We start from the raw sequence: 47,858 nt of genomic DNA on the forward strand, positions 1-47,858 counted from the left end.
TTTTTGTCGTTTTTTATAATATTTATCTATATAGTTCAATTACTTTTTTATTATAAAATTCCAAGATAACGGTTACAAAATGTATACGGTTACGCTATAATAGAAAAGTATACAGTTATAATCTTGGAAGGAGGAAGCATGATGGTTGGAATAGTTCTAGCTAGTCATGGCGCCTTTGCTGAGGGAATTTCTCAATCTGCTGAAATGATTTTTGGTAAGCAAGAGAATTTTGGCTCAGCAATTTTAAAACCAGACGAAGGACCAGATGATGTTCGAAAGAAAATGGAAAATGTAATTAATTCTTTCGATAATCAAGATGAGGTGCTATTTTTAATTGATTTGTGGGGTGGTACCCCCTTTAACCAGGCAAACAAATTGCTTGAAGAACACGGTGGAAATTGGGCAATTGTTACAGGTCTTAATTTACCAATGGTTATTGAGGCTCTTAGTCAACGGTTTAGCTTAGATTCAGCTAAAGAAATTGCAACAGCAATTGTTGAACCTGCCAAAGATGGAATTAAGACAAAACCAGAATCTCTTGCACCTAAAGAATCTCAAAAAGTTGAAGTTAAGAATCAAGAACCTCAAGGAGATATCCCAGAAGGTACTGTTTTAGGTGATGGACATATTAAATATGTTTTAGCACGAATTGATTCACGGTTATTGCACGGCCAAGTTGCAACTGGATGGTCAAAAGCAATGAATCCAGATAGAATTATTGTTGTTAGTGATAATGTTGCTAAAGATGATTTGCGAAAAAACATGATTCGTGAAGCTGCTCCTGCTGGTATTAAAGCACATATTGTGCCAATTAAGAAAATGGTAGAAGTAGATAAAGATCCTAGATTCGGAGCAACAAAAGCTTTGCTTTTGTTTGAAAATCCTGAAGATGCACTTGAAGCCATTAAAGATGGAGTTCAAATCGATACTTTAAATGTGGGCTCAATGTCATATGCTGTTGGTAAAGTAAATTCTAATAGTGTGCTTTCTATGGATCAAAAAGATGTAGACACTTTTGAGGAACTAAAAAAAATGGGCATTAAATTCGATGTTCGAAAAGTTCCGAGTGATAGTCCTGAAAATATGGATTCTATTCTTAAGAAGGCTCAAAGCCTCCTTAATGAACAAAAATAGTAGGAGGATTTAGTTTCATGAATGCGATTCAAATGGTTTTAGTTGTATTCATTGCTTTCTTAGCAGGTATGGAAGGTATTTTGGATCAATGGCAATTCCATCAACCAATTATTTCATGTACATTAATTGGTTTAGTTACAGGTAATCTTACAACTGGTGTTATGCTTGGTGGTGCATTACAATTTATTGCTATGGGTTGGGCTAATATTGGTGCTGCAGTTGCACCTGATGCTGCTCTTGCTGGTGTTGCTTCTGCAATCATCATGGTTCAAGGACACCTTTCAACTGATAAAATTGGTACGGCTATTGGTATTGCTGTACCTTTGGCAGTTGCCGGCTTAGGATTAACAATGATTGTTCGTACACTTGCAGTTGCGATTTCTCATATCATGGATAAAGAGGCTGAAAAAGCAAATTATCAAGGAATCGAATTTTGGCAATTGGTTGCAACAGGGTTACAAGGCTTGAGAATAGCCATTCCAGCTGCTCTTTTGTTAGCAATTCCTTCTGAACTTGTTAAGTCTTGGCTTTCCGCAATGCCAGTATGGCTTTCCGCTGGTATGACCATTGGTGGTGGTATGGTTGTTGCTGTTGGTTATGCAATGGTTATTAATATGATGGCAAGCAAAGAGGTTGGGCCATTTTTCGCTATTGGATTTGCGTTAGCCGCAATTCAAGACTTAACTTTGATTGCATTAGGTGCAATTGGTGCTGCATTAGCTCTTATGTATCTAGCTCTTGAAGGTAAAGGTTCTAACAATTCAGGCTCAAAAGGTACTGGTGACCCTTTGGGTGATATTTTGGATAATTACTAAAAAGATCTAGGGAGGAAATTAAAATGGCAGAAAATCAAATCCATTTAACTAAAAGAGATCGCTTAAAAGTTATGTGGCGTTCTATGTTGCTTCAAGGATCTTGGAACTATGAAAGAATGCAAAATGGTGGCTGGGCTTATTCATTAATTCCAGCTTTACGTAAGTTATATCCTGAAAAAAAGGATTTAAAAGATGCACTTGAAAGACACTTGGTATTCTTCAATACTCACCCATATTTAGCTTCACCAATTTTAGGGGTAACTTTAGCATTAGAAGAAGAAAAGGCTAATGGGAAAGAAGTTGAAGATCAAGCTATTCAAGGTGTTAAAGTTGGTATGATGGGACCTTTAGCTGGTGTTGGTGACCCAGTATTTTGGTATACGGTACGGCCAATTGTAGGTTCATTAGGTGCTAGTTTAGCAGCTCAAGGAAATATTTTAGGTCCAATTTTGTTCTTTATTGTTTGGAACTTAATTAGAATTGCTTTCTTATGGTATTCTCAAGAATTTGGCTATCGCGTAGGTTCTGAAATTACTAAAGACTTATCAGGTGGATTGATGAGTAAAGTTACCCGTGGTGCTTCAATGATGGGTATGTTTGTATTAGGTGCTTTAATTGAACGGTGGGTATCAATTAAATTCTTACCTGTTGTTTCTAAGTCTCCACTTCAAAAAGGTGCATATATTGATTGGAGTTCATTACCTAAGGGTGCTAAAGGTATTCAACAAGCCTTAATTCAATGGCACGACCAAGGGCTATCTTTAACAAGCACAAAAGTCACTACTTTGCAAAATAACTTGGATAGCTTAATTCCTGGTCTTGCTGCATTATGCTTAACATTCTTGTGTATGTGGTTGTTAAAGAAGAAAGTATCACCTATTATCATTATTATCGGAATCTTTATTGTCGGGATTGCCGGACATGTTGTAGGTTTATTATAAAAATGGTTCAATCACTTAATACAACATCTGATTACGTAACGAAGGCAACTTGGCAACGAGGTATACCTTGTTATGGTCAAATTATGATTGGTGATAAAGGTTTTGAATTTTATAATGATAAAAATGTATTAGATTATATTCAAATTCCTTGGAATGAGATTACATATGTTGTAGCAGATGTCCATTTTAAAGGAAAATATATACCGCGATTTGAATTGAGAACACGGAATAATGGGAATTTTATTTTTTCAGCAAAACAACCAATATTTGTTTTAAAGGCAATAAGAAAATATATCCCAGCTGATCATATGAGACAGGCTTTGTCTTTGTGGCAAAAAATTAAGTTGAGATTTAAATAGCGCATAAAAAATGTCCAACTGTTAATTCAGTTGGACATTTTTTATGCTTTAATTAGATTCTTTTTCTCTGAAAAATTTGGTAATTGAGTAAAGAACTACAAATGCTATTAAAGCTGCAATCATTGGAATTCTAAATTTTTCTAAGTAAAGTAATAAACCAATCATTGCAATAAAGAAAGCTAAAACCAAGTAATCTAAGTATGGGAACAATGGCATTTGGAATGACTTTAAGTCTTTTCTAGGAGTTTCTTTTCTGTAACGTATATGAGTCAAAATCATTATTGCCCAAATAATTAGAAACATACTTGTTGAAGTAGCAGAAATAAAAGTAAACGCTGAATCACCAATAATTAAGGTAATTAAAGGTGCGCAGGCAATAATTAAAGATGAAAAGATTAAAGCATTACGTGGCACTTGAGTTTTGGATAACTTGCCAAAAGTTTTTGACCACTTAGATTTGCCATCAAAGTTTACTGAAAATAATAACCGACCTGCACTATATAAAAAACTATTGGTAGAAGAAATTGCAGCACTGATAACCACAAAATTAATTATAGAGCCAGCATCCTTAATTCCTGTAGCACTTAAAGCTTGGACAAATGGACTACTTGTAGTAGAAATCTTAGGCCACGGAATAGCAACTAAAATTGCTATAATCGCCATAACATAGAATAAAATTATTCTAATTGGTAATTGATCAATTGCTCGGGAAATTGTATTTTCTGGATCTTGTGCTTCTGCAGCAGTTAGCCCAATTAATTCAACTCCGATAAAACTGAAAATTACCATTTGGAAGCCTAGTAAGAATCCATGACTCCCTTTAGCAAAAAATCCGCCTCCCGCATTTAGATTAGCTAATGAAATATCGCCATATTTGGTTGATTCACCAATTATTAAAAAGTAGCCAATCATAACAACAAAAGCTAATATGGTTAGAATTTTTATAATTGCAAAACTAAACTCTAAATTTCCAAAAACTTTAGCAGAGATTAGATTTATTATTAGTAAAACAACCATTGTTATAAGTCCTGGAAGCCAAGTTGGTAAGTGTGGGAACCAATATTCAAAATAGATTCCTAATGCAGTTAATTCAGCCATGGCTAGAGTTAGCCAACTAATCCAATACAGATAGCCACTGATAAATCCAATATTTTTACCAAGATATTTTTCAATAAATTCAATATATGTATGCTTTTTTAAATCAGATAAGATCAATTCTCCGAGCGCACGCATAAGTAGGAAAAGAAAAAATCCTACTATAATAAAGATTAAAATTACGGAAGGGCCCGCTCGGTGAATGCTATCTCCAACACCCAAGAAAAGTCCAGTACCAATTGTTCCTCCCAGAGCAATTAGTTGTATATGTGAATTACTGAGCGTTCGACGATAACCAGTTTGTGACGCATTCGTCTCTTTTTCTTTTTTCATCAAGTCTCCCTTTCTGATATAGTAGTGTGGTTTACACTAAACCATGTAATATTATACCTAAAAGTAAGGAAAGATTTCATCTAAAAAGCAACAAAAAAACCTAGGATTAACCTAGGTTTGTATTATGCACCCTGTAGGACTCGAACCTACAACCTTCTGATTCGTAGTCAGACACTCTATCCAGTTGCGCTAAGGGTGCAATATCATATACATTAATATTATAATTCGAAATTATTATTTTTTCAACGACTTAATGCTGATTGCCAGAATCGAACTGGCGACCTTCTCTTTACGAGGGAGATGCTCTACCGACTGAGCTAAATCAGCTTAACAAAAAAATTATAGCAAAAAACAAACTAGGGTGCAATCTAGGCTTTTAATACATATTCTGGCATAATTACTAGCTGGTGATAGTATGAAGGAATATGTTTATTTGTTGATAGCGATTATTGGTGAATTAATAGGTACTACATTGTTGAAAGCATCTGATGGCTTTTCAAAATTGTTTTTGGGGTTGCTGGCATTATTTTCTTATGCCTCATGTTATTTCTTCTTTTCTAAGTGTTTAAGAACAATTAGTTTAGGAGTCGCATACGCTATTTGGTCAGGAGTAGGAATAGTTATTACTACAGTAATTGGGATAATATTATGGAAAGAAAAAACTAATCTGATTACAGTACTGGCTATAATTATGATTATCATTGGCATCATTTTACTGAATTTAACGACTACTAATAAATAATTGTGTAATAAATAGTTAGGTTTTGTAATTTTTGTAATTCTAATCTCGCAAAAAGATGAATAAAGCCATATTTAATATTACAAATATTTCAAATTGTAACATTAGACATAATATTTTTAATAATCTATCTATAGCTGTGTAACTTTTCTGAAATATTCGCCTGCTAGTATATATCATGTCAATTGAATGACAGACGAAATTTTGACAGACGAGAAAAGTTATTATTAAGGAGAGATTATTCTTGAAAAACGCAAAGTCTATCAGATTAAATTCATTATTTACGAAATTTATGGCAGTTGCAGCAGTTACTTTAACTGGTGTAATGGCAACTAACTTGAAATCAAATACTGCACACGCTGCAACTATTGTTAACAATGATACTGATGTTGTAACTATTAACTATGTTCCAGGATATGGTATTGCAATTTGGGACAATCCAGATAATCCACAATTGAAGAACAATAACAAGCTTCAACATGCAACTAGTTGGAAAGTCTTTGAAACTGCATATGATAGTCAAGGCAACAAATGGTATGATTTAGGTGGTGGACAATGGATTGAAGCCAAATGGACTAAAGCTGGTCTTAATAGTGTCAACCCATATGTAGCTTTTAATCAAGTGGCTTCACAAAGCAGTAGCTACTCTTCATCTACTCAAGCATCAAATCAAGTTGCTAATACAGCTAGTTATGCAAATGCTGCTTCTTCAAATAACTACAGTTCAGCCTCAACAACTAGTTCAACTTCAACTACAACAAGCACAACTAGTTCATACACTTCAACTGCAACTGGTTCTGAAGCAGATGCTAAAGCTTGGATTGCAAATAAAGAATCTGGTGGTTCTTACACTGCACAAAACGGTCAATACTATGGTAAATACCAACTTTCAATCAGTTACTTGAATGGTGACTTATCAGCTACTAACCAAGAAAAGGTTGCTGATAACTACGTATACAGCCGTTATGGTTCATGGACTGCTGCTAAGGCCTTCTGGTTAGCTAATGGTTGGTACTAATATTTTTGAATTTATTCTGAACAAATATAAATAAAAGGACTCCTTGAGGAGTCCTTTTTCTTTTTGGGATAAAATTATGGTACTATTTATGTTTGTAATATACTTAATAGGAGAGAAGTATATTACAAACAATTTACTTAGTTCGTCATGGACAGACTGTTTTTAATTATTATCACAAAGTTCAAGGAAGGGTAGATTCACCTCTAACAGTCTTAGGACAAATGCAAGCAAAAGTTACAGGTGATTTTTTTAGAAAAAATGGGATAAAATTTGATAAAGCCTTTTGCTCAACTCAAGAAAGAGCATCTGATACGTTAGAATTTATTACTGAAAGAAAAATGTCATATGAAAGACTGAAAGATATGCGTGAGAAGTGGTATGGAATTTATGAGGGGCAAGATGAAGTCACTTTACCATGGAATCATGGAAGTGTGGCAGATCCTACTATGGAAGCAGACTTTTTGGCCGTAGATAGAATGAAAAGAGCTATTGAATATATTAAAAAACAGCTTGCAGATGGAGAAACCGCAATTGCAGTTGGTCACGGAGCAATTTTAGGAATGTATGTAAGAAATATTTTCCCTGAAACTAACTTTCATTTTGAAAATTGTAGTGTAGTTAAATTAATTTTTGATGGTGATAAAGTAGAATTTGCTGGTAGCTATTGTCCAGCTAAAGGAATGAAATAGCAGAATATTTCAAGTTTTTTAATTTTTTTGTTGACGAGAATAAAATTATTGGGTATTATATTATTTGTTGAGCAACAAGTAAAAGCTCACAAACGATTGGGTTATAGCCAAGTGGTAAGGCAACGGTTTTTGGTACCGTCATGCACTGGTTCGAATCCAGTTAACCCAATAGAGGTAGCTCTGAATCGTAAGATTCAGAGCTTTTTTTTCGAAAAAACTAGTAATGAGAGTATAATAAGCTATTATTTGTAAAGGAGAATGGTTATGAGAAGAGTAGGGATTATTGGTCTAGGAAATGTTGGTGCAACTGCAGCGTTTAACCTTTTTACTCATGGCTACTGTGATGAAATTGTTTTGCTAGATGTTAATGAAGCCAAAATGCAGGCTGAAGCTATTGACTTGTTAGATACGTTGCCAGTCAATGACCATGAAGTTAAAGTTTATTATGGTGACTGGGATAAATTAAGGGATGCTGATTTAATTATTGCAGGCTTTGGTGTGAAGGTAACTAGTAGTAGTGAAGAATTAGCAATTAATAGTCGCAATGCACAAAGTGTTGGTCCAAAAATTAAAGCCAGTGGTTTTAATGGAATAATCATTAATATTGCAAATCCTTGTGATGTCATTACGACTGTTTTACAAAAGACTACGGATTTACCCAAGCAAAAGGTATTTGGAATTGGAACGATGCTAGATAGCGTGCGCTTGCGTCGAGTAATTAGCGAAAAGTTGGAATTAAACAGTAAGCAAATTGGTGGCTTTGTACTTGGTGAACATGGACTTTGTGATTTTATTGCGTGGTCAACTGTTAATCACGAATTTTCTGATGCTGAAAAAGCTGAAATTGCAAATGAAGCCAAAAGCAATGCCGAGAAATTAATTGCAGGTAAAGGTTTTACTAATTGGGCAGTTACAAGTGCTGCGATGGAATTAGTGCGTGCAGTTTTAACTGATGAATATTTTTATACAGTTTGTTCCGTTTATGTTGAAGAATATGGTATTTATTTAGGCTATCCTGCAGTAATAGGAAAAAATGGTGTTGAAAAAATTGCTCAATTATCATTACCTAGCGATGAAGAGTATCATTTGCAGGAAGCTATAGCTTTAATCAAAGAGCATTTAGCTGAAATTGATTAATTTAAAGAATGTTACTCAAAAAGTTTAATTTATCTCTTGCATTTTTTTGATAAATTAGATATCATAGTTAAGTAACGTTTCGGAGGAGTAGCGAAGTGGCTAAACGCGGCGGTCTGTAAAACCGCTCTCCCTGAGTTCGGTGGTTCGAATCCACTCTCCTCCACTTGATTTGGTTATAGCCAAGTGGTAAGGCAACGGTTTTTGGTACCGTCATGCACTGGTTCGAATCCAGTTAACCCAATAGTGTTTTTAGAACACCCAACCCGAAAAAAATAGCTCGCCAATTGGTGAGCGTTTTTTTTTACTAAAAAAAACCTTTTTGTTAAAGTATGTAAGATTATTGTTTATACTCAGAGGTGATAACGTGCCAAGAATTGTTAAAGTAGGCGCTGGTGGCGATGAAATCGATTGGAAAGAAGCTCTAAAAAATCTCAGGGCGGATGATATGTTACTCTTAAAGCCTGGTTTTTATGAATTAGAACAGGGCATTTCAGCTTGTGATGTTACTATCAAGGGGACTGGAGCAAGTCCAGAAGATACTGTAATCGATGGGTATATTTCTGTATCACCTGATAGCAGATATGTAACGCTAGAGAACTTGACTATTAATACTATTGGGGAAAGAAATGCGCTTTTTATTCCTTATAATGCAGATACTTATTTAACACTGAGAAACTGTGTTATAAAGACAGAGATTAATGAAAATGCAGCAATAGCGTTAAATGGAAAATGTACAGTTGAGTTATATTCATGTCGTGTAATAAATGGTAGTGTATCGTTCTTTTCTGGATCAGATTTTAGGCTTGAAATGAATGATTCTCAAATAGATTATCCCGTTACCGATTATTGTGGATTAGCATTAGAGGGAATTGGAACTGCAATAATAAATAATTCAACTGTAAATTCAAGTATCAATACTTTTTCTGATACTAATATTGAATTAGTTATAAATAATTCTAGATTACGTGATGTTCATTTAGCAGGGCAAACTTGGTTGAATATGCTTAATTGTCAAATATATTCTAAAGAAGACAATGCTTTTACTAGTGACGATGAATGTTGGTTAAATATTGCAAATTCTGTATTTAGTGGAGGCATGTATTTAGATGGTTCAACAACTATGCTACTTCAAAATAGTAAGTGTGATCGTTTAATGGCTATTGCAGGCACTAAAACAACAATGACTAATTCTCTTTGTAAGTCACATGCTGACTTTCAACAAAATGCGAGTTGTGATGCTACCCGATCTACTTTTAATGGTAGTGAAGAATTTGAATTCTTCTTAGCTGTAAATGGAGAAGCTGAGTTTAAGGGACATGATATTATTTTGAACCCTAATGGTGCCACATTAGCAGTTCAAGATGACGCTATTTTTAGAACTAACGTTTTATCTAGTGATCAAAAGGCACTAAGCGTAGAATATACTAATTTGCCGAATGTAAATATTTTGGGATTAAAGTGGGAAAAAAGAAAATAATTCATTATTTTTCAGAATGATGAAATCTAGACCAATTTGCTCTACAATATGTTTATACAACTTGATGACCTAATTCTGGGAGGCGATAAGAATGCAGGAACCAATTTACATAAAAATTCATAATCAAATTAAGCAAGATATCGAAAACCGCGTATATAAAGTTGGAGAAAGAATTCCTGCGGAAAGGCAGTTAGCACAGGAATTTGGGGTTTCAAGAATGACATTGAGACAAGCTATAAAAACGCTTGAAGATGAAGGAATCCTGGAAAGACGACTAGGGAGTGGTACATATGTATCAAGTCAAAAAGTTCAGGAAAAAATGTCAGGTGTTATGAGCTTTACGCAAATTACAAGGGCCAATGGCCAAGTACCATCTTCGAAACTACTTTCTTATCGAATTACTAAACCGTTTTTGTCTGAAAAAGAAAGATTGAAAATTAACGAGAACGACAATGTTCTCAGAATGGAGAGAATTCGGTATGCGGATGATATTCCTATTTGTTTTGAAGTAGTAACTATTCCTCAAAAATTAATAAAAAATTTTTCAAAACATGATATTTCGACTAGTTTATATAAGACTTTAGAAGAAAAAGGTGGATATAAGATTGGAAGTGTAGTTGAAAATATTGGGGCAAGTATTGCTAATGAAAATGATGCAAGGTACTTAAAAATTCATAGAGGAGATGCCTTGGTTACTCGGCGACAAGTAACTACTTTAACTGATGGGCAGCCATTTGAATATACGCGTGCGGAGTATGTAGCTGAAAGATTCGAATTTACATTTTCACGATAAAAGGAGATGCATAGCGCATCTCCTTTTATTTTAAATCTTCCTTTATTTTGGTAGTTGATATTCCAGGAGTTCTTGGAAGATAGACCACATCACAATATGGCTTTAAGAAGTCAAATTTTCCTTTCCAATCGTCTCCCATTACAAAAGTATTGATATCATATTTTTGTACATCTTTTATTTTTTGATCCCAGTCTTCTTCTGGAATAACTTCATCGACGTATTTAATAGCTTCAAGGATATATTTTCTCTCAGCATATGAATTGTAAGCCTCTTTATGTTTCTTGAATTCATTAAATTCATCGGTTGAAAGACCTACGATTAAATAATCGCCCAATTCTTTAGCTCGTTTTAATAAGCGGACATGTCCATAGTGTAACAAATCAAATGTTCCATAAGTAATTACTTTTTTCATAGCATAAGCTCCTTTATTACTTGATTAATAGTATCATACTTTAAGAAAAGACAAAACTTTGATAAAGCTTTCATGTAGGGGTCCTTTTTTGCTAAAATTTGATAGTAAGAATAGGGAGGATATTCATGAAAAGCGTTTTATTCGGCTTGTATATTAGATTTTTAAAATTATGTGCATTTTTTGTCCCAATTAGATCAAATTCTTTTGTAATTTTAAATGGCGCAGGACGTTCGGGATCAAATGGATATTTATTTTATAAATATCTTAGAAAAGAACATCCAGAGTTAAATGTAACTTTGGTAGAGCCGTGGCCATCATCTCATTTGAAGTGGAGTGTATGGAAGAAAATAGGAGGAGCACAATATATATTCACTACCCATCAACCATTTAAAATAAAAAGAAAGCAAATTAGTTTTTCTTTATGGCATGGAATTCCTTTAAAAAGAATGGGCTTTATGGCATACAATACAAAATACCATACAAATAAGCATAATATGAATATTTGGCAGCATCAGGCTGATTATATAGCTTCTTCTTCGGATATCTATGAAACTTTGATGGCAAGTTGCGTAGGTATAGACACAAATAAATTTATAAGAACTGGATTTCCTAGACTGGATTTCTTGAATAAACCAATTTCAAAGAGGATAATTTTAAAAGATCTATTTGATAGTGATAATGAAAAAGCAAAAATTGGAATTTATATGCCTACATTTCGATATGAACTTGAAGATAGAACTATAATGAATCAAATTGAATCAGGTAATTTTTTTGCTTTTGATGATTTTAATATTGTAGCTTTAAATTCCACTTTAGTAGAAAATAATCAATATCTAATTGTAAAACTGCATCCTTACGAAATGAAATTAGTTAGTGCTGAAATGAAACAAGCTTCTAACATAGCTTTTTTGAATAATAATTATCTTAATGAAAATGATATAGACCTATATGAGCTCTTAGGAATAACAGATTTCTTGATGACTGACTTTTCTTCTATTTTCTTTGACTATTTACTTTTAAATCGGCCTATCATTTTTGTAAGTAATTTCTTAAAGCAATATTCAAAAGCTAGAGGGTTACTAATGTCACCATATGAAAAGATTGTTCCAGGACAGCAAGTATTGAATCAAAAAGAATTACAAATAATCTTAAAAAATATAGATAAAGATCCATATAAAGAAAGAAGAAACAAGCTGTGTACTATTTTTTTTGAAAAAGATAAGAATTGTTGTCAATCTATTTATGAGTTAACCAAAAGGGTGAACTAGTTTGAAAAAAACTTTATTAAATATTTTTTATAATGCTATCTATCAAATCTTTTTAGTTTTAGTGCCATTAATTACAGTGCCATATTTATCTAGAGTGTTGGGACCTAATACGTATGGCATTTATAGTAGTGTAAATAATACGTTTCAATTTTTAATGGTTTTTTGTACTCTTTCGGTATCTTATATTGGAATGAGAACAATTTCGAGAATTAGAGCAGAAAATCCAAAAAAAGATTTAACTGAAGCTTTCTGGGGATTATGGTATTTTCAAGGAATTGCAGGATTAGTTACTATTGCCCTGACTGTATTAGTATCAATTGTTTTTAAGGTGAAATATTGGAACTATATTTTGCTAATGGTGCCATTTTTGATTTCAGCTCAATTGGATATAGCTTGGTTCTTTCAAGGCTTAGCTGATTTTGGGAGAGTAGTACTTAGAAATACAATTGTTAAGCTTATCAGTGTATTGCTAATTTTAGTGTTAGTTAAAGAGCCTAGTGATTTATATAAATATATGCTAATCATGTCGGTTTCTACAATGTTAGGCTCTTTTGTTTTTTGGTTTAATATTAGAAGTTATGTTGGAAAGCCAACTAAATATTTTTACAAGTTAAGGATCACTAGCAAAGCTATTATTACTTTATTAATTCCGCAAATTGCTACTCAAATTTATACTTCATTAGATAAACCAATCTTAAATTTCTTTCAGAATACTACACAAGTTTCTTATTATGATAATTCGCAAAGGATTGCTAATATGATTTTGGGGGTTATTACAAGTATCACTTTAGTTATGATGCCTAAAATGGCTAGTGAAGGAAAAGAAGCTCAGAAAAAGATTTTACGAAAATCATTGGAAGCAACGGTTATGTTAGGGACGTTATTTTCTGTAATCGTGATGGTTAATACTAAAGAGTTTGTACCTTTTTTCTTCGGAGAGAAGTATATTCCAATGACGCCATTAATGTTTTTCTTCACATTAACTATAATTTTTATTCCAATGGGTGGGGTATTTGCTAATCAATTTGCACTGGCAAACAAAAGAGATAAAGACTATGCAATTCCAGTATGTATAGGAGCTGTGTTAGAGGTTCTTTTGAGTATTATATTAGATCGGCAATTTGGTGCTACAGGTGCTTTAATAAGTATATTAACGACAGAAGTTATTGTGCTAATTTTAAGAATCTGGATTGTGCGAGATGGCTACGAATTTAAATATGTGTTTAAAGATATCCCCAAATACTTTATTATTGGAATAGTAAGTTTAAGTATCGGAATGTTAATCCCTCAAATTTTAGCTAGTGCCTTTTTCAATATGGCTTTAAAATCAATAATAGTTATGCTTATTTATTTAGGATTAATGTTTATGATGAAACTAGATTTTAATCAAGATATTCTAAATGTGACAAATAAATTTCTTAGAAGGAATAGATAATATGCCGGAAAAAGTAGATATTTTAGGTGTTAAGTTCAACAATTATAGTTTAAAAGGATATCAAAATGAAATTATTAGAAGATTAGATGATAAATTATCCACTTTTATTGTTACAGCTAATCCTGAAATTGTGATGGCTGCAAATGAAAACCCAGTCTTTATGAAGTTAATAAATCAAGATGCAGATTTTGTAACAGCAGATGGAATAGGAATTATAAAAGCAGCCAATATCTTAAATAAACCAATTTCGGAACGAGTTACAGGATATGATCTTTTTACGTGGCTGCTTGATATAGCGAACCAAAGAAAAAATAAGGTTTATTTCATCGGTGCTAAAGAAGAAGTGATTGATGATTTAGGAAAAAGAATTCAAAAAGAATATCCTAATATCGAAATTGTGGGTTTAAAAAATGGATATTTTAAAGATAAGTTAGACATTATTGCTCGTGATATTTCTAAGACAAAGCCTGATATGGTTTTTGCTGCATTAGGGTATCCAAAACAAGAACAACTATTAGATATTTTGAGAAAACAAGAATTACCTGCAATTATGATGGGTGTAGGTGGTAGCTTTGATGTCTTTTCAGGTCATGCTAAACGAGCACCAAAAGTTTGGCAAGACTTGCATATTGAATGGGTATATCGCTTTTTAAAAGAACCTAGTCGTTTTAGAAGGTTTTTGGCATTACCTAGATTTATTGAAGAAGTTTATCGGAGTAAGAGAGGAAGAAGATAATGAAGGTTCTGCATGTTAATGCTGGACTTGAAAAAGGTGGTGGCCTTTTTCATATTATTAATTTATTGACTGAAGCTAAAAAAGAGGGACAAGACTTTGAACTCCTTACTTTAGCAGAAGGACCAGTTAGTCAAAAAGCAATTTCCAAAGGGATAAAAACGCATGTACTGAAAACTAAAAGTCGATATGATTTAACTAGTTTAAAAAGATTATCCCAATTTATTAATGAAAATAATTTTGACTATGTACATACTCATGGGGCAAGAGCTAATTTATACCTTTCTTTGATAAAAAAGCGAATAAATGCTAAGTGGGTAATTACAGTTCATTCTAATCCATTATTAGATTTTGAGGGGCGTGGATTTATGGGCTGGATTTTTACCAAGTTAAATATAAAAGCTTTAAAAAAAGCAGATGGCATTTTAGCTATTACTCAAAATTTTGCTAATTTGTTAACTGAAAAAATAGGAATAAATAAGAAAAAGGTCCATATTATTTATAATGGAATCTTTTTTCATGAGAGTTCTGATTTACCTGCTAAGTATGACCATCCTTATTTTAATTTAGTTAATGTAGCACGTTGTGAAAAAGTAAAAGGACAGGAACTGCTTTTGAAGGCCCTTAAAGATTTGCATGATCCACATATTCGATTACATATCGCTGGAGATGGTAGTGAACTTGAAAATTTGAAAAATTTAGCTCAAGAATTAAATATTTCAAATCAAGTTACTTTTCATGGTTTTATGAGTCATGACGATCTTTCTCATTTATATGAGAGATGTGATTTAGCGGTGCTTACATCATATTCTGAAAGTTTTCCACTTGTGTTATTGGAAGCAGCTGATAATATGGTTCCTCTTTTATCAACTGATGTTGGTGATATTAAAAAGATGATTCCAAGTGCAGATTATGGTTTTGTTAGTCCAATTGGAGATTTGGATATGATTAAAGAGCAAATTCTTAAAGCAAGCTTGATGCCAAGTATTGAATTGAGGGAAATGGCTAAACGAGAGAAAGAATATTTAATGAATAATTTTAGTTTAGCTAATCAGTTAGAAATGATATTACAAGCTTATACAAAGATAAAAAATGAGGCATAAAATGATACCAAAAATTATTCACTATGTATGGGTTGGTGGTAATCCCAAGCCTGAGAAAATTCAAACCTGTATGAAAACATGGAAGAAACATTTAGGTGATTATAAAATTATTGAATGGAATGAATCTAACTTTGATATTCATGAAAATAAATATGTAGAGCAAGCATATAAACAGAAAAAATGGGCCTTTGTTTCCGATTATATTCGTGCTAAGGCAGTTTATGAATATGGTGGAATTTATCTTGATACAGATGTTTTAGTTCTAGATGATTTAAAGGATTTGTTAGATAATAAATGTTTTGTTGGTTTTGAAAATAAAGATAATCCCTTTACAGCAGTTTTTGGAGCTGAAAAGGGCCATCCATTGATTAAAGATATGTTGGACTATTATAATGACCGCGATTTTGAATTTGATAGCAGTGACCAAATGGCGGGAGTTAATACAGTTTCAGTATCGGATATTTTGAAAGATAAATATGGAGCAGTACCTAATAATCAAGAACAAGTTTTAAAAGATGATATCCATGTATATCCTGATGGCATCTTGTGTAATCCATCTAAAAATTCTAAGACAATTCACGTATTTACTGGAACTTGGATGGAGGGAAGTAAGCCATTTAAGCGTAAATTAGTAACGTTCTTAAAGCTTAGAATAAAGACTAAATGGCAAGCTGGATTATATTCAAAACTTTTTTAAAAATCAAAAATATCTTAATTTATAAGTCTGTGCGCAAGTGCAGGCTTTTTTGTTAAAATAAAAAGGTATTAATTTATTATTGCAATAGGAGAAAAGAATGTTTTATAAGCAAATCGATGAAGATGATTCATTAATATTGCATACTGATTTATATGAAATCAATATGATGTATACCTACTTTAAAGAGGGAATTAGTGAAAAAAAGGCGGTTTTTGAAGTCTTTTATCGTAAAGAACCTTTTGGTAATGGCTTTGCTGTTTTTGCTGGGTTGGAACATATTGTCCAATACCTTAATGACTTGCATTTTAGCGAAAGTGATTTGGCCTTTCTTAAAGAAACACAAGATTATGATGACGATTTTATAGAATATTTGAGAAACCTGGAACTAAACTTGACTGTTCGTTCAATGGAAGAAGGTCAATTAGTCTTTGCAAATGAACCAATTGTGCAAATTGAGGGGCCTCTTTCACAATGTCAGTTAGTTGAAACTACAATTTTAAATATTGTTAATTTCCAAACCTTGCTTGCTACTAAAGCTGCTCGAATTAAATTAGCTGTAGGATCAGATGCATTAATGGAATTTGGTACACGACGCGCCCAAGAAACTGATGCTGCATTATGGGGAACTCGTGCCGCATATATTGGTGGGTTTGATGCGACAAGTAATGTCCGTGCTGCTAAACTATTTGGAATTCCTGCAAGTGGTACTCATGCTCATGCATTAGTTCAAGCATTTGGCAATGAATATGCTGCTTTTAAAGCATATGCACAAACACATAAAGATTGTGTATTCTTAGTTGATACTTATGATACTGTTCGCTCAGGTGTTCCTACTGCTATAAAGGTAGCAAAAGAAATGGGCGATAAGATTAATTTCTTAGGTGTAAGAATTGATTCGGGAGATATGGCTTATATTTCCAAGCAGGTTCGTAAACAGTTAGATGATGCCGGCTTCAAAAATGCTAAAATTTTTGCTTCAAACGATTTAGATGAAAAGACAATCACTAATTTAAAGATGCAGGGAGCTAAGATTGATGTTTGGGGAATTGGAACCAAATTTATAACTGCATTTGATCAACCTGCTTTAGGAGCAGTATATAAATTAGTAGCGATAGAAGATGAAAATGGCAATTGGAAAGATAGTTTGAAAATTTCTTCTAATGCAATTAAAATTTCAACTCCTGGCAAAAAACAAGTTTGGAGAATTTGCGCTAATAGTGATCGAAAAAACGAAGGAGATTGGGTGGCAAGAGTAGGAGAAGATCCTAGAAACTTTAATGCCCTATTTATGTTCCATCAACAATATACATATATAAATAAAGTCGTAACAAATTTCACAGCCAAACCTCTATTAAAAGATATCTTTATCGAAGGAAAATATGTTGATCACCCACGTTCACTTGCTGAAATTAAAGCTTTTTGTCAAGCAAACTTAGAAAACTTGTGGGATGAATATAAGAGAAGTCTTAATCCACAAGAATATCCTGTAGATTTGTCACAAAACTTATATGAAAGTAAAATAGATTTAATTAGTGAGATAAGAACTAAAATTAGAAATCGAGGTTTGCATTAATGAGAGATTTGCAAAAAGAAATTATAGCTTATGAACATGTTTTACCTGAAATTGATCCGGAAAAAGAAATTAGACGTTCAGTTGATTTTTTAAAAGATTATTTAAAAGCCCATCCATTTTTAAAGAGCTTAGTGTTAGGAATTAGTGGTGGGCAAGATTCAACTTTGACAGGAAAGCTTTGTCAAATAGCAATTGATGAGTTACGAGCAGAAACTGGAAATCAAGAATATAAGTTTATTGCTATTCGTTTGCCTTATGGCGTTCAAAATGATGCTAGTGATGCAGCTGATGCTGTTGCTTTTCAAAAACCAGATGTTGATTTAATTGTTAATATAAAAGATGCTGTAGATAAAACAGTGGAAAGCTTAGAAAAAGCTGGAGTTAAAGTTACTGATTTTAACAAGGGAAATATTAAAGCTCGCCAAAGAATGATCGTTCAATACGGTATTGCTGGAGCTTATAGCGGTGCGGTTGTAGGTACAGATCATGCAGCAGAAAATATAACTGGATTTTATACTAAGTATGGCGATGGAGCTAGTGATCTTGTTCCGTTATTTAGACTTGATAAACGTCAAGGGAAAGCTTTGCTTAAGTATTTAGGATGTCCAGAACATTTATACCTTAAAGCACCTACAGCTGATTTAGAAGAAGACGCTCCAGATTTACCTGATGAAGTAGCTTTGGGTGTAACTTATAAAGATATTGATGACTATCTTGAAGGCAAAGAAGTGAAGCTGGAAGCTGCAGAAAAAATCGAAGCTTGGTGGAATAAGACTAAGCACAAGAGAGAGTTACCAATTACAGTATTTGATGACTTTTATAAAAAATAGATAACTTGAAACTTAAGCTTTTTTTACCTATAATAAAGCTATCATAAGGGAGTAACGGCAATGTAAATTGCGATAAGCTCAACAACCGAAAGAAAAACTTTCTGGGCTTGTCTTAATTAGTGAGACTTATGTGCGTCAGCACGTGAGTCTTTTTTTGTTAGGAGGTATTAAATTGCCAAAGAATTATTATTCTCAAAGTCCTGAAAATATTGAACAAGAACTTGATACTAATATTCAATCAGGTTTAAGTTCTGCTAAGGCACAAGAACGTTTAGAAAGAGACGGCCTTAACGCTTTAGCAACTGAAAAGGGCAAGAGTATGTTTGCTCGATTTATTGATCAATTTAAAGACTTTATGATTATAGTCTTGTTGATAGCTGCGTTGGTTTCCGGTGTAGTTGCTGGAGAATGGACTGATGCTGGAATTATTTTATTCGTTGTTTTAATGAATGCAATTTTAGGTGTTGTTCAAGAAGCCCGTTCTGAAGCAGCGATTGAAGCTTTGAAAAAAATGACTACACCTGTTGCACATGTGCGAAGAAATGGTCAAGTAGTTGAAGTACCAAGTACAGAATTAGTTAAAGGGGATATTGTTTTACTTGAAGCTGGGGATGTTGTTCCAGCTGATTTAAGACTAACTACAACTGAAAGCTTGAAAATTGAAGAAGCAGCTTTAACTGGAGAATCGGTTCCAGTTGAAAAGGATAAATCATTAATTTCAAAAGATGATGTTGCGTTAGCTGATCGAGTTAATATGGCATATTCTTCAACCAATGTAACTTATGGTCGAGGAGAAGGAGTTGTAGTTGCCACTGCAATGGAAACAGAAGTTGGTAAGATTGCTACAATGATTAACGAAGCTGATGAAACAGATACACCATTAAAACAAAGTTTAAATCAACTGGGTAAGACTTTAACTTGGATGATTTTAGGTATCTGTGCTTTAGTATTTGTTGTTGGTATTTTGCGTAATCCAGCTAATGAAAGTCAAGCAAGTTTAATGATTGACATGTTTTTGATTGCTGTATCATTAGCTGTTGCAGCAATTCCTGAAGGTTTACCAGCAATTGTTACTATTATTTTAGCTTTGGGTACACAAACAATGGCTAAGCATAAGGCTATTGTGAGAAAGTTACCAGCTGTTGAAACATTAGGGGCAACTGATATTATTTGTTCTGATAAAACGGGGACTTTGACTCAAAACAAGATGACCGTTGAAAAAATATATTATGATGGTCAGTTACATGATGCTAGTGAAGCGGTTGATGCTAATAGTGATATTATGCAAACTATGTTATTAGCAAATGATACTAAACTACAGGCCGATGGCTTACTTGGTGATCCAACGGAAACAGCTTTAACTCAATTTGGCTTAGATAAGGGCATTAATGTTGCTGATTTATTAGAAACTAAAAAGCGTGTGCAAGAAGTTCCGTTTGATTCAGATAGGAAACTAATGAGTACTGTTAATAAAAACGGGGATAAATATTATGTTGCCGTTAAGGGTGCTCCCGATGAATTACTTAAACGAGTAAGCAATTTATCTGATAAAGAAAAAGAACAGGTTCTTTTAGCTAACAAAGAAATGGCTCAAAACGCGCTAAGAGTTTTGGGACTTGCTTATAAAGAAGTGGAAAAGCCTTTTGAAGCAGTTAATAGTCAAACTGTTGAAAACAAGTTGATTTTTGCTGGATTAGTAGGAATGATTGATCCTGAACGTCCAGAAGCAAAAGCAGCAGTTGCAGAAGCAAAAGCAGCTGGTATTAGAACTGTAATGATTACAGGAGATCATCAAGTTACTGCTCAAGCTATTGCTGAACGATTAGGAATTATTGAAAAGGGACAGAGTAAGAGAGTCTTGACTGGTAGCGAACTAGATAAGATGGATGAAACTTACTTTAAGGAGCATGTTTCTGATTATAGTGTTTATGCCCGTGTGAGTCCTGAACACAAGGTTAAGATTGTTAAAGCATGGCAGGCTAATGAAAAGATTGTGGCTATGACTGGTGATGGTGTAAATGATGCACCAAGTTTGAAACAAGCGGATATTGGTATTGGTATGGGAATTACTGGTACTGAAGTTTCAAAAGGCGCTAGTGATATGATTTTAGCAGATGACAATTTTGCAACAATTGTAGAAGCCGTTAAACAAGGTAGAAAAGTATTTTCAAATATTCAAAAAGCCATTCTTTATTTAATGAGTTGTAATGTTGGGGAAGTTTTGACTGTTTTCATTATGACTATTATGGGTTGGGATGTATTACAACCTGTACAACTTTTATGGATTAACTTAGTTACTGATTCACTACCTGCTATTGCATTAGGGGTGGAACCTGTTGAAGATGGCATTATGAATCGAAAACCACGTGGTAGAAAGTCTAATTTCTTTAGTGGTGGTGTTGCAAGTTCGATTGTTTATCAAGGTATTTTAGAAGGTGTATTAGTTTTAATTGTATATACACTAGGTCTCCATATTGGACCACATGTTGCTGATCCTAAGCTTCAACACGGGGATGCTTTGACAATGGCATTTTTAACCTTAGGTTTAATCCAATTATTCCATGCATTTAATTCTAAATATGTTCACCAATCAATTTTTAGAAAGCACACTTTCCAAAATAAATGGTTTAATTGGGCAATTGTAATTTCTGCAATTATTATGGCTGCAGTTGAATTGCCTTTCTTAACTAACGTATTTAAAGTTACAGAATTAGATTTAGATCAATGGTTAGCTGTTTTGGGAACAGGCTGCTTGATGATAATTATTGTTGAGCTAGTTAAGCTTGTGCAGAGACGAATGGGAAAAGAATAATTACAACATTGATATATAATTTTTTAGACAACTGAAAGGTTGTCTTTTTTGTTGTAAAATAAATTTATTATGAATGAAGTAGAACTATTAAAACTGATTAGGAAAATATCTTTAGAATCATTTAGTTATCCATTTAATGGAAAAGCAAAAATTAATTATCGCTTCAAAACAACAGGTGGACGCTATCATTTAAAAGATCGTCATATTGAAATTAATGCTCATTTTTTAAAAAAAGAATATCGAAAGGATTTAATTGGTATTATCAAGCATGAATTATGTCATTATTATCTTCATACTCATCAGATGGGGTATAAACATCAAAATAGAGATTTCAAAATTCTGCTAAAGCAAGTAGGTGGAAGCCGCTATGCACCAGATATTGGCTTAGCAAAGAAGATAAAATATACCTATCAATGTACTAATTGCCATAAGTTATACTATCGAATTAGGCGGATTGACTTAAAAAAGTATGTTTGTGGAAAATGACATCATAAATTAATACTCTTAAAATGAAAAAACACTTGCATTAAATTACTGATTCGTGTATCATAATAGGAGTGTTGCGGGCGTGGCGGAATGGCAGACGCGCAAGACTAAGGATCTTGTGATCGCTTTTAGATCGTGGAAGTTCGAGTCTTCTCGCCCGCATACAGTTAGGAAGTTGTGTAAGCAGCTTCCTTTTTTGTTTATCATTTGTACAAGAAAAAGAGGCATTACTATACAAAATAGCATCTTTTTTATAGAATTATTTTGGATGGAATTTCAAAGTGAAAAATCAAAAGGCTAGAAATTTAGCAATTAGTGCAATTTTTTTTGCACTTCTGTTGCTAGAATTATTTATTCCTAATATTGGAAATATATATTTATTTCCAGCCATGCCTGCTGTGACAACTATTCCTTTAACAATTGCAATATATAGTGTATTGTTAGGTGCTAGAGCAGGAATGGGGTTGGGAATAGTATGGGGCGTAATTAGTATGTTTTTAGCTTATACACGTCCGACTAGTTTAGTAAGTATATTTCTTTTTCAAAATCCAATTATTGCAATAATTCCTAGAGCTTTATCTGGATACTTAGCAGGGATAGTTGCTTTAAAAAATAATAGATTATACTATTGTTTATCAGGATTAATTAGCTCATTGACTAACACAGTTTTTGTGATTATTTTAGCCAGTGTAATTCTTACTGGAAATCAAGAGCTTTTGGCACATCTAGGACATACTAATGGAAATTTATTGGTTCTTTTAACATCTGCTTTGGCTTTTAATGGGATATTAGAAGCTATATTTAGTGCAATATTAGCCCCAATAATTTTAAAACCGTTGATTAAAATAATGCAGTATAAATAGAAATCAGGATAAAAATGGCACGTTCACGATCTCGAGTAAAAAAAACAACATTAACTTTAGTTAAAGTCTTTGGAGTACTACTTATTTTAGTAGTGGCTTTTGTTTGTTTTCGTTATTATCGTAGACAAGCGATTAATAACGAATTAATTCGCCAAGAACAATTAGCTAGAGAACAAGCAGCAGCTAAGGAGCTGAAAATTAAAACTGATTTTATAAAAAAAATAGGCCCAATTGCTCAAAAAGCGGATCAAGGTTTTGCGCTTTTACCTAGTATTACAATTGCTCAAGCTTGTTTAGAAAGTAATTATGGGCAAAGCGAATTGTCTCAAAAATATAATAATTTATTTGGTGTAAAAAGCAGTGATCCTAATACATCCAAAACTTTGTCTACTAAGGAGTATGTAAATGGTAAATGGATTACGGTAAAAGCTAGTTTTCAAATTTATGATTCATATGAATCTTCAATTCAAGCCCATGCTAGGTTATTTCAAAATGGTACTACTTGGAATAAAGATCAGTATCAACATGTATTAGCAGCAAAAGATTATAAAAGTCAAGCTAAAGCACTAGTTACGGATGGTTACGCAACAGATCCTGATTATGCTACTAAGTTAATTAACTTAATTGAACAGTTTAATTTAAATAAGTATGACAACTAATCTTTTATTTTTACTAGACTTCTTCGTTAACGAAGAAGTCTTTTTTCGTTATAATGATAAACGTGTTAATTTAGTGAAAGGGAAAAATTTATGAGTCGCGAAACGATTTTAAAAGGGTTAAACCCTCAACAACAAGAAGCCGTTGAAACTACAGAAGGACCACTTTTAGTAGTTGCAGGAGCTGGTAGTGGTAAAACTAGTGTTTTGACAAGAAGAATTGCTTACCTCGTTGAAGAAAAGGGAGTTGCCCCTTGGAATATCTTAGCTATTACCTTTACTAATAAAGCAGCTACTGAAATGAAAGAACGTGTCCAAAAGCTATTAGGACCTGCCGGTCAAGATGTTTGGATGTCAACTTTTCATGCCCTTTGTGTTAGGATTTTACGTCGGGATGCAGATAAAATTGGTTATTCTCGCAATTTTTCAATCGCTGATTCTAGTGAACAGGTTACTTTAATCAAACATATTGAAAAAGATTTAAATATTAATCCTAAGCAATATAATCCTAGAGCTATTCTGAGTGCAATTTCGAATGCCAAAAATGATTTGCTCAATCCTAAAGATTTTGAATCAGCTAGTGGAAATCGACCTTTTGATCAGGTTGTCAGTGAGATTTATAAAGAATATCAAAAAAGATTAGTTCAAGACCAAATTATGGATTTTGATGATTTAATTATGCAAACTTTAGTCTTATTTCAAAAAGATAAAGCTACTTTGCATTATTATCAAAATAAATTCCGTTATTTATTAGTTGATGAATACCAGGATACTAATGAAGCTCAATATCAACTTTGTCGGTTATTAGCTGCTCAATACAGCAATGTTTGTGTAGTTGGTGATGGTGATCAATCCATTTATGGCTGGCGTGGAGCTAATATGGAAAACATTTTGAATTTTGAAAAAGATTATAAAGAAAAGGGTGTCCACACGGTTAAATTAGAGCAAAATTATCGATCTACTGGCCATATTTTAAGTGCAGCTAATGCTGTTATAAAAAATAATCAAAATCGAAAAGCTAAAAAGCTTTGGACAGATCAGGGGGCTGGAGAAAAGATAACCTATTATAGGGCTCAAAGTGATGTAGATGAAGCAATTTTTGTTATTTCCAAAATCACTGAAGCAGTTAAAGCAGGAAAAAGAGATTATAAAGATTTTGCAATTCTGTATCGGACTAATGCACAATCACGTGGTTTTGAAGAATCTTTAGTAAAGTCGAATATTCCTTATCAAATTGTTGGTGGCCACAAGTTCTATGATAGAAAAGAAATTAAAGATATTTTGGCCTACTTAAAATTAGTTGCTAATACGAGTGACTCAATGAGTTTTAACCGAATAGTTAATATGCCCAAACGTGGTATTGGAGCTGCTACTGTTGAAAAATTATTGACTTTTGCTAATGAACGAAGAATTGGAGTAGGTGATGCACTTTCTAACTTAGAATTAGTTCCTGTTTCAGCAGCAGCAAGTAAAAAATTAGCTGACTTTAATGCTAAATTGGTTGATTGCGTGTCTTATGCTCAAGATGCAAGTCATACTGTAACCGGATTAACTGAAAAGATTTTAGAAGATTTTGGCTATACTGAAGCGCTCAAAAAAGAAAAAACGTTGGAAAGTGCTAGTCGATTAGAAAACTTAGATGAATTCCTTACGGTAACTAAGCGCTTTGATGATAATTTTGAAGCAGAAGATGATGAAAGCTTGCCAATTAATGATTTTCTAAGTGAAGTAACATTACTTAGTGATCAAGATGATATTGAAGATGATGGAAATCAAGTGACTTTGATGACGCTCCATGCGGCTAAGGGGTTAGAATTTCCAGTAGTCTTTTTAGTAGGAATGGAAGATGGAATTTTCCCATTGTCACGTGCTATGCTTGAAGAAGATCAACTTGAAGAAGAAAGACGCTTGGCTTATGTTGGGATAACTCGTGCCAGAGAGAAATTATATTTAACCAATGCTTTTTCTAGAACGATGTATGGAAAAACAACCTCAAATCCAGCTTCTAGATTTGTCCAAGAAATTAAGCCTGAAGACTTAGAAACAGAATATGCAGGCGGCTTCAATAAACAAAGGGCCAATTCAGTATCTTCCACTAGTAGTATTCCATTCTTTAATAAAGATGAACGTGCAAGAAGTCAAGTTTATACGTCTAAGACAGCAGCTAAAGCTAGTGGTGCTGTAGGTGCTGAAAAAGAGGGGTGGAATGTAGGAGACCAAGTCACTCACAAGGCATGGGGAAAAGGTGTTGTAGTTAAAGTTAATGGCACTGGTGAAGATATGGAATTGGATATCGCTTTTGAATCTAAAGGAATAAAACGCCTTTTAGCAGCATTTGCCCCAATTAAAAAGGTATAATAAAAATAAAAACGGACAGTTGATATAAGGAGGTTTTATGGCTAAATTGAATAAAAAAAATGCTCAAGAAGAAATTGAAACCTTGCGAAAAAAGTTAAATACTTGGGCTGAACAATATTATGCACAGGATGCTCCGAGTGTTGAAGATGCTGTTTATGATCAGAATTATCAAAAATTAGTAGAACTTGAAAAGCAATTTCCAGAGTTAGTAACCCCTGATTCAATTACGCAACGAGTTGGTGGAGAAATAAAATCAGATTTAGGAAAAGTTGAACATCAAGTTCCGATGCTTTCAATGGGGGACGTCTTTTCCAAAGATGAACTTTTTGAATTTGATCAACGAATTCAAAAATTAGTGGGAGGACCTGTTGCTTATAACGTTGAATTAAAAATTGACGGATTATCTTTATCACTTGAATATGTTGATGGAAAATTAATTCAAGCTTCAACACGTGGTAATGGTCGAATTGGTGAAGATGTAACTAAAAATGTGCAATATATTGATGATATTCCTAAGATTTTGCCTGAAAAACTTACTACAGAAGTACGTGGCGAATGCTATATGGGAAAAGCAGCTTTTTTAAAATTAAATACTGAGCGTGATGAAAATGGAGAAGCAATTTTTGCCAATCCAAGAAATGCGGCTGCAGGAAGTTTGCGTCAACTTGATCCAAAAGTTACCAAAAAGCGAAATTTAAGTACATTTATCTATACTTGGGTAAATCCTCCTAAGGAAATTACTAGTCAACATCAAGCAATACAACAAATGTCCAAGTTAGGATTCCATACTAATGAAACTGGAAGAAAATTAGCTAATTTAGATGAAGTTTTTGCATATATTGATGAATACACTAGTAAAAGAGATAGCTTGAGCTACGGAATAGATGGAATTGTTTTAAAAGTTGATGATTTAACTTTACAAAAGCAATTAGGCAATACTGTTAAGGTACCACGATGGGAAATCGCTTATAAATTCCCACCTGAAGAACAAGAAACTATAGTTCATGAAATTGTTTGGACAGTGGGAAGAACAGGGGTAGTAACACCAACTGCGGTGATGGATCCTGTTGAATTAGCAGGAACAACTGTGTCAAGAGCTGTACTGCACAATCCTGATTTGCTTAAACAAAAAGATGTGAGAATAGGCGATACTGTTAAACTGCATAAAGCAGGTGACATAATTCCTGAAATTTCAGAGGTTGTTTTAAGTAAAAGACCAGCTAATAGTCAAGTATATGAGATTCCAACCGAATGTCCATCTTGTGGACAAAGTTTGGTTCACTTGGAAGGAGAAGTTGCACTACGATGCATTAATCCAGCTTGCCCAGCTCAAATTGAAGAAGGAATTATCCACTTTGCTTCACGGCCAGCTATGGATATTATGGGCCTGGGACCGAAAATTGTTCGACAGCTAATTCAACATGATTTAGTTAAAGATGTTGCAGATTTATATCATTTAACTGCAGATGATTTAGCAGAACTTGATCATTTTGGTGATAAATCTATTAGTAATTTGCTTACAGCGATTGATAATTCTAGACAAAATTCAGTAGAATTACTATTAAATGGGCTGGGAATTGATCATGTAGGTGCTAAGGCAGCACTATTAATCGTCCAAAGATTTAAAAACTTAAATAAGATTATGCAAGCAAGCGTGTCAGATTTAACAGCAATTGATACAATAGGAGAGACGATTGCGGAATCAATTACTACTTACTTTGCACAAGCTAGTGTTCAAAAATTAGTTCAAGAACTAATTGATAGTGGAGTAAATATTGATTATTTAGGTGAAGATGTGTCTGAGGAAGAAATTGTTGATAATTTCTTTAAAAATAAGACTGTAGTTTTAACTGGAAAATTGGCACATTTTACTAGAAGTGAATTTACTAAAAAGCTTGAAAGCCTTGGAGCAAAAGTTACAAGTTCAGTTTCTAAAAAGACTGATTATGTTATCTATGGAACAGATGCTGGTTCTAAACTTACTAAGGCTGAAAGCTTAAAGATTGCACTTTTGACTGAAGAAGAAGCAATCGAAAAAATTCAATAAAAGGGATTATGATTGTGAAAAAGTTTTTACAAATAGCTTTGTTGGCATCATCGATGCTTGTGTTAGCGGGTTGTGGTCGATTAGGAGATTCAGATTTAGCTAATAATGCTACAACCACTAATAATAAAACTAAAAAGTATCAAACAACATCAACTAATAGTGGTTATACTGTTTTATTAAAAAATGGGAAATATGTAACTAGTTCAACTTCTGGACTTACGTCAAGTGATCTTGATAATACAGTTGATAGTGAAGCGCTAGAACGTGGTTTAGTCAATTTAGACAAAAATGTATTTTCAACGAATAAATATGTTTTTCAAGAAGGACAAAAATTATCTAGTTCTACTATTTCTTCTTGGCTAATGAGAGAATCTAAATCATATCCAGATGGCCTCAATCCTAAAAATAATGGTAAAACAGGTGAAACAACCCGAAACCCCGTTATTTTAAATCAAATTTTGGAACAAGATTTTTTAACCGGCTCAGGATCAAATTATAAATTATCTGGTATTTCTTTGGGCTTAGCACTTAATTCTATTGATTATTATCAAAAGACAACTGGTGGACCACAATATTCAAGTAATATTTCTCGATCTAAACAAGAGGAATATGGAAAAGAAACAGCTGATAAAATAGTAGCTAGACTACGTAAGAAAAAGGAAATGAAAAATATTCCGATAATGATTTCTCTCTTTTCAAAGACTAGTCAAGACTCATTAGTTGGTGGAACTTTCTTTGCATATGGCGTAGCAGAGGGTAATAGTAGTAAAATAACTAATTGGAAGTCTGTTTCCGAAAAGAGCCAGGTCTTGCCAACTGTAAATAATGAATCACCTGTTAATAGTGATGATGCTTCAGCCTTTAATAGTTTTAAATCAGCTATTGAAGATTATTTCCCTAACTTGAGTGGGGTTGTAGCAACAGTTCGCTATCAAAATGACAAATTAACTCAGGAGAACATTCAAATTACAACGCAATTTTATGGTTACGTTCAAATTCAAAGTTTTACAAGATTAGTGCAATCAGAGGCTAAAAAATATTTAGCCAAAGATGTACCAATTGAAATAAAAATAAGTTCAGTTAATGATGTCCAGGCAATTGTTTATAAAAACAGTGGCGATGATAGTTATAGCTCACATATATATGGTGGCGAATAAGGAGGTAAAATAGTGGAAATTACAAAAGAAGAAATCAAGCACGTAGCTGCTTTGTCACGGCTTGAATTTAAAGATGAAGAGTTAGATCAATTTACTTCCCAAATGGGAAAGATTATTGAAATGGCTGAACAATTGGGAGAAGTTAATACAGAAGGTGTTCCTGAAACGACTCAAGTAGTTGATCGTGATACAGTTTATCGCGAAGATAAGCCAGAACATTGGCAAGATCGTAAGGAAATGCTTAAAAACGTTCCCGAAACTAGTGATGGCTTCATTAAGGTGCCAGTAATTATTGATAAGGACGATAACGATTAATGAATTACTTAAACGAAACTATTGACTCTTTAAACCAAAAATTAGCTAATGGTGAAGTTTCAGCTCAAGAATTAGCCGATAAAACTATTGCTAATATCAAAGAAACTGACAAAAAGATTAATGCTTTTATTACTGTTGATGAAGATGCAAAGGCAAGTGAAAACTTGGATTTTGCAAATAAGTTAGCAGGTGTTCCAATTGCAATTAAAGATAATATTGTAACTAATGGTCTTAAAACTACCGCTGCAAGTCATATTTTGGATAACTTTATTCCAGTCTATGATGCTACTGTTGTGTCTAAGCTTAAAAAAGCTGGTGCAACTGTCGTTGGTAAAACTAACTTAGACGAATTTGCAATGGGTTCAAGTAATGAAAACTCATACTTTGGCGCAGTACATAATCCATGGAATTTAGATAAGGTGCCAGGCGGTTCATCTGGTGGTTCTGCAGCAGCAGTTGCTAGTGGTGAAATTGTGGCTGCCCTTGGTTCAGATACAGGTGGTTCAATTCGTCAGCCTGCAGCATTCAACGGTATTTTTGGTATTAAGCCAACTTATGGCCGAGTATCACGTTGGGGCTTGATTGCATTTGCTTCATCACTTGATCAAATTGGTGTTTTAACTAAGCGAGTTCAAGATGCAGCAGAAGTTTTAAACGTTATTAGTGGTGCAGATGAACATGATTCAACTGTTTCTGAAAAAACTGTACCTGACTTTACCAAGGCGTTAGGCCAAGATGTTAAAGGCTTGCGAGTTGCGGTTCCTAAGGAATACATGAGTGATGCAGTTGATGAAGGCGTTCGTAAAGCGATTCAAGAACAAATTGATTTTCTTAAGGAAAACGGTGCCATCATTAATGAAGTGTCACTTCCTCACACTAAATACGTTGTCCCAACTTACTGTATCATCGCTTCAAGTGAAGCTAGTTCAAATCTTCAAAGATATGATGGTATTCGTTACGGTTACCGTGCTAAGGATACTAAAAACTTGCTTGATGTTTATGTAAAATCTCGTTCAGAAGGTTTTGGTGATGAAGTTAAGCGCCGGATTATGCTAGGTTCATTTGCTTTGTCAGCGGGTTCATATGATAAGTTCTTCAGACAAGCAAGTAAGGTAAGAACTTTAATTTGCCGTGACTTTGACAAAATTTTTGAAGATAACGACGTAATTGTTGGACCAACAACTACTGAACCAGCATTTGAAATTGGTTCAGAAGTTAAGGACCCAATTAAGATGTACAATAACGATATTTTGACTATTTCTGCAAATATGTCTGGTGTTCCAGCTGCTAGTGTTCCTGCAGGTCTAGTTAATGGTATGCCTGTTGGTTTACAAATTATGGCTAAGAGATTTGATGAAGAATCTGTTTTGCGTGTTGCTGACTTTATTGAACGTAACAACAAATTTTATGAAAAGAAACCAGCTGGATTGGAGGATTAATTAATGAATTTTAAATCAACTATCGGTCTTGAAGTTCACTTTGAGTTAAAAACAAAGAGTAAGATTTTCTCTCCATCACCAGTAACTTATGGTGCAGAACCTAACTCAGAAGCTAATGTTATTGACTGGGGTTATCCAGGTGTTCTTCCTAAGCTTAATAAAGAAGTTTATCGCTTGGGCTTGATGGTAGCCTTAGCTACTCACTCAGAAATTACGCCTGTTACTCATTTTGATCGTAAAAATTATTACTACCCAGATAACCCTAAGGCTTATCAAATTACCCAATTCTTTGAACCACTTGCTAGAAATGGTTATGTGGAAATTGAAGTTCGTGGTAAAAAGAAGCGAATAGGTATCCACGAAATGCACATCGAAGAAGATGCCGGTAAGAACACTCACGGTACTAACGGCTTTTCATATGTTGACTTAAACCGTCAAGGGGTACCACTACTTGAAGTTGTTTCTGAACCAGATATGGAAGATCCAGAAGAAGCATACGCATATCTTGAAAAGTTACGTAAGATTGTTCAATTTACTGGTGCCAGTGACGTTAAGATGGAAGAAGGATCAATGCGTGTTGATACTAACATCTCAATTCGTCCAGCTGGTCAAAAAGAATTGGGTACTAAGGTTGAAATGAAGAACCTTAATTCATTTGAACACGTACGTTTATCACTTGCATACGAAGAAAAGCGTCAACAAGAAGTGCTTTTATCAGGTGGTAAGGTTCAACTTTCAACTCGTCGTTTTGATGAAAATAGTGGTAAGACTGTGCTTGAACGTGTTAAGGAAGGAAACGCAGACTACCGTTACTTCCCTGAACCTGATATTGCTCCATATCACATTAAGCAAGACTGGATTGATGAAATTAAGGCAGTTTTGCCTAAGAGTGCAGAAGAGCGTCGCACTGATTACATTAACAAGTTAGGCCTTAAGCCTTACGATGCAGATGTCATTTTGCAAACTAAGGAAGCTAGTGACTTCTTTGATAAGGCAATGGAAGCAGGAGCAGATCCACAAATGACTGCGAACTGGATGAATACCCAAGTTAATGGATACCTTAACGAACATCACGTTGAACTTAAGGACATTAAGCTTACTCCAGAAAACTTGGCTAAGATGGTAACTTTGATTAAAGATGGTGTTATTTCATCTAAGATTGCTAAGAAAGTCTTTGCTGAAACTGTTGCCAATGGAACTGATCCTAAGAAGTTCGTTGAAGAAAATGGAATGGCTCAACTTTCAGATCTTTCAGTTCTTGAACCAATGGTTAAGGAAATTGTAGACAACAATCCTCAATCTGTTGAAGACTTCAAGAATGGTAAAGATAGAGCGATTGGTTTCTTAGTTGGTCAAATTATGAAGCAAACTCATGGTAAAGCAAATCCTAAGATTATTAACCAATTACTTAATAAAGAATTACAAAGTCGTTAATTTACTAACAAGAAAAAGGGTGTTTTAAATGATTAAGAAAGCAAGATTGATATATAATCCTGTTTCAGGTCACGAACAGATGCCTAAAAATGTTGCAGATATTTTAAATATCGTTGAACAAGCAGGGTACGAAGCAAGTGCATTTCGCACCACTCCAGAAGCTTTTTCTGCACAACATGAAGCTACTCGCGTTGCTAAAGCTGGTTTTGATTTAATCATTGCTGCTGGTGGCGATGGAACAATAAATGAAGTGGTAAATGGTGTTGCAGGACTTAGTCAGCGGCCCAAATTAGCAATTATTCCAGCAGGGACTACTAATGATTTTGCGCGGGCTTTGAGAATTCCGCGTGACAATTTAGTTGAAGCTGCAAAAGTGATTTTACAAGGTAAAACTCGAAAAATGGATGTTGGCCAGGCTATTTGTGATGATAATGAAAAATATTTCGTTAACATTGCTGGTTCTGGTTCATTGACCGAGTTAACTTATGGAGTTCCATCAGAATTAAAGAGTGCTATGGGTTATGGTGCTTATTTGATTAAGGGAGCGGAAATGCTTCCGAGCATAAGTAAAAGCCATATGAAGTTAACATATGATGATGGTGTTTACGATGGTGATTTATCTATGTTTTTACTTGGAATGACTAATTCAATTGGTGGCTTTGAGCAAATTATGCCAGATGCTGAATTAAGCGATGGTTTATTTCAATTGATTGTGATTAAAACAGCCGATCCTTTAGCGCTATTATCATTGATGGTAATGGCCCTGAATGGTAAGCATGTTAATGATCCAAATATCATTTACACTAAAACTCGCTCTTTAAAGGTGGAAATGGTTGACGATGATGGTAATAAGGTACCGTTTAACCTAGATGGTGAAATTGGTGGCTATTTACCTGTAACCTTTAAAAACTTGCAACAGCATATTGAATTTTACGTTGGTAGATAAAAACTAAAAAATGACCTAGCTCAATTTCGAGCTAGGTCATTTTTTAGTTGGATTTATTTTTTATAAAAAGTTTCTTCAACAGCATGTGAAATAGCAATTTTTACATGTTCGTATGAAAGACCACCTTGAATGTATAGACGATATGGTGGGCGGAGTGGACCATCTGAAGAAAGCTCAATAGTTGAGCCTTCAGTAAAACTTCCTGAAGCCATAACTACATCATCTTCGTAACCATCTTGATGATAAGGAATTGGATCAACAAAAGAATTGAGTGGAGAGTAATGTTGAATGGCCCCACAAAACTTAACCATTGGATCTGGCTTACCAAAAGTTACAGTTTGAACAATATCAGTTCGCGGATCGTTCCATTTAGGAGCAACATTCATTCCCATTTCTTCACATAATGCTGCTGTAAAAATCATGCCCTTAATGGCTTGTCCAGTAGTATGAGCTGCCATGAAAAATCCTTGATACATATCGCGTAAATATCCCCAAGTAGCGCCTTCGCCTTTACCAGCTCCAGGAACATTAAGACGTGAGCCAGCCCCTTCAATCAAATCCTTGCGTCCAACTAAGAAGGCCCCACCTTTAACAATTCCTGCTCCTGCATTTTTAAATAGTGAACCAGCAATTAGGTCTGCCCCATAAAAAGTAGGTTCTTCACACTCTGAAAATTCTCCATAACAGTTATCAACAAAGATATTTACATCAGGACGCACTTCTTTAATAAATTTGAGCATTTGCTTAATCTTTTCCATAGTAAAGCTAGCACGAACAGCATAGCCGAGGGAGCGTTGAATCGCAATTACTTTAATTTTAGGGTCTTGTAAATCCTTTTTTGCTTGTTCAAAGTTAACTTCACCGTTTTCAAGTAGTTCAGTCGCTTTAAAGTTGATGCCCCACTCCTTCATATTACCTGGCTTATTACCAGCTAAACCGATAACTTCTTGAATAGTGTCATATGGGGTACCAGTTAAGTAATATAAAGTGTCGCCTGGGCGAAGCATACTAAATAAACCAACAGCGATGGCGTGAGTAGCTGAAGAAAATTGTGAGCGAACAAGTGCATCATCAGTTTTGAAATAATCAGCATAGATTGCTTCTAACTTGTCACGACCGATGTCATCATAGCCATAACCAGTTGATGGGACTAAGTCTTCTTCTCCTACTCGATGCTTCCTAAAAAGCTCAAGAACCCGTTGTTGGTTATGAAGGACTTGTTCATCAATTTCAGCTAGCCGAGGGGCAATCATCTTGTCCACTTTATCAATTTTTGCTTGCAAGTCTTCTGGTAAGTTTGCTTTCCAAGATAAAACCATTTAATTTGAGTCTCCTTATTTTAAAACTTCTACTTCAACATTAATTTTACCATTTGTGCCTTGAGTCCAGTAAACGCCTTGAATTTCAGGAACAAAGCCAGGAAAATTTTCCATTGCTCCAACCAAAACTTCAAAATACTCTTTATCTATTTCTTGCCATTTTTCTCCAGGGGCAACAATGAATACTCCTGGTGGATATGGTAGAGCGCCTTCTGCAGCAATTTGCCCAACAACATCTTTTAAGCTAATTAATTTGCTTTCATTGTGCATAAATAAATTATCAGCTTCAGATGGAATCATGGAATAATTTTGCATATTTTCTTTTTCAAATAAGGCTTTTTGTAATTTGAAAGTTTGATGAGTGGCATAATAAGAATGCATTTCATGACAAAGCTGTTTTAGAGTGTAGCCACGATAGCGAGTAGTATATTCTTTAGCCAACTTGGGAACCACTTTTTCTAGGGGAGCATCTTCAAAATAGAATTTTTCAAATTCTAAAAAGGCATCTAGTAGAGCATCAAGATCAGTTTGACGATCTCCAGGTGTTAATAAGAAAAGAAGTGAATTTAAATCATTTTTTGCACGGATAATTCGTTTTTCCATTAAAAATTCAGCCACAATTGGTCCAGGAATTCCATCATTTTCATATTTATTATTAGTAATATCAATTCCTGGCGTAACAACGGTAATTTTCATTGGGTCTATCATAGCTTCACCTGAAGTAATCCGGTTAAAGCCATGCCAAGTATCAGTAGGTGATAAATTCCAATATTTACTATTGGTCATTAATTTTTCAGTCGGAATTTGTACAAAATTGTCACATACTAATGGTTTAAATAGTTTGGACTTACCTAGTAATTTCTTGCGCCATTCAATTCCCATCCGCAAGGTGTCATCCCACCATTTCTGATTACCTGGTCCACTAACTAAATAAGTATTTGCAACAAGAGATGCGTAAATTGGGTAAGAGTAGCTTGAAGTGACAAATTTTAGATAGGCATGATTGAAATGCTTATGATCTACATAACGTTTTTGTCCTTTGATATGGCTATCTTTTTTCAAAATCTGTGAAGTTTGCGCCATTCCAGCTTGCTGTTTATGCAATGACTGGGTAACTAAAATCCCAGGATCTTCAGGGCTTAAATCTAGTAGTAATGGGGATAAGTGTTCCATAATTGGAATAAATTCTTCAAACCCGCCCCAAGCACAGTCAAAAAGAATATAATCGCAAAGCTTACCAATTTTATCCACAATCCATTTTGCGTCATAAAAGACACCATCATAGGTTTCGGCTTGAACTACTGCCATCCGGAATGGTCTTTTTTGCTTGGCTTTTACTGGGTCAATTTTGGTAGCTTCACGGCGTAAGTAATCTTCATTTAAACATTCAGGGTCCATCTCACCAATTAAGCCGAGCGGATTACGATCAGTTTTAATATAAACAGGTTTAGCCCCTGTCATAACTAAAGCGCTATTGTAAAGGGACTTATGGTTGTTACGATCAAAAAGAACTAAATCATCTTTTCGCAAAACAGCGCTAGCACAAATAGAGTTGGCGCTAGTTGTCCCGTTGGTACAAAAATATACTTTATCGGCATGATAAGTTTGGGCAGCTTTTTGTTCAGCTGTTAGTGGTGTTCCTGAATGTGTCATCATATCTCCTAATTCTGGAACAGTATCACTAGTATCTGCATACATTAAATTCTTACCAAAGAACTTATTCATAATCACACCGGCTGGATGTTTATCGTAGTATAAACCATTATGATGTCCAGGAGTAGTAAAACTAATCGGCTGATCTTGTGCAAAGTTAACTAAATCTCTTAAATAACCAGGAATATTTTTATTAATGTATTCTGTTATTGCAGAAATAATTGTTGATATATCTTCACTAGAGACTTTTGAATTTACCTGTATAACGGGAATAGGTAAACCTGATTCTTTTTGCAAGTGCTGAACGGTTGCAAGTTTGATTGGATTATTTTTATTAACTATAAAAGCTACTATTTCAGCAGGATTCTTTATATCAGTTAATGGAATTTGTTGCCATTCTGATAATTGAGGTAGGTCAATAGTTGAATCAACTGCAATCTTTAGAAAAGTCATATGCCCTCCTTACTAAAAAATTCTAGAAACTATTGCTTTTTTCCAAAATTACATATAATCTATTGAACGTATATCGATACAAGTTATTGTATCTATTAAGTGATTATATAAGTAGAGTGAGGATAGAGACAAGTGGAAGTGAGAGGTTCTTTCATAGTTTTAAAGCCTCCCAATAGCTAAAAATAAAATTTAACAAGATTATTATTGGGGAGAAAAGATGAAAGAAGATACATTTAATTTAGATTTAAACAAAAAGCACTATCTTACTTGGCCGGTTATTGCCTTAATCGACTTTGTAACTATTATTAGTTTTGAGAATATTTTTTATCCATTTCAAAATCAAGGCCTATCTGTTGTCATTTCATGGGTATTTCTTTTGTTCTCATATGTTATTCCTTACGCTTTGATTTCTAGTCAAATGAGTTTGACTTTTGATAATCAAGAAGGTGGACTGGCATCTTGGGTTCGGCGCAGTAGCAATGATACTTTAGGTTATTGGACATCTTGGATGTATTGGGTTCAGAGTGTCCCTTATATTGTTGATGTGTCCAATTCTGTAATTGTTTCATTCAGCTGGATAATTCTAGGAAACAATTCTTTAGATAAAAAAATGTCGACATTTTGGTTTGGTTTATTAACTTTTGTCATAATTTTGGCATTTATTTTATTAGAAAACCGCTTGAGAAACTCATTGGAAATTCTTTCTTTAATCGGTGGTGGTGCTATGTTTATCATGTCTATGCTTTTTGTGGCACTTGCTGCTTGGGCAGTTATGCATGGTGGTCATAAGATTGCTACACAACCATTTAACTGGGGAGCTTTTAAGCCAAGCTTTAGTTTGAATTATTTCTCAACTACTGGTTTGTTGATTTTTGCAATGTCTGGGGCAGAACTTGCTGCACCATACGTTTCGCAAATGAAAAATCCTAAGCGTGATTTCCCTAAGGCAATGTGGATGTTGGCTATTATGACTGGATTTTTAACTATCTTTGGTACCTTAGCTTTGGCAATGTTCTTTAATGCACATCATATTCCACATGATTTTAAGATGAACGGTCCTTACTATGCTTTCCGTTTATTGGGTGAAAGTTTGGGTATGGGCAAAATTTTAATGTACTTATTTGCAGTAGTACAAGCTATTTTTATGATGGCACAACTAGCTGTTTTACTTGATGCATCAAGTAGAGTGTTTGCTGGGGATGTTGCAGATAAGTTTATGCCCAAGTGGTTAACCAAGAAAAACAAAAATGGTCGTCCAATTCACAGTTATACTTTCACTGTTGGCTTAAGCTTGTTCTTGCTTCTTTTGACAGGAACCTTGCCAAACATCAATACCATTTATAACTGGCTTTTGAATATTAATGGGATTATTTCACCATATAAGACTTGTTGGGTATTCTTTGCCTTTGTTGCAATGAGAATGCAGCAAGAAAAATACAAGTCAGATTATGTCTTCATTAAAAATAAGACTGGAGCATTAGCAGTTGGGTTTTGGTGCTTAATCTTTACCTTTATTTGTGCCACTTTAGGTTTTGTCCCTCAAAATGTTGATTTTGGTACTGCAGAATTTAATCACCAATTAGTTTTAAACATTATAACAGTAATTGTTTTATTCGGGCTGGGCTTTATCTTGCCATGGATGCGTAAGCGCGAAAAGAAACGAGAAGAAAATAAATACTAGTAGATAAGGGATAAAACAAGATTTTCATTTGAAAGTCTTGTTTTTTTTTATCAAATATCTTGACCTAAAGTTAGCTTTAGGCGTTAACATGATAACAAGTTGAAAATTAAAAGTAAAACAGGAGGAAAATTATGCAAGTTTTAAACATTGAAACTAAATGGGATAAAGTCTTTAAGAAAAGCAACAAGGTCGACCATAAGAAGGTAACCTTTCCTACAAGATTCGGTACGATCTTGGTAGCTGATATGTATATTCCTAAAAATGCTAATGAAAAATTGCCAGCACTAGCAGTTAGTGGACCTTTTGGTGCAGTTAAGGAACAATCTTCTGGCCTTTACGCTCAAAAGATGGCTGAAAATGGCTTTTTAACCATTGCTTTTGATCCATCCTTTACTGGTGAAAGCACTGGGACTCCTCGTTACATGACTTCACCTGATATTAATACTGAAGATTTTCAAGCAGCAGTTGATTTTTTATCAAACAATGATCTAGTTGATCCTGAAAAAATCGGGATCATTGGCATCTGTGGCTGGGGAGGGTTAGCTTTGAATGCGGCTGCAATCGACACTCGGATTAAGGCGACAGTTGCTTCTACTATGTATGACATGACACGGTTAATTGCTAATGGTTATTTTGATAAAGAAGATAAGGAATCTGCTCGCAATCAAGCAAGAAAAGCTATAAATAAACAAAGAACGATTGACTTTAGAGAGGGTCAATATAAGTTAGCTGGAGGAGTAGTCGATCCATTGCCAGATGACGCTCCAGATTTTGTTAAAGATTATTACGCATACTACAAGACTAAGCGTGGTTATCACAAACGTTCACTAAATTCAAATAATGGTTGGGCTGTAACTAGTGCGCTTTCATTCTTAAACAGTAAATTATTAGCTTATGCTGGTGAAATTGAAAATGCGGTAATGATTACACATGGTACTAAGGCTCACTCTTTTTATATGGGTAAGGATGCCTTTGGTAAATTAAAAGGTGACAATAAGGTATTTTTACCAATCGAAGGTGCAACGCACACTGATTTATATGACCAAATTGACAAAATTCCATTCAAGGAAATGACTGATTTCTTCAACAAATATTTGAATTAGAAAAGGATAGTAATTGAAATTAATTAAAGAAGCATATTATGAAGGAGAGCGTCCTCTTTTTAAAAGAAAAGATACTCAAATAATTGATACAACTTTTGGAAAAGGTGAATCTCCATTAAAAGAAAGCAGAAATATTTCATTAAATAATAGTTTATTTACCTGGAAATATCCACTCTGGTACAGCAAAAATATTGAAGTAGAAGATACGACTTTTGAAAGTATGGCTCGATCTGGTATTTGGTATACTCACAATATAAAAATTACTAATTCATCTTTGCAAGCGCCAAAATTATTTAGAAGGTCAAGCGAGATTGTTTTAGATCGAGTTCATTTTTCAGATGCACAAGAGACGCTATGGTCTTGTAAAGATATTAAAATTACCAACACAACAATTAATGGAGATTATTTTGGCAAAGGTAGTCAAAATATTTATTTAGATAATGTTGATTTGGTTGGGAATTATTGCTTTGACGGTGCTAAAAATGTTGAGGTTCATAATAGTAGATTCATTAGTAAAGATGCTTTTTGGAATTGTGAGAATGTTACTATTTATGATTCAAAAATTTCGGGCGAATACCTAGCTTGGAATAGCAAACATATTAAGTTTATAAATTGTACAATCGAAAGTGAACAAGGCTTATGCTATATTGATGGTTTAGTTCTTGAACATTGTAAACTTTTAAGAACTAATTTAGTTTTTGAATATTGTAAAAATATTAATGCAGATATTATTAGCGATGTGATAAGTATCAAAAATCCAATTAGTGGTAAGATTATTGCGAATTCAATCGGTGAAATTATCAGAGATGATTCTGAGATAGACAGTAAACAGACATTTATTAAGAGTAGACATTGTAATCTGGAATTATTAAAAGAGGCAAAATAATGTATAGTTTTGATCAAATGCCCAATAGACGTGGAACTAATTCAATTAAATGGAATGTAAAAGACCATGAATTACCAATGTGGATTGCTGATATGGATTTTGGTGTCGCTCCAGAAATCATTCAAGCAATGCAAGATAAAATAAAATTGGGAGCTTTTGGTTATGAAAGTGTACCTGATAGCTATTATGATGCAATTGTTAATTGGCAAGAAAAGCAACATAATTGCCAAATAAAAAAAGATTGGATTTTATTTGTAAGTGGGGTAATTCCTGCTTTATCAAGTGCAGTTAGGAGATTAACACATCCTGGTGAACAGATTGTAACTTTGACACCAGTGTATAATATCTTTTTCCATTCAATTGAAAATAATGGCCGAAAAAGCTTAGAAGAAGAGCTTGAATATGATGCAAATAGTCACGAATATAGAATAAATTGGTCAAGCTTAGAACAGAAATTAGCTGATCCTCTAACTAAAATGATGATTCTATGTAATCCTCATAATCCAATTGGCAAATCATGGACTTATGAAGAAATAGAAAAAATTGCTCAATTATGTAATAAATATCATGTTTATTTATTTAGTGACGAAATTCATGGCGATTTAGTTTTAAATGATAGTTTTAGTTCAAGTTTAAAACTACCAGATAATTTAAAACAAAACCTGATAATTGCCTTTTCACCAAGTAAAACCTTTAACTTAGCAGCTTTACATAGTGCAAGTGTAGTGGTTCCAAATTCTGAACTTAGATTTCAAATTTATCGAGCAATTAATAATGATGAAATAGCTGAACCAAATCTTTTAGCGATTCCTGCCACTATTGCTGCTTACACTCAAGGAAGCACTTGGCTTCACGAGCTAAAAGCATATTTATTAAAAAATCGCCAATATATTGCTAACTTTTTAGAAAATGAACTTAGTCAACTAAATTTGGCTAGTGAATTTGCTACTTATTTAGCCTGGATTGATATTTCAAATTTGAATATTAACAGTCAAGAGCTAGCTGACTTCTTGAAAGAAAATACCGGTTTAATAATTTCATCTGGTCAAGAATATCGAGGAAATGGCGATAATTTTATTAGATTGAATTTTGCTTGCCCTCAATCTGTATTAAAAGAGGGATTAGATCGTTTGAAGAAAGGAATAAATAGTGAAAAAGCATAAAAAACGGTTTTGGATTTTGGCCGGTTTAATTTTGTTAATAATTATTTGCTTAGGGATATTTATAGGATTAAGAAAAAATCAGCCAACTAAAGCTGCTTTATCTAAAGCTACTGCCACTGTCTTTTTCCATGGTTGGGGATCAAGTAGGCATGCTGAAGAGCAGATGGCGAATTATTTAGTTAGTCATAAATACGCTTCCTCAATCGTGGTGGCTGATGTTGACTATCAGGGTCATGTAAAATACTCTGGCACTTTACCTGCAAAGACGAAACATTTCATTGTTGAAGTTAATTTACAAAATAACAAGAGTGTCTCACCAAATGGTGGGATGACTTATAGTCAATCTAGCAATTATGTAGCAGATGTTTTAGCTAGTTTAAAGAAAAAATGGCAAATTAAGAATGTTAACTTAGTTGCTCATTCAATGGGAAATTTGCAAGTGATTTATTTCATTAAAAATCACGCTGGCAGTTCAAAATATCCAAAGATTAATAAGTTAGTCGACATTGCCGGTCACTACAATGGGATTATCGGCATGGATGAGCCAAAAGACACTAGTCTAGAGGCTAATGGTAAACCAAAGATGATGAATGATACTTACCGTGATTTATTGTCAGTGAGAAATACTTTCCCTAAAAACATTCAAGTCATGAATATTTATGGCAATTATAAAAATCAGGGTGATGGCTCAGTTAATAATAACTCCTCAAAGTCCTTGCGTTATCTAGTACAAAAGCGGGCTAAATCTTATGAAGAACGAGAAATTAAGGGTTATGGTGCGCAGCACAGTCGATTACATGAAAATAAAGAAGTTGATCAATTACTTTTAAAATTTTTAAAGTAGTTATTTAGATAGAAAAATCCGCTAGAACAGAAAGTTCTAACGGATTTTGTTTTATTGATAACTTTTAGCGACGATCATTAACTCCGAAAATTTCTAATAAGAGCATAAATAAGTTGATGAAATCAAGATACATATTTAATGCCCCCATAATGGCTAAGCCACTATCAGAAACTTGGTCGCCATATTCAATAAAAATTCGCTTAGCGCTATTAGCATCATATGCAGTCCAACCAGTGAAGATAAGTACACCAATGTAAGAAAAGATATAAGCACCAGCCCCACTTTTAACGAAGAAGACATTAACCAGGGTTGCTACAATGAAACCAATCATGGCTGCTCTTAAGTATGAGCCCCAGTTGCTCAAGTCTCTTTTAGTAAAAGTGCCAAATAATGCCATTGCTGCAAATACACCAGCTGCTGATAGAAAAGCAGAAGTAATAGTTGTACCAGTATAGTAGCTAGCTATGATAGAAAATTCAACACCGTAAACTACTGATAGGAACATTAGCAATGTAAAACCTAATGTAGGATTTTTGGCTGCTTTAAAACTAATTCCTAAGCAAAGAGCAAAAGGTAGAAAAATAATAACCCAAAACATAGCTTGTGGCATGTTCATAATGGCTGAGCGAAAAACAGTCATTGTTAAGTATGAACTAGCAGCTGAAACTAAGACAGCTATTAACATAAAGCCGTACATCTTAGTTAAGAAACTGTTAATAGCAGTAACATCTTGAATTTTGCGTCGTCCAGAATCTTGTGAAAAGTAATCCATATAAAAGTTCCTTTCTATAGTTAATTACTATATTCACTACTAATTGTATCCAAAAACATGGTTTTAGACAAAAGTTTAGCATAAATTAGTAAAGATACAATAATCAATAAAAAAAGCCTAACATCAATTGTTAGGCTTTTAAATATTTATTTCTTATTCCACTTTAGTCCAATTCCAGTAAATCCACTTAAGATAGAAAAAATAGGCGACAATAAACTAAAGAAGGTAAATGGCAAAAATGCTAAAACTGGAACTCCTAAGGTAGCAGCTGCAAAAGAACCAGCAACGCCCCAAGGGATTAAGTAGTTGATTACACTTCCCCCATCTTCAAGCACTCTACTAAGTGCAAGTGGATGTAGGCCTACTTTATCAAAGGCCCCCTTAAATGCACGTCCAGGTAAAATAACTGAAAGGTACTGTTCACCGACAAATAAGTTAATTCCAATACCAGATAAAATTGTTACTAAAATTAAACTACCAGCCTTTGGCAATTTCTCTACAAGAGGTTCCATTGCTTCCTGAATAATGCCGAATTTCATTAGTAATCCACCAAGTGATAATGTAGAAACAATTAATGCAACAGTTCCCATCATTGAACTAATACCTCCACGGCTTAGGAGGGCGTTAACTTGACTGTTATCTGTTTTGGCAATAAAACCATTCATTAACAAGTCAGTTAACTTAGGAATTGTCATTTTTGTATCTTGGATAAAAATCATGATAGTTGTCAAAATAATATTGGCGAATAAAGTGGGGATTGCAGGAATCTTCTTCCAAGCGCAAACAAACATCAAAATGATTGGCAATAGTGCCCACCAAGAAACAGAAAAGTTACTGTTTAAAGTGGAAACAGTTTTGTCAATTTTAGTTAAATTAATATGACCTCCATTACCTAAAAATGCAAAAAGAATTAAAGAGCCAAGAAAAGCAGGGATAGTTGACCACATCATGTTTTTTATATGGGCAAATAGTTCACTTTCTGCAACGGCACTTGAAAGGTTAGTTGAATCAGAAAGTGGTGACATTTTATCGCCGAATACTGCGCCAGATATAATAGCTCCGGCAACTAATGCTAAATTTTGATTCATTGAAGCTCCGATGCCTAAGAAGGCAATTCCTACGGTGGAAATTGTAGTGAAGCCAGAACCAATTGCTAAACCAACAATCGAACAAACTAAAAAGACTGAGGGAACAAAGAATTGATCACTAATTAAGTGAAAGCCTAGAACCATAATGGAGGGGATGATTCCGCCTTTAATCCAAACGGCAATTAAAGCGCCAATTAAAATGAAAATAAAAATTGGAATAATTGCAATATTAATTCCTTCCTTAATTCCATCTTGAATTTCATCCCAAGAAAATCCCCGGATTTTTGCCCAGAAAATGATTAATGCGGCAACGAATAGTACAGGAACTTCAGGATTGATTCCAAATTTTATAACACTGGTTCCTAAAATAGCTAGTAATAGAATTAAAATCGAAATTGATTCTCCAAAACCAATCTTCTTTTTCATAGTTATTTCCTCCGAATAAAAAAGTCCCTGTTGCTATTAGCAACAGGGACGAACTTATAAAGCCGTGGTACCACCCATATTCTCTGCAATATCTGCAGACTCAAGTACGCAGGTGATAACGGCACTGCGTAAGGCCGAAATAAGTAATTCGCATACCCTTAGTCTGTCCGACTTGCACCAACCGTCGGTTCTCTGAACGCTGAACTAAGGAGCTACTGGTTTATTAATTGAAATTATAATAGCGTGGTCCGAATTAAATGTCAAATAAAAAGTTAAAAAAAGATGATATTCTGTTAGCGAGCAATGCAACTGATTTTTTAGTATTATATATTATAGCGATTTTAGAAAAGGTAGATATCATGCAAAAAAATCAACTCGTTGAATTAGAAATTACGGACTTATCTTATGAAGCAATGGGAGTTGCCCATTTAGATGGAATGACGATTTTTGTTAATAATGCTTTGCCAGGTGAAGTAGTTGAAGCTAAAATCTTAAAAGTTAAAAAGAGTTTTGCATTTGCTAAGATTGAAAACATTATCAAGCAAAGCCCAGATCGAGTAACGATTAAACTTAATCAATGGGTCCAAACTGGACTTGCCAGTTTAGCACATATTAAATATGAAAAACAGCTAGAGTTTAAGCGTCAGCAAGTTATCAACTTACTGGAAAAAGCACACTTGAACAAGAAAGTTAATGAAACAGTAGCTAGTCCTGAAGAAGTGGGCTACCGTAATAAAGCGCAAGTACCTGTGCGTAATGTAAAGGGAAAGCTGGAGATTGGTTTTTTCCGGAAGCATTCACATGATTTAGTTCCAATGGAAAACTTTTTTACCACTGACCCTGAAATTGACCGGGTATTAGTGGCAACACGTGATATTTTGCGTAAAAATCATGTACCAGCTTATGACGAAGTTAAAAATAAAGGCGAAGTTCGCTATCTTGAGGTGCGTAGAAGCAAGGCTAATAGCGATATGATGGTAATCTTGGTATGTTTACACAAAGATTTTCCACAGCTTGTAAAAGTAGCTGATGAAATAAGTCAAATTTCAGGTGTTGTTAGTGTGATTTTGAATCATAATCCTAAGAAAACGAACGTTATTTTGGGGAAACATGACTATTTACTCGCAGGAAATCCACAAATTGAGGATAAAATTGGGGATATTCGTTTTAAGATTTCTGCTCAAAGTTTCTTCCAGATTAATTCTTTGCAAACGCCCCGGCTGTATAATTTAGCAATTGAAAAAGCTGGTTTGTCAAAAAAGGATACTGTAATCGATGCTTATTCAGGTATTGGAACAATTGGCTTGAGTGTTGCTAAGCATGTTAAGCAGGTTTACGGAGTAGAAATCGTAAAACCTGCTGTACAAGATGCTAGAGAAAATGCATTACTCAATGGAATTGAAAACGCTGAATATGTTTGTGGAAAAGCTGAAGAATTGATGCCAAATTGGGTTAATGAAGGGATGAAGGCAGATGTGATTTTTGTTGATCCGCCAAGAAAAGGGTTGACCCCTGAATTCATCGAAGCTAGTGTGAAAACTAACCCACAAAAGATTGTGTATATCTCATGTAATCCCGCCACGATGGTGCGTGATTTAACAATGTATCAAGAGTTGGGATATGACTTTGAAGAAATTACTCCAGTTGATATGTTTCCACAAACTCCACATGTCGAATGTGTAACGGTGCTGGAAAAGAAATAAATGTATACTAAGAAAAAACAACAGCAAGTTGAAGATGTACTCTTAACTCAAATTGTAGTTACATCAGAAGCGAATAATATTTTTAAATATGATGGCAAAATATACTCAAGTCAATCATATAATTCAGGTTTAGATCCTGATATGTCAGATTTTGCTGTAACTTTTTATGAAATAATCTACAATAAAAAAATTATTAGAGATGGGCAAATTATTAATACGGATTTTGCTGGAGATACTATTAATACTGGTATTTACAAAAAAGGGCAAAGAAAAAAGGTAAAGTTAAAAAATCGCCATTGTTTAGCAAATTTTTGGGCAATACCTTATATTCATGGAAGAAAACGTGAAAAGCCAAAAAGAGATTATTTAGATTCGTATTTAACTTTTGTTGAAGAAAAAATTTTGATACAAGATGATAATTTTAAGGAGTATCATGATTTTAATGAATTTAAATTGGCTCAGTTTATTCCTGAAGGAATTAATTCTAATACGTTAGTTTCTCAAGAAATATCGATAAAAGATAGAGCTCAACTGCTGGCAAAATCAGAAATAGGTAAAACTTTATGGCAATATTTTAATGAGCATTGTTTATTTTAAACTTATATTTCAAAAAAACTGCTAACTCATTGTTAGCAGTTTTTTAATGCCTATTTTTCACGATTCTTTTTAAGAACCCAATATTCAGTAACTACACTTATTAATCCTAATATGCTGATTATAATTCCTAATTTCAAACCTGGCATTGTATGCTTTAAAGTAACTTTATGTTTCCCTTTTGGTAAATCTAAAGCAATAAATCTATTTAAGGTTTTCACAATCTTGACAGGCTTTCCATCACTAAAGGCTTTCCAGCCAGATGTGTATGGAATAGTAGTAATTAAAGATTGCCCTTGTTTGATATTAACAGTCCCTTCAATTTGATTATTTGTCCATTTGGATAATTTAAGTCGGTTGTTTTGTGCATTAGAAATTGTCTTATTAAGAGCTTGTTTATTGAGTAAGTAAAGTTCAGGATTTAATAGTGATCCTTTTGAAATTTCTTTCTTTAACTTAATTTTCAAAGTAACTTTGCCACTCTTAGGCACATATACGCCAATTGGTTGATAAGTAATTGGCATCAAACAAATTTCTTGATTATTGACTGTTAATTTAGAAATTTGAGTAGTATAAAGCTGATTATTATCTAAAACAATATAACCAACTGAATTAGGTTTAGCTTTATAGGTGAAAGTAAGAGTAGAAAGGATAGCTTTTTTACTTTGATAATTTAGTTGATTTTTGTCTTTTTTGACCACTAAATTAGTACTAGTAATTTGGGCAGAAATTGGTTTAGAAAAGTAGACTTGCTTAGAGCCAGTGAGGGCATTTAAAACTTTAGTTTGATTTTCAAGTGGTTGTTTGATAGCTAATTTTAAATTATTAGCTTTGTAACCGGCAAAAGCTAAAGGAAAAGTATTACATTGGTAGGCAGTATTATATTTATCTTTATACCAGACTTTGTTTTTCTTTAAATCATTACGTAAACCATAATTCTTAAAACCAACAATTGAATCAGTTAAGCGAGTAGTTGTAATAAAGGTCTTAATATCAAATAAAGCATCTGTTAGTTGTGTACTAGTAGAGTAAAAGTAAAAGTACCCATATCCTGGAAGGCCTAATAATGAATAAAAGTC

42 protein-coding genes and 6 tRNA genes are annotated in these 47,858 nt (G+C 33.9%); 39 read left to right on the forward strand and 9 right to left on the reverse strand.

Going from position 1 to position 47,858, the window contains the following annotated elements:
* Nucleotides 1-141: 141 nt before the first annotated feature.
* Genes ACNDLV_RS02960 through ACNDLV_RS02975 form a run of 4 tightly spaced genes read left to right on the forward strand, consistent with a single transcriptional unit; the run spans nt 142 to nt 3,249 of the window.
* On the forward strand, nt 142-1,134 hold the full coding sequence (locus tag ACNDLV_RS02960; RefSeq protein ID WP_022091332.1) for a PTS sugar transporter subunit IIB: 993 nt from the start codon (nt 142-144) through the stop codon (nt 1,132-1,134).
* 17 nt (nt 1,135-1,151) lie between these two features.
* Entirely contained in the window at nt 1,152-1,949 is a 798-nt protein-coding gene (locus tag ACNDLV_RS02965) for a PTS mannose/fructose/sorbose transporter subunit IIC (protein WP_006586306.1), read from the forward strand.
* 23 nt (nt 1,950-1,972) lie between these two features.
* On the forward strand, nt 1,973-2,890 hold the full coding sequence (locus ACNDLV_RS02970; RefSeq protein WP_006586305.1) for a PTS system mannose/fructose/sorbose family transporter subunit IID: 918 nt from the start codon (nt 1,973-1,975) through the stop codon (nt 2,888-2,890).
* 2 nt (nt 2,891-2,892) lie between these two features.
* Nucleotides 2,893-3,249, forward strand: coding sequence for a DUF956 family protein (locus tag ACNDLV_RS02975; RefSeq protein ID WP_006586304.1), 357 nt, complete (start codon nt 2,893-2,895; stop codon nt 3,247-3,249).
* A 48-nt stretch (nt 3,250-3,297) separates the two neighbouring features.
* On the opposite strand, the gene ACNDLV_RS02980 is transcribed toward ACNDLV_RS02975, so the two are convergent.
* The 3 genes from ACNDLV_RS02980 to ACNDLV_RS02990 form a co-directional block, all read right to left on the reverse strand.
* Nucleotides 3,298-4,677: an amino acid permease gene (locus tag ACNDLV_RS02980; protein ID WP_006586303.1), complete on the reverse strand. Its 1,380-nt coding sequence runs from the start codon at nt 4,675-4,677 to the stop codon at nt 3,298-3,300.
* A 125-nt stretch (nt 4,678-4,802) separates the two neighbouring features.
* A tRNA-Arg gene (locus tag ACNDLV_RS02985) sits at nt 4,803-4,876 on the reverse strand.
* Between the two features lie 55 nt (nt 4,877-4,931).
* Nucleotides 4,932-5,004 (reverse strand) — tRNA-Thr (locus tag ACNDLV_RS02990).
* Between the two features lie 88 nt (nt 5,005-5,092).
* Between ACNDLV_RS02990 and ACNDLV_RS02995 the strand changes: the two genes are divergently transcribed.
* From ACNDLV_RS02995 to ACNDLV_RS03035, 9 genes are all read left to right on the forward strand, one after another.
* A complete protein-coding gene (locus ACNDLV_RS02995; protein ID WP_006586308.1) occupies nt 5,093-5,419 on the forward strand; it encodes a DMT family transporter in 327 nt (108 codons plus the stop codon).
* A 241-nt stretch (nt 5,420-5,660) separates the two neighbouring features.
* Complete coding sequence (gene apf / locus ACNDLV_RS03000; RefSeq protein WP_225305989.1) at nt 5,661-6,434, forward strand: aggregation-promoting factor; 774 nt, start codon at nt 5,661-5,663, stop codon at nt 6,432-6,434.
* A 119-nt stretch (nt 6,435-6,553) separates the two neighbouring features.
* Nucleotides 6,554-7,123, forward strand: coding sequence for a histidine phosphatase family protein (locus ACNDLV_RS03005; protein ID WP_034530333.1), 570 nt, complete (start codon nt 6,554-6,556; stop codon nt 7,121-7,123).
* A 97-nt stretch (nt 7,124-7,220) separates the two neighbouring features.
* Nucleotides 7,221-7,292, forward strand: a tRNA-Gln gene (locus ACNDLV_RS03010).
* A gap of 95 nt (nt 7,293-7,387) precedes the next feature.
* Nucleotides 7,388-8,260: a lactate/malate family dehydrogenase gene (locus ACNDLV_RS03015; protein ID WP_048588235.1), complete on the forward strand. Its 873-nt coding sequence runs from the start codon at nt 7,388-7,390 to the stop codon at nt 8,258-8,260.
* Between the two features lie 81 nt (nt 8,261-8,341).
* Nucleotides 8,342-8,423, forward strand: a tRNA-Tyr gene (locus ACNDLV_RS03020).
* Between the two features lie 6 nt (nt 8,424-8,429).
* Nucleotides 8,430-8,501 (forward strand) — tRNA-Gln (locus tag ACNDLV_RS03025).
* 123 nt (nt 8,502-8,624) lie between these two features.
* Nucleotides 8,625-9,737, forward strand: coding sequence for a hypothetical protein (locus tag ACNDLV_RS03030; protein WP_006586312.1), 1,113 nt, complete (start codon nt 8,625-8,627; stop codon nt 9,735-9,737).
* Nucleotides 9,738-9,828: 91 nt separating this feature from the next.
* On the forward strand, nt 9,829-10,530 hold the full coding sequence (locus tag ACNDLV_RS03035) for a GntR family transcriptional regulator (protein ID WP_006586313.1): 702 nt from the start codon (nt 9,829-9,831) through the stop codon (nt 10,528-10,530).
* A gap of 25 nt (nt 10,531-10,555) precedes the next feature.
* Here the strand turns inward: ACNDLV_RS03035 and tagD are convergent, their stop codons facing one another.
* Nucleotides 10,556-10,942 carry a glycerol-3-phosphate cytidylyltransferase gene (gene tagD, locus ACNDLV_RS03040; RefSeq protein WP_006585657.1) on the reverse strand — a complete coding sequence of 129 codons (387 nt, stop codon included), beginning with the start codon at nt 10,940-10,942 and terminating at the stop codon, nt 10,556-10,558.
* Nucleotides 10,943-11,067: 125 nt separating this feature from the next.
* Here tagD and ACNDLV_RS03045 point away from each other — a divergent pair, with 125 nt between their 5' ends.
* From ACNDLV_RS03045 to ACNDLV_RS03135, 19 genes are all read left to right on the forward strand, one after another.
* Complete coding sequence (locus tag ACNDLV_RS03045; RefSeq protein WP_006587730.1) at nt 11,068-12,210, forward strand: CDP-glycerol--glycerophosphate glycerophosphotransferase; 1,143 nt, start codon at nt 11,068-11,070, stop codon at nt 12,208-12,210.
* A 1-nt stretch (nt 12,211) separates the two neighbouring features.
* Nucleotides 12,212-13,645 (forward strand): lipopolysaccharide biosynthesis protein, encoded by a 1,434-nt coding sequence (locus tag ACNDLV_RS03050; protein WP_006586315.1) that lies wholly within the window; start codon nt 12,212-12,214, stop codon nt 13,643-13,645.
* Between the two features lies 1 nt (nt 13,646).
* Complete coding sequence (locus ACNDLV_RS03055) at nt 13,647-14,381, forward strand: WecB/TagA/CpsF family glycosyltransferase (RefSeq protein WP_006586316.1); 735 nt, start codon at nt 13,647-13,649, stop codon at nt 14,379-14,381.
* Nucleotides 14,381-15,481 (forward strand): glycosyltransferase, encoded by a 1,101-nt coding sequence (locus tag ACNDLV_RS03060; RefSeq protein WP_006586317.1) that lies wholly within the window; start codon nt 14,381-14,383, stop codon nt 15,479-15,481. Before ACNDLV_RS03055 ends, ACNDLV_RS03060 begins: the two co-directional genes overlap by 1 nt.
* Nucleotide 15,482: 1 nt before the next feature.
* Nucleotides 15,483-16,178, forward strand: a complete 696-nt coding sequence (locus ACNDLV_RS03065) for a glycosyltransferase family 32 protein (RefSeq protein ID WP_006587729.1) — start codon at nt 15,483-15,485, stop codon at nt 16,176-16,178.
* A gap of 97 nt (nt 16,179-16,275) precedes the next feature.
* The gene (locus ACNDLV_RS03070; protein WP_006586319.1) at nt 16,276-17,751 is read left to right on the forward strand and encodes a nicotinate phosphoribosyltransferase; all 1,476 of its coding nucleotides are present in this window, start codon (nt 16,276-16,278) and stop codon (nt 17,749-17,751) included.
* Nucleotides 17,751-18,581: an NAD(+) synthase gene (nadE, locus tag ACNDLV_RS03075; protein ID WP_006586320.1), complete on the forward strand. Its 831-nt coding sequence runs from the start codon at nt 17,751-17,753 to the stop codon at nt 18,579-18,581. The genes ACNDLV_RS03070 and nadE overlap by 1 nt, the downstream gene beginning before the upstream one ends.
* Nucleotides 18,582-18,753: 172 nt before the next feature.
* Nucleotides 18,754-21,393, forward strand: a complete 2,640-nt coding sequence (locus ACNDLV_RS03080; protein WP_022091328.1) for a calcium-translocating P-type ATPase, PMCA-type — start codon at nt 18,754-18,756, stop codon at nt 21,391-21,393.
* Nucleotides 21,394-21,462: 69 nt separating this feature from the next.
* Complete coding sequence (locus ACNDLV_RS03085; RefSeq protein WP_006586322.1) at nt 21,463-21,879, forward strand: SprT family protein; 417 nt, start codon at nt 21,463-21,465, stop codon at nt 21,877-21,879.
* Between the two features lie 76 nt (nt 21,880-21,955).
* Nucleotides 21,956-22,041, forward strand: a tRNA-Leu gene (locus tag ACNDLV_RS03090).
* A 119-nt stretch (nt 22,042-22,160) separates the two neighbouring features.
* Nucleotides 22,161-22,742, forward strand: a complete 582-nt coding sequence (locus ACNDLV_RS03095) for an ECF transporter S component (protein ID WP_006586323.1) — start codon at nt 22,161-22,163, stop codon at nt 22,740-22,742.
* A 14-nt stretch (nt 22,743-22,756) separates the two neighbouring features.
* Nucleotides 22,757-23,401, forward strand: coding sequence for a glycoside hydrolase family 73 protein (locus ACNDLV_RS03100; protein ID WP_006586324.1), 645 nt, complete (start codon nt 22,757-22,759; stop codon nt 23,399-23,401).
* 90 nt (nt 23,402-23,491) lie between these two features.
* Nucleotides 23,492-25,756 carry a DNA helicase PcrA gene (pcrA, locus tag ACNDLV_RS03105; protein WP_006586325.1) on the forward strand — a complete coding sequence of 755 codons (2,265 nt, stop codon included), beginning with the start codon at nt 23,492-23,494 and terminating at the stop codon, nt 25,754-25,756.
* A 37-nt stretch (nt 25,757-25,793) separates the two neighbouring features.
* Entirely contained in the window at nt 25,794-27,803 is a 2,010-nt protein-coding gene (gene ligA / locus ACNDLV_RS03110) for an NAD-dependent DNA ligase LigA (RefSeq protein WP_006586326.1), read from the forward strand.
* Nucleotides 27,804-27,817: 14 nt separating this feature from the next.
* Nucleotides 27,818-28,960, forward strand: coding sequence for a CamS family sex pheromone protein (locus tag ACNDLV_RS03115; RefSeq protein ID WP_022091327.1), 1,143 nt, complete (start codon nt 27,818-27,820; stop codon nt 28,958-28,960).
* Between the two features lie 12 nt (nt 28,961-28,972).
* A complete protein-coding gene (gene gatC, locus ACNDLV_RS03120; protein ID WP_006586328.1) occupies nt 28,973-29,275 on the forward strand; it encodes an Asp-tRNA(Asn)/Glu-tRNA(Gln) amidotransferase subunit GatC in 303 nt (100 codons plus the stop codon).
* A complete protein-coding gene (gatA, locus tag ACNDLV_RS03125; protein WP_048588236.1) occupies nt 29,275-30,714 on the forward strand; it encodes an Asp-tRNA(Asn)/Glu-tRNA(Gln) amidotransferase subunit GatA in 1,440 nt (479 codons plus the stop codon). Before gatC ends, gatA begins: the two co-directional genes overlap by 1 nt.
* Nucleotides 30,715-30,717: 3 nt before the next feature.
* Nucleotides 30,718-32,148, forward strand: coding sequence for an Asp-tRNA(Asn)/Glu-tRNA(Gln) amidotransferase subunit GatB (gene gatB / locus ACNDLV_RS03130; RefSeq protein ID WP_006586330.1), 1,431 nt, complete (start codon nt 30,718-30,720; stop codon nt 32,146-32,148).
* A 28-nt stretch (nt 32,149-32,176) separates the two neighbouring features.
* A complete protein-coding gene (locus ACNDLV_RS03135) occupies nt 32,177-33,094 on the forward strand; it encodes a diacylglycerol kinase family lipid kinase (RefSeq protein ID WP_006586331.1) in 918 nt (305 codons plus the stop codon).
* A gap of 53 nt (nt 33,095-33,147) precedes the next feature.
* Here ACNDLV_RS03135 and ACNDLV_RS03140 read toward each other — a convergent pair whose 3' ends face one another.
* Together ACNDLV_RS03140 and ACNDLV_RS03145 are read right to left on the reverse strand one after the other, a co-directional pair.
* Nucleotides 33,148-34,413: a methionine gamma-lyase family protein gene (locus tag ACNDLV_RS03140; protein WP_006586332.1), complete on the reverse strand. Its 1,266-nt coding sequence runs from the start codon at nt 34,411-34,413 to the stop codon at nt 33,148-33,150.
* 15 nt (nt 34,414-34,428) lie between these two features.
* Nucleotides 34,429-36,519, reverse strand: coding sequence for a putative ornithine decarboxylase (locus ACNDLV_RS03145; protein ID WP_006586333.1), 2,091 nt, complete (start codon nt 36,517-36,519; stop codon nt 34,429-34,431).
* Nucleotides 36,520-36,736: 217 nt separating this feature from the next.
* Here ACNDLV_RS03145 and ACNDLV_RS03150 point away from each other — a divergent pair, with 217 nt between their 5' ends.
* From ACNDLV_RS03150 to ACNDLV_RS03170, 5 genes are all read left to right on the forward strand, one after another.
* On the forward strand, nt 36,737-38,200 hold the full coding sequence (locus tag ACNDLV_RS03150; RefSeq protein WP_006586334.1) for an APC family permease: 1,464 nt from the start codon (nt 36,737-36,739) through the stop codon (nt 38,198-38,200).
* Between the two features lie 131 nt (nt 38,201-38,331).
* Nucleotides 38,332-39,303 carry an alpha/beta hydrolase gene (locus ACNDLV_RS03155; RefSeq protein WP_006586335.1) on the forward strand — a complete coding sequence of 324 codons (972 nt, stop codon included), beginning with the start codon at nt 38,332-38,334 and terminating at the stop codon, nt 39,301-39,303.
* A 13-nt stretch (nt 39,304-39,316) separates the two neighbouring features.
* Nucleotides 39,317-40,189 carry a DUF3737 family protein gene (locus ACNDLV_RS03160; RefSeq protein WP_006586336.1) on the forward strand — a complete coding sequence of 291 codons (873 nt, stop codon included), beginning with the start codon at nt 39,317-39,319 and terminating at the stop codon, nt 40,187-40,189.
* Nucleotides 40,189-41,352: a MalY/PatB family protein gene (locus tag ACNDLV_RS03165; protein WP_006587726.1), complete on the forward strand. Its 1,164-nt coding sequence runs from the start codon at nt 40,189-40,191 to the stop codon at nt 41,350-41,352. The genes ACNDLV_RS03160 and ACNDLV_RS03165 overlap by 1 nt, the downstream gene beginning before the upstream one ends.
* Nucleotides 41,339-42,196, forward strand: a complete 858-nt coding sequence (locus ACNDLV_RS03170) for an alpha/beta hydrolase (RefSeq protein WP_006587725.1) — start codon at nt 41,339-41,341, stop codon at nt 42,194-42,196. The genes ACNDLV_RS03165 and ACNDLV_RS03170 overlap by 14 nt, the downstream gene beginning before the upstream one ends.
* 64 nt (nt 42,197-42,260) lie before the next feature.
* On the opposite strand, the gene ACNDLV_RS03175 is transcribed toward ACNDLV_RS03170, so the two are convergent.
* Nucleotides 42,261-42,968: a Bax inhibitor-1/YccA family protein gene (locus tag ACNDLV_RS03175; RefSeq protein ID WP_006587724.1), complete on the reverse strand. Its 708-nt coding sequence runs from the start codon at nt 42,966-42,968 to the stop codon at nt 42,261-42,263.
* A gap of 146 nt (nt 42,969-43,114) precedes the next feature.
* Entirely contained in the window at nt 43,115-44,482 is a 1,368-nt protein-coding gene (gene nhaC, locus ACNDLV_RS03180) for a Na+/H+ antiporter NhaC (RefSeq protein WP_498882926.1), read from the reverse strand.
* Between the two features lie 359 nt (nt 44,483-44,841).
* On the opposite strand from nhaC, the gene rlmD reads away from it, so the two are divergent.
* Nucleotides 44,842-46,185, forward strand: a complete 1,344-nt coding sequence (rlmD, locus tag ACNDLV_RS03185; RefSeq protein WP_006587723.1) for a 23S rRNA (uracil(1939)-C(5))-methyltransferase RlmD — start codon at nt 44,842-44,844, stop codon at nt 46,183-46,185.
* The gene (locus ACNDLV_RS03190) at nt 46,186-46,782 is read left to right on the forward strand and encodes a hypothetical protein (RefSeq protein WP_006586343.1); all 597 of its coding nucleotides are present in this window, start codon (nt 46,186-46,188) and stop codon (nt 46,780-46,782) included.
* A gap of 50 nt (nt 46,783-46,832) precedes the next feature.
* Here the strand turns inward: ACNDLV_RS03190 and ACNDLV_RS03195 are convergent.
* The coding region (locus tag ACNDLV_RS03195) for a YfhO family protein (RefSeq protein ID WP_498882927.1) at nt 46,833-47,858 on the reverse strand (1,026 nt) is incomplete at its 5' end.

This window comes from Lactobacillus fornicalis, from assembly GCF_055362665.1.

Excerpts from the sequence above, each read along its gene's own strand:
- ACNDLV_RS03045 (WP_006587730.1), top strand. The coding sequence starts at position 11,068 with ATGAAAAGCGTTTTATTCGGCTTGTATATTAGATTTTTAAAATTATGT.
- ACNDLV_RS02970 (WP_006586305.1), top strand. The coding sequence starts at position 1,973 with ATGGCAGAAAATCAAATCCATTTAACTAAAAGAGATCGCTTAAAAGTT.
- ACNDLV_RS03155 (WP_006586335.1), top strand. The coding sequence starts at position 38,332 with ATGCAAGTTTTAAACATTGAAACTAAATGGGATAAAGTCTTTAAGAAA.
- ACNDLV_RS03165 (WP_006587726.1), top strand. The coding sequence starts at position 40,189 with ATGTATAGTTTTGATCAAATGCCCAATAGACGTGGAACTAATTCAATT.
- nadE (WP_006586320.1), top strand. The coding sequence starts at position 17,751 with ATGAGAGATTTGCAAAAAGAAATTATAGCTTATGAACATGTTTTACCT.
- ACNDLV_RS02965 (WP_006586306.1), top strand. The coding sequence starts at position 1,152 with ATGAATGCGATTCAAATGGTTTTAGTTGTATTCATTGCTTTCTTAGCA.
- gatB (WP_006586330.1), top strand. The coding sequence starts at position 30,718 with ATGAATTTTAAATCAACTATCGGTCTTGAAGTTCACTTTGAGTTAAAA.
- ACNDLV_RS03015 (WP_048588235.1), top strand. The coding sequence starts at position 7,388 with ATGAGAAGAGTAGGGATTATTGGTCTAGGAAATGTTGGTGCAACTGCA.
- gatA (WP_048588236.1), top strand. The coding sequence starts at position 29,275 with ATGAATTACTTAAACGAAACTATTGACTCTTTAAACCAAAAATTAGCT.
- ACNDLV_RS02980 (WP_006586303.1), bottom strand. The coding sequence starts at position 4,677 with ATGAAAAAAGAAAAAGAGACGAATGCGTCACAAACTGGTTATCGTCGA.
- ACNDLV_RS03140 (WP_006586332.1), bottom strand. The coding sequence starts at position 34,413 with ATGGTTTTATCTTGGAAAGCAAACTTACCAGAAGACTTGCAAGCAAAA.
- ACNDLV_RS02960 (WP_022091332.1), top strand. The coding sequence starts at position 142 with ATGGTTGGAATAGTTCTAGCTAGTCATGGCGCCTTTGCTGAGGGAATT.
- ACNDLV_RS03135 (WP_006586331.1), top strand. The coding sequence starts at position 32,177 with ATGATTAAGAAAGCAAGATTGATATATAATCCTGTTTCAGGTCACGAA.
- ACNDLV_RS03190 (WP_006586343.1), top strand. The coding sequence starts at position 46,186 with ATGTATACTAAGAAAAAACAACAGCAAGTTGAAGATGTACTCTTAACT.
- nhaC (WP_498882926.1), bottom strand. The coding sequence starts at position 44,482 with ATGAAAAAGAAGATTGGTTTTGGAGAATCAATTTCGATTTTAATTCTA.
- ACNDLV_RS03065 (WP_006587729.1), top strand. The coding sequence starts at position 15,483 with ATGATACCAAAAATTATTCACTATGTATGGGTTGGTGGTAATCCCAAG.
- ACNDLV_RS02995 (WP_006586308.1), top strand. The coding sequence starts at position 5,093 with ATGAAGGAATATGTTTATTTGTTGATAGCGATTATTGGTGAATTAATA.
- ACNDLV_RS03085 (WP_006586322.1), top strand. The coding sequence starts at position 21,463 with ATGAATGAAGTAGAACTATTAAAACTGATTAGGAAAATATCTTTAGAA.
- ACNDLV_RS03070 (WP_006586319.1), top strand. The coding sequence starts at position 16,276 with ATGTTTTATAAGCAAATCGATGAAGATGATTCATTAATATTGCATACT.
- ACNDLV_RS03035 (WP_006586313.1), top strand. The coding sequence starts at position 9,829 with ATGCAGGAACCAATTTACATAAAAATTCATAATCAAATTAAGCAAGAT.
- ACNDLV_RS03145 (WP_006586333.1), bottom strand. The coding sequence starts at position 36,519 with ATGACTTTTCTAAAGATTGCAGTTGATTCAACTATTGACCTACCTCAA.
- tagD (WP_006585657.1), bottom strand. The coding sequence starts at position 10,942 with ATGAAAAAAGTAATTACTTATGGAACATTTGATTTGTTACACTATGGA.
- pcrA (WP_006586325.1), top strand. The coding sequence starts at position 23,492 with ATGAGTCGCGAAACGATTTTAAAAGGGTTAAACCCTCAACAACAAGAA.
- ACNDLV_RS02975 (WP_006586304.1), top strand. The coding sequence starts at position 2,893 with ATGGTTCAATCACTTAATACAACATCTGATTACGTAACGAAGGCAACT.
- rlmD (WP_006587723.1), top strand. The coding sequence starts at position 44,842 with ATGCAAAAAAATCAACTCGTTGAATTAGAAATTACGGACTTATCTTAT.
- ligA (WP_006586326.1), top strand. The coding sequence starts at position 25,794 with ATGGCTAAATTGAATAAAAAAAATGCTCAAGAAGAAATTGAAACCTTG.
- ACNDLV_RS03100 (WP_006586324.1), top strand. The coding sequence starts at position 22,757 with ATGGCACGTTCACGATCTCGAGTAAAAAAAACAACATTAACTTTAGTT.
- ACNDLV_RS03060 (WP_006586317.1), top strand. The coding sequence starts at position 14,381 with ATGAAGGTTCTGCATGTTAATGCTGGACTTGAAAAAGGTGGTGGCCTT.
- ACNDLV_RS03055 (WP_006586316.1), top strand. The coding sequence starts at position 13,647 with ATGCCGGAAAAAGTAGATATTTTAGGTGTTAAGTTCAACAATTATAGT.
- ACNDLV_RS03150 (WP_006586334.1), top strand. The coding sequence starts at position 36,737 with ATGAAAGAAGATACATTTAATTTAGATTTAAACAAAAAGCACTATCTT.
- ACNDLV_RS03175 (WP_006587724.1), bottom strand. The coding sequence starts at position 42,968 with ATGGATTACTTTTCACAAGATTCTGGACGACGCAAAATTCAAGATGTT.